At 64.4% G+C, this 51242-nt stretch carries 47 protein-coding genes; 10 read left to right on the top strand and 37 right to left on the bottom strand.

The window, feature by feature from the left end; translation table 11 throughout:
- A partial coding sequence (locus ACNFCH_RS23315) for a hypothetical protein (RefSeq protein WP_416744065.1) occupies positions 1 to 235 on the bottom strand: 235 nt, incomplete at its 3' end.
- Between the two features lie 423 nt (positions 236 to 658).
- On the opposite strand from ACNFCH_RS23315, the gene ACNFCH_RS23310 reads away from it, so the two are divergent.
- Complete coding sequence (locus ACNFCH_RS23310; RefSeq protein ID WP_416744063.1) at positions 659 to 3559, top strand: RHS repeat-associated core domain-containing protein; 2901 nt, start codon at positions 659 to 661, stop codon at positions 3557 to 3559.
- Positions 3560 to 3583: 24 nt separating this feature from the next.
- On the opposite strand, the gene ACNFCH_RS23305 is transcribed toward ACNFCH_RS23310, so the two are convergent.
- The 6 genes from ACNFCH_RS23305 to ACNFCH_RS23280 form a co-directional block, all read right to left on the bottom strand.
- A complete protein-coding gene (locus ACNFCH_RS23305; protein WP_337158488.1) occupies positions 3584 to 4177 on the bottom strand; it encodes a DUF4157 domain-containing protein in 594 nt (197 codons plus the stop codon).
- Positions 4174 to 4476, bottom strand: a complete 303-nt coding sequence (locus ACNFCH_RS23300) for a hypothetical protein (RefSeq protein WP_416744061.1) — start codon at positions 4474 to 4476, stop codon at positions 4174 to 4176. Before ACNFCH_RS23300 ends, ACNFCH_RS23305 begins: the two co-directional genes overlap by 4 nt.
- A gap of 6 nt (positions 4477 to 4482) precedes the next feature.
- The gene (locus ACNFCH_RS23295; protein ID WP_043214747.1) at positions 4483 to 5028 is read right to left on the bottom strand and encodes a cupin domain-containing protein; all 546 of its coding nucleotides are present in this window, start codon (positions 5026 to 5028) and stop codon (positions 4483 to 4485) included.
- A gap of 82 nt (positions 5029 to 5110) precedes the next feature.
- The gene (locus ACNFCH_RS23290) at positions 5111 to 6316 is read right to left on the bottom strand and encodes an MFS transporter (RefSeq protein WP_416744059.1); all 1206 of its coding nucleotides are present in this window, start codon (positions 6314 to 6316) and stop codon (positions 5111 to 5113) included.
- A gap of 48 nt (positions 6317 to 6364) precedes the next feature.
- Positions 6365 to 6898 (bottom strand): cytochrome b, encoded by a 534-nt coding sequence (locus ACNFCH_RS23285; protein WP_337158485.1) that lies wholly within the window; start codon positions 6896 to 6898, stop codon positions 6365 to 6367.
- Positions 6895 to 7947: a catalase family peroxidase gene (locus tag ACNFCH_RS23280; protein WP_337158494.1), complete on the bottom strand. Its 1053-nt coding sequence runs from the start codon at positions 7945 to 7947 to the stop codon at positions 6895 to 6897. Before ACNFCH_RS23280 ends, ACNFCH_RS23285 begins: the two co-directional genes overlap by 4 nt.
- A 124-nt stretch (positions 7948 to 8071) precedes the next feature.
- Between ACNFCH_RS23280 and ACNFCH_RS23275 the strand changes: the two genes are divergently transcribed.
- The 3 genes from ACNFCH_RS23275 (at position 8072) to ACNFCH_RS23265 (ending at position 13920) form a co-directional block, all read left to right on the top strand.
- On the top strand, positions 8072 to 8587 hold the full coding sequence (locus ACNFCH_RS23275) for a sigma-70 family RNA polymerase sigma factor (protein WP_337158484.1): 516 nt from the start codon (positions 8072 to 8074) through the stop codon (positions 8585 to 8587).
- Positions 8584 to 9336: an anti-sigma factor gene (locus tag ACNFCH_RS23270; protein WP_337158483.1), complete on the top strand. Its 753-nt coding sequence runs from the start codon at positions 8584 to 8586 to the stop codon at positions 9334 to 9336. Before ACNFCH_RS23275 ends, ACNFCH_RS23270 begins: the two co-directional genes overlap by 4 nt.
- 93 nt (positions 9337 to 9429) lie before the next feature.
- On the top strand, positions 9430 to 13920 hold the full coding sequence (locus tag ACNFCH_RS23265; RefSeq protein ID WP_337158482.1) for an NEL-type E3 ubiquitin ligase domain-containing protein: 4491 nt from the start codon (positions 9430 to 9432) through the stop codon (positions 13918 to 13920).
- A 7-nt stretch (positions 13921 to 13927) separates the two neighbouring features.
- On the opposite strand, the gene ACNFCH_RS23260 is transcribed toward ACNFCH_RS23265, so the two are convergent.
- The 3 genes from ACNFCH_RS23260 to ACNFCH_RS23250 are packed head-to-tail and all read right to left on the bottom strand — an operon-like array spanning position 13928 to position 16572.
- Positions 13928 to 14512, bottom strand: coding sequence for a TetR/AcrR family transcriptional regulator (locus ACNFCH_RS23260; RefSeq protein WP_337158481.1), 585 nt, complete (start codon positions 14510 to 14512; stop codon positions 13928 to 13930).
- Between the two features lie 15 nt (positions 14513 to 14527).
- Positions 14528 to 15376: a 3-hydroxybutyryl-CoA dehydrogenase gene (locus tag ACNFCH_RS23255; RefSeq protein WP_416744055.1), complete on the bottom strand. Its 849-nt coding sequence runs from the start codon at positions 15374 to 15376 to the stop codon at positions 14528 to 14530.
- A gap of 11 nt (positions 15377 to 15387) precedes the next feature.
- Positions 15388 to 16572, bottom strand: coding sequence for an acetyl-CoA C-acyltransferase family protein (locus ACNFCH_RS23250; protein WP_337158480.1), 1185 nt, complete (start codon positions 16570 to 16572; stop codon positions 15388 to 15390).
- Positions 16573 to 16741: 169 nt separating this feature from the next.
- Between ACNFCH_RS23250 and ACNFCH_RS23245 the strand changes: the two genes are divergently transcribed.
- On the top strand, positions 16742 to 17758 hold the full coding sequence (locus tag ACNFCH_RS23245; protein ID WP_337158479.1) for an AraC family transcriptional regulator: 1017 nt from the start codon (positions 16742 to 16744) through the stop codon (positions 17756 to 17758).
- 6 nt (positions 17759 to 17764) lie between these two features.
- Here ACNFCH_RS23245 and ACNFCH_RS23240 read toward each other — a convergent pair whose 3' ends face one another.
- Together ACNFCH_RS23240 and ACNFCH_RS23235 are read right to left on the bottom strand one after the other, a co-directional pair.
- A complete protein-coding gene (locus tag ACNFCH_RS23240; protein ID WP_337158478.1) occupies positions 17765 to 19294 on the bottom strand; it encodes a catalase in 1530 nt (509 codons plus the stop codon).
- Between the two features lie 108 nt (positions 19295 to 19402).
- The gene (locus tag ACNFCH_RS23235; RefSeq protein WP_070575245.1) at positions 19403 to 19840 is read right to left on the bottom strand and encodes a carboxymuconolactone decarboxylase family protein; all 438 of its coding nucleotides are present in this window, start codon (positions 19838 to 19840) and stop codon (positions 19403 to 19405) included.
- Between the two features lie 224 nt (positions 19841 to 20064).
- Here ACNFCH_RS23235 and ACNFCH_RS23230 point away from each other — a divergent pair, with 224 nt between their 5' ends.
- The gene (locus ACNFCH_RS23230; protein ID WP_337158477.1) at positions 20065 to 20523 is read left to right on the top strand and encodes a nucleoside deaminase; all 459 of its coding nucleotides are present in this window, start codon (positions 20065 to 20067) and stop codon (positions 20521 to 20523) included.
- A complete protein-coding gene (locus ACNFCH_RS23225; protein WP_337158476.1) occupies positions 20520 to 21713 on the top strand; it encodes a cyanate transporter in 1194 nt (397 codons plus the stop codon). The genes ACNFCH_RS23230 and ACNFCH_RS23225 overlap by 4 nt, the downstream gene beginning before the upstream one ends.
- Here ACNFCH_RS23225 and ACNFCH_RS23220 read toward each other — a convergent pair.
- From ACNFCH_RS23220 to ACNFCH_RS23180, 9 genes are all read right to left on the bottom strand, one after another.
- Positions 21706 to 23139: a PLP-dependent aminotransferase family protein gene (locus ACNFCH_RS23220; protein WP_416744050.1), complete on the bottom strand. Its 1434-nt coding sequence runs from the start codon at positions 23137 to 23139 to the stop codon at positions 21706 to 21708. The genes ACNFCH_RS23225 and ACNFCH_RS23220 overlap by 8 nt on opposite strands.
- 312 nt (positions 23140 to 23451) lie before the next feature.
- Complete coding sequence (gene glcF, locus ACNFCH_RS23215; RefSeq protein WP_416744048.1) at positions 23452 to 24675, bottom strand: glycolate oxidase subunit GlcF; 1224 nt, start codon at positions 24673 to 24675, stop codon at positions 23452 to 23454.
- Positions 24676 to 24684: 9 nt separating this feature from the next.
- Positions 24685 to 25737, bottom strand: a complete 1053-nt coding sequence (gene glcE, locus ACNFCH_RS23210) for a glycolate oxidase subunit GlcE (protein ID WP_337158473.1) — start codon at positions 25735 to 25737, stop codon at positions 24685 to 24687.
- Positions 25737 to 27236 (bottom strand): glycolate oxidase subunit GlcD, encoded by a 1500-nt coding sequence (glcD, locus tag ACNFCH_RS23205; protein WP_416744046.1) that lies wholly within the window; start codon positions 27234 to 27236, stop codon positions 25737 to 25739. Before glcD ends, glcE begins: the two co-directional genes overlap by 1 nt.
- A gap of 187 nt (positions 27237 to 27423) precedes the next feature.
- Positions 27424 to 28398, bottom strand: coding sequence for a PDR/VanB family oxidoreductase (locus ACNFCH_RS23200; RefSeq protein WP_337158471.1), 975 nt, complete (start codon positions 28396 to 28398; stop codon positions 27424 to 27426).
- Between the two features lie 62 nt (positions 28399 to 28460).
- The gene (locus ACNFCH_RS23195; RefSeq protein WP_337158470.1) at positions 28461 to 29909 is read right to left on the bottom strand and encodes an NAD-dependent succinate-semialdehyde dehydrogenase; all 1449 of its coding nucleotides are present in this window, start codon (positions 29907 to 29909) and stop codon (positions 28461 to 28463) included.
- Positions 29910 to 29957: 48 nt separating this feature from the next.
- On the bottom strand, positions 29958 to 31076 hold the full coding sequence (locus tag ACNFCH_RS23190; protein WP_196165659.1) for an aromatic ring-hydroxylating oxygenase subunit alpha: 1119 nt from the start codon (positions 31074 to 31076) through the stop codon (positions 29958 to 29960).
- A 156-nt stretch (positions 31077 to 31232) separates the two neighbouring features.
- Positions 31233 to 32831: a BCCT family transporter gene (locus ACNFCH_RS23185; RefSeq protein WP_416744043.1), complete on the bottom strand. Its 1599-nt coding sequence runs from the start codon at positions 32829 to 32831 to the stop codon at positions 31233 to 31235.
- A gap of 253 nt (positions 32832 to 33084) precedes the next feature.
- Positions 33085 to 34176 (bottom strand): tartrate dehydrogenase, encoded by a 1092-nt coding sequence (locus ACNFCH_RS23180; RefSeq protein WP_416744041.1) that lies wholly within the window; start codon positions 34174 to 34176, stop codon positions 33085 to 33087.
- 99 nt (positions 34177 to 34275) lie between these two features.
- Between ACNFCH_RS23180 and ACNFCH_RS23175 the strand changes: the two genes are divergently transcribed.
- On the top strand, positions 34276 to 35187 hold the full coding sequence (locus ACNFCH_RS23175; RefSeq protein WP_416744039.1) for a LysR family transcriptional regulator: 912 nt from the start codon (positions 34276 to 34278) through the stop codon (positions 35185 to 35187).
- Between the two features lie 133 nt (positions 35188 to 35320).
- Here the strand turns inward: ACNFCH_RS23175 and ACNFCH_RS23170 are convergent, their stop codons facing one another.
- The 5 genes from ACNFCH_RS23170 to ribBA form a co-directional block, all read right to left on the bottom strand.
- Positions 35321 to 36469, bottom strand: coding sequence for an ABC transporter ATP-binding protein (locus ACNFCH_RS23170; protein ID WP_416744037.1), 1149 nt, complete (start codon positions 36467 to 36469; stop codon positions 35321 to 35323).
- A 19-nt stretch (positions 36470 to 36488) separates the two neighbouring features.
- The gene (locus tag ACNFCH_RS23165; protein WP_070094076.1) at positions 36489 to 37298 is read right to left on the bottom strand and encodes an ABC transporter permease; all 810 of its coding nucleotides are present in this window, start codon (positions 37296 to 37298) and stop codon (positions 36489 to 36491) included.
- 6 nt (positions 37299 to 37304) lie between these two features.
- Positions 37305 to 38222, bottom strand: coding sequence for an ABC transporter permease (locus tag ACNFCH_RS23160; RefSeq protein ID WP_043212687.1), 918 nt, complete (start codon positions 38220 to 38222; stop codon positions 37305 to 37307).
- Positions 38219 to 39244 (bottom strand): polyamine ABC transporter substrate-binding protein, encoded by a 1026-nt coding sequence (locus ACNFCH_RS23155; RefSeq protein ID WP_416744034.1) that lies wholly within the window; start codon positions 39242 to 39244, stop codon positions 38219 to 38221. The genes ACNFCH_RS23160 and ACNFCH_RS23155 overlap by 4 nt, the downstream gene beginning before the upstream one ends.
- A gap of 408 nt (positions 39245 to 39652) precedes the next feature.
- Entirely contained in the window at positions 39653 to 40774 is a 1122-nt protein-coding gene (gene ribBA / locus ACNFCH_RS23150; RefSeq protein WP_337158465.1) for a bifunctional 3,4-dihydroxy-2-butanone-4-phosphate synthase/GTP cyclohydrolase II, read from the bottom strand.
- A gap of 77 nt (positions 40775 to 40851) precedes the next feature.
- On the opposite strand from ribBA, the gene ACNFCH_RS23145 reads away from it, so the two are divergent.
- On the top strand, positions 40852 to 41145 hold the full coding sequence (locus ACNFCH_RS23145; protein ID WP_196165665.1) for a DUF1330 domain-containing protein: 294 nt from the start codon (positions 40852 to 40854) through the stop codon (positions 41143 to 41145).
- A 27-nt stretch (positions 41146 to 41172) separates the two neighbouring features.
- Here ACNFCH_RS23145 and ACNFCH_RS23140 read toward each other — a convergent pair whose 3' ends face one another.
- From ACNFCH_RS23140 to ACNFCH_RS23130, 3 genes are all read right to left on the bottom strand, one after another.
- Positions 41173 to 42522: an SPFH domain-containing protein gene (locus tag ACNFCH_RS23140; RefSeq protein ID WP_416744031.1), complete on the bottom strand. Its 1350-nt coding sequence runs from the start codon at positions 42520 to 42522 to the stop codon at positions 41173 to 41175.
- A gap of 153 nt (positions 42523 to 42675) precedes the next feature.
- Positions 42676 to 44088 (bottom strand): cytosine permease, encoded by a 1413-nt coding sequence (locus ACNFCH_RS23135; protein ID WP_337158463.1) that lies wholly within the window; start codon positions 44086 to 44088, stop codon positions 42676 to 42678.
- A gap of 222 nt (positions 44089 to 44310) precedes the next feature.
- Positions 44311 to 44763, bottom strand: a complete 453-nt coding sequence (locus ACNFCH_RS23130; protein WP_070094069.1) for an Lrp/AsnC family transcriptional regulator — start codon at positions 44761 to 44763, stop codon at positions 44311 to 44313.
- 110 nt (positions 44764 to 44873) lie between these two features.
- On the opposite strand from ACNFCH_RS23130, the gene ACNFCH_RS23125 reads away from it, so the two are divergent.
- A complete protein-coding gene (locus ACNFCH_RS23125; protein WP_337158462.1) occupies positions 44874 to 45488 on the top strand; it encodes a LysE family translocator in 615 nt (204 codons plus the stop codon).
- An 86-nt stretch (positions 45489 to 45574) separates the two neighbouring features.
- Here ACNFCH_RS23125 and ACNFCH_RS23120 read toward each other — a convergent pair whose 3' ends face one another.
- The 8 genes from ACNFCH_RS23120 to ACNFCH_RS23085 all read right to left on the bottom strand — a co-directional run.
- Positions 45575 to 46138, bottom strand: a complete 564-nt coding sequence (locus ACNFCH_RS23120; RefSeq protein ID WP_196165670.1) for an NUDIX hydrolase — start codon at positions 46136 to 46138, stop codon at positions 45575 to 45577.
- 2 nt (positions 46139 to 46140) lie between these two features.
- The gene (locus ACNFCH_RS23115) at positions 46141 to 46893 is read right to left on the bottom strand and encodes a GntR family transcriptional regulator (RefSeq protein WP_196165671.1); all 753 of its coding nucleotides are present in this window, start codon (positions 46891 to 46893) and stop codon (positions 46141 to 46143) included.
- A gap of 90 nt (positions 46894 to 46983) precedes the next feature.
- A complete protein-coding gene (locus ACNFCH_RS23110) occupies positions 46984 to 47373 on the bottom strand; it encodes a carboxymuconolactone decarboxylase family protein (protein ID WP_012314144.1) in 390 nt (129 codons plus the stop codon).
- A gap of 140 nt (positions 47374 to 47513) precedes the next feature.
- Complete coding sequence (locus ACNFCH_RS23105) at positions 47514 to 47999, bottom strand: flavin reductase family protein (RefSeq protein WP_337158461.1); 486 nt, start codon at positions 47997 to 47999, stop codon at positions 47514 to 47516.
- Positions 48000 to 48014: 15 nt separating this feature from the next.
- Positions 48015 to 49496, bottom strand: a complete 1482-nt coding sequence (locus ACNFCH_RS23100; RefSeq protein WP_070094064.1) for an aldehyde dehydrogenase — start codon at positions 49494 to 49496, stop codon at positions 48015 to 48017.
- On the bottom strand, positions 49493 to 50326 hold the full coding sequence (locus tag ACNFCH_RS23095; RefSeq protein WP_337158460.1) for an alpha/beta fold hydrolase: 834 nt from the start codon (positions 50324 to 50326) through the stop codon (positions 49493 to 49495). Before ACNFCH_RS23095 ends, ACNFCH_RS23100 begins: the two co-directional genes overlap by 4 nt.
- 71 nt (positions 50327 to 50397) lie before the next feature.
- Positions 50398 to 50994, bottom strand: a complete 597-nt coding sequence (locus ACNFCH_RS23090) for an amino acid synthesis family protein (protein WP_043212716.1) — start codon at positions 50992 to 50994, stop codon at positions 50398 to 50400.
- A gap of 152 nt (positions 50995 to 51146) precedes the next feature.
- Positions 51147 to 51242, bottom strand: a 96-nt coding sequence (locus tag ACNFCH_RS23085) for a transposase (RefSeq protein ID WP_416742713.1), incomplete at its 5' end; no start/stop codon positions are given.

Genomic DNA, 51242 nt, shown 5'->3' with positions numbered 1-51242 from the left:
GCAGGGTGGCGATGGTGGTGGTGTAGTGGGTGGCGATCGAGGCCAGGGTCTCGCCCATGGCGAAGGTGTGGAGGTGAGCCGGTGATCGCTGGGCCGGTTGGGTGTCGGGCAGGGCACTGGCCGAAGGGGTGGCCAATGCCAGGGTCAGCGGAAGAATGGCCTGGACGCCGATGTTGAGCCAGGCCATCCAGCGGATGCCGGAGGAAGCACTGGCGTGAACGTGTGGGTTTTTCATGAAAGTCACGTGGCTAAGTGATACGTAACTTCGCTAGGAAAAGGCCCTGGAACCTATGGCTCACTCCACGCCTGTATAAATAGATACTTACGCCGTCGAAGTTATCGTTGACTTTAAATAGGCGATAGGGTTTGAGCGGCCTTTTCAGCAAAGCAGTTAAGTTTTACTTAAGTGTTGTCTGAAGGCGCTTGGGTCATTGAGCGGTACGAGAGCATGCAATATTAAGTCCCTTGATACTTTCAGGGAGCGAAAGTTACAAAGAGTTATGCACCCGAGCTGTAAGAAAAGACTGATAGTTAGCGTGTAAAGTCTGATGATGTTATGAGTAGGCAGGGGCAGGTGGCTCCAGAACCTGGGGGATATACGAGTACCGTTGCGTAGCCTCATGGCTGATGGTCGAGGGCTTTCCACAAAGGAGCAGCCATGAGCACGTCATTGTTCAACCAGACCCCAATGGTCACGGTACGGGATAACCGCAACCTGGCCGTGAGAGAGATCGCCTTCCACCGCCATCCCGACACCCCGCAAGTGACGGAGACGCGCATCACCTACCATCGCCACGATGCCCGTGGCTTTCTGGCCCAGAGCACCGACCCGCGCTTGCACGAGGCCGGGTTGGCCAACTTCACCTACCTGACGAGCCTCGCCGGCGAGGTCTTGCGCACGCAAAGCGTCGATGCCGGCACATCACTGGCCCTGAGCGATGTCGCCGGTAGGCCGTGCCTGACCCTGCACAACGTCAGCCCCGACAAGGACGACCCGCCCGTGACCCGCACCTGGCAGTACGAGGACGCCTCGCTGCCGGGCCGCCCGATCAGCGTGACGGAGCAGGTGGCCGGTGCGCCGGCGCGTATCATCGAACGCTTGGTCTGGGCGGGCCCCACGCCGCAGGCTCAGGCGCAAAACCTGGCCGGCCAGTGCATTCGTCACTACGACACCGCCGGCCTCGAGCGCACCAGCAGCATTGCCCTGACCGGTGTGCCGCGCACAGTGGCCCGGCAATTACTCAAGGACGCTGACAACCCTGACACCCTCGTCGATTGGCAGGGCGAAGACGATGCCGGGCTCGAGCCCGACGCCCATACCACCCTGACCACCGCCGATGCCACTGGGGCAGTGTTGAGCACCCAGGATGCCGCCGGCCATAAGCAACGCCTGCGCTATGACGTCGCCGGCCAATTGGCTGGCAGCTGGCTCACGCTCAAGGGCGGCACCGAACAGGTGATCGTCAAGGCACTAAGCTATTGCGCCGCCGGGCAGAAGCTGCGCGAGGAACACGGCAACGGGCTGGTGACGACCTACACCTACGAGCCCAAGACCCAGCGCCTGGCCGCCATCAAGACCGAACGCCAGGGCAGCGGGGCGAAAGTGCTGCAGGATCTGCGCTACGCCTACGACCCGGTGGGCAACGTAGTGAGCGTGCGCAACGATGCCGAAGCCACGCGGTTCTGGCGCAACCAGAAGGTGGTCCCGGAAAACACCTACGCCTACGACAGCCTCTATCAACTGGTCAGCGCGACGGGGCGCGAGATGGCCGATGCGCGGCGACAAGGGCAGGGCCGCGACCACCCCGCGCTCATTGCGTTCGATGACGCCACCTACACCCGCTACTCCCGTACCTACACCTACGACAGGGCTGGCAACCTGAGCCAGATTCGCCACAGCGCGCCGGCCACCGGCAACAGCTACACCACCGACATCACCGTGAGCGAACGCAGCAACCGGGCGGTGCTGAGCTCGCTGGCCAAGGACCCGACCGACGTGGAGGCGCTGTTTAACGCCGGCGGCCAGCAGCGGCTGTTGCTGCCGGGCCAGTCCCTGGTCTGGACGCCGCGTGGAGAGCTCGCACAGGTCACCCCCGTCAAGCGCGACAGCGGCGCGGACGACCACGAACACTACCGCTACGACAACGCCAGCCAGCGCGTGCTGAAAACCAGCACCCAGCAGGCGGCCCGCACCACGCAGACCCAGAACGTCCTCTACCTGCCCGGCCTGGAGCTGAGGCGCACGCTGAGCAGCGGCAAGGTCACGGAAGACGTGCAGATCATCGCCGTGGGCGAAGCGGGCCGCGCCCAGGTGCGGGTGTTGCATTGGCTAGCCGGCAAGCCCACCGACATCGCCAACGATCAGCTGCGCTATAGCTACGACGACCAGACGGGCAGCGGTGCGCTCGAAGTGGATGGCACGGGGGAACTGATCAGCCAGGAAGAGTATTACCCCTATGGCGGCACCGCCCTCTGGACAGCTCGCAATTCGGTGGAGGCGCGCTACAAAACCGTGCGCTATTCGGGCAAGGAACGTGACGCGACGGGGTTGTACTACTACGGGTACCGCTACTACCAGCCGTGGTTGGGCCGCTGGCTCAGCGCTGATCCGGCGGGGACGGTGGATGGGTTGAACGTGTATTGCATGGTCAGGGGAAATCCGACCTCATCGATTGATGAGCAAGGCACCATGAGGAAGGCGATTTCCAGGTTTTTGCCTCCAACCAAGAAAGAGCAATTCAAGACAAAGATGGATGCAGAGCTTGCGACGATGAAAGAGGCGCCCGTTCCGAAAACGATCCACATGATATGGATCGGCACGAGACCTATATCGGAAAAGAACAAAATGCTGTCGATAGACACGGCGCGGAGTAACCCGGATTACACCACGCACGTGCTTTACGACAGTGGTATCGCGGGGCATGAAGCGGCCCGTGACGATCTGAGGCGCCAATTTGAAGGCAGTGGCGTTGAGGTCTCGAATGTGCGAGATCTGCCCTACTTTGCAAAGATGTCTGCGCACCCGGCATTCAGGTTCTATGAACAGGCCGCCGGCGATGGCGAATATCCGCAAGCCAGTGATCTGCTGCGTCTGTTGGTGTTGCTTCACGAAGGTGGCATATACAAGGATATCGACGATAGACAGGAGGCGCCGTTCGGGAATTTGTCGTTACCCGCAGGCCTTGGCTTCAAGCAGGAATATGCCGCGACGAAGGATAAGGCCAGTGCGGTTCCCAATACACCCATCGCTGCTGCCCAAGGGCATGCAGTCATCGAAAGAACATTGGCCCTGGCGGTGGGCAACTACGCGCGAGGGGAGGAGGATACCCTAAAACTCGCTGGGCCAGATGTATTTACCCAGGCGCTTTATCAGGTGCTTCCGTTGGCTACTAACAACATTGCAAGCCGGTGGGACGAAATAAAACAGGCAATCTATAAGAACAAGAAGGAAGCGCTGACTGCGGAGCAACTCCTGCTACTGCGCGACCCGCGAAAAAAAATGCTCGCATTTGGTGAGAAAGTGTTCAATGGTGCGGATCAATCCTGGGTCAAGAAGTAGTCGACTGCGGCAAAGCAGGCGCGCTCAACGCGCCTGTCCCGAGCGCTTTTCCCGCAGCGCCTTGGCGACCTCGGCCTCGATCTTGTAGGCCGGCCCTTCGAGGTCCTCGTAGTTGCGTGTATAACGCCGGGCAAATTCCTCCACGCCCAGCTCTTGGTACTGCTGCACATGCTTGAGCTCATGAGCCCAAAGCGCGACGTTGTCCTCGGCATCTTGGGCGTGGCGGAAGATGATCGTGTCGATCAGGGTCACAGCGTTCACGTCCGGGTTTTGCAACAAGGCATTGGCGGCGCTGACTTGCTCCTCGTCCCCGACCCGATAACGCGCGGCGTCGAGCACGGCGAAGTCATACCAGGGCTCGAGCTGGGCGCGGATGTGCAGGGGAATCGGTTCGGTGCCCTGGGTGGTGGCTTCGTCGTGGGCCTGGCGCAGGGCGAAGGCCAGGCTGCCGGAGGCCATGAGTTCGACATCCTTGAGCACCTGCCCGGCCTGGCCGGGGTCGATCGGTGCGCAGAAACACCCCATCAGGCACACCTGGTACTGCCCCGGTGGGCAGGCGTTGTCGGCGAACGTCGGCAAGGCGAAGGCCAGGCCGAGCACCAGGCTGACGCGCTTCATTCAAGGCTTCCCGTGGCCAGGAGTTGCTCGATACGTCCGCGCTCCCAGATACTCAGCAGATCGGTGGGATTGGTGCCATAGCGGTGCCAGTCCTGCAGCCCGGCTTCCTGGCCGTCGGGTGTGCGGCAATGGCTGCACTGGGCCAGGCCATCGGCGTCCAGCTGCAAGCGCAGTTGCCAGCCGTCGACACGTACATCGACCTGGCCATCGGGTGTGCGGGTCAGCACCTGCAGCGCATGGACACCGAGGGCGGCATCACGCAGGCGCTGGCAGGCTTCTCGGCTGTTGGGCGGCGACACGGCGGATCAGAAGTTGGCCGGGGTGTTGGCGCTGATGATCTCGGCCTCGTCGGGGCCGATGTTCTTGAAACTGTGCGGCAAGGTGGTGGGGATGTAGTAGCCATCGCCGGCATTGAGCACGCTCACCTGGCCATCGACCCACAGCTCGATGGTGCCACGGGTGACCAGGCCGCACTCTTCGCCTTCGGAATGCACGATCGGCTCGCCCGAATCGGCGCCCGGTGCGTACAGCTCGCGCAGCATGCGCATTTGCCGGCCCGGGACACTGGCACCGACCAACAGCATGCGCAGGCCATTGCGGCCCAGGTCGGGTTGTTCGCCACCGCGGAACACATAGCGTTCTTCGCGTACGGGCTCGTCGAAGCTGAAGAATTCCGCCAGGGACATGGGAATGCCTTCAAGCAGCTTTTTCAGGGAACTGACCGACGGGCTGACACGGTTCTGTTCGATCTGCGAGATCGTCGAGTTGGTCAGGCCGCTACGGCGGGCCAGCTCCCGTTGGGAGAGGTTGTTGCGTTCACGCACCAGTTTGAGTCGTGTCCCCGTGTCCATAGCCGCCTTGTTAGATAGAGAGGTGTCAAAAATAATGGGCGACGCATTAAAGCACACTCTGGACGGCAACGCGCTGTGCTTGTCAGGGGTGTTGATCGGCGGGTGTCGGCCATAGCCCGACCAGCAGCAACAGCACGGCTACCGCAGCGAAGGGCAGGGAAGGATCGATCGCATAGACCAGTGTGCCGGCCAGCGGCCCGACCACCGCGCCCATGCCCTGAGCCGCGCCGATCGAGCCTGCGGTGGCACCTTGCTCCGAGGCGTGCATGGCGTTGGCCGCCAGCGCCGAAAATGCCGGGAATACAAACCCCATGCCAGCGGCCGCCACGAAGAACGACCCCCACAGCCAAGGGGCGCTGCTCGCCAGTGCGGCGCTGGCAAAACCCAGGGCCGAGACGGTGGCGCCCACGCGGATCATCTTCAGCGGCGGCCATTCCAGCCGGCGCAGTAGTACCTGAGCGAGGATCAGCGCGACGCCCACGCAGGTGAGGGCGATGCCGGCGGCCTGGGCGGCTTCGACCGAGGCCAGGTGCAGGCGGTCCAGGGCAAAGAAACCCACGGTGATCTGCGAGACCGTCACGCTGAACATGGCGCTGAAGGCCACCAGCAATGGCCGGCGCAAGCGCGGATCGCGCAGCCGCACCGGGCTGGGGGCATGGCCGTGGGCCAGGGGCTGTGGTTTGAGTTTGAACAGCAGCACGAAGAAGGCGCTCGCCGGCAACAGCGACATGACATAGAACGGCATGCTCAGGCTCTGGCGAGCCAGCAAGGCAGCCAAGGCCGGCCCCAGCACCAGGCCGACGGCATTGGCGGCGCCCAGCGAGGCCATGGCCCGGGCCCGGCGGTGGGGTTCGACATGGTCGGCGATCAGGGCATTGGCCCCCACCGGCAGCGCCGCATAGAACGCACCGATCAGGCCCCGGGTGAGCATCAGCCCGATGAAGGCCAGGGTCGCCCCTGGCATCCAGCGCAAAGCACCGTCGATGAACAGGCACAGCGACCAATAGGACAGGGTGAACCCCGCGCTGCCCAGCAGCAGGATGCGTCTGCGGCCATAGCGGTCGGCGGCACGCCCCCAAGGCCTGGCCAGCATCACCCAGATCACGCCGGCCACGGTCACTGCGGCCCCGGCTTGCCAGGTCGCCATGCCCAGCTGGCGGGCGATCGGGCCGATCAACGACACGAACGCCATCATCGACAGGGTGCATGCCCCGCTGATCAGCAGCAGCGGGCGCAAGTCCAGGGGCGCGTGGGGTGTCAGGGCAGCAGGGTCCTTTGCAGCGGTCATGGGCAGTCCCGTCAGTTGAGGATCAAGGCCCAGACTGCCCCGCAACGCTCATTCGCCGCGGCGCACAGGGCCAGGCCACATGCTACGCAATACACCGTCCCGGCGCACCCAGGCGTGCATCAATGCCGCGCCCAGGTGCACGAGGACGGTGGCGAACAACAGGTAACCGGCCCAGCCGTGGGCCTGGCGCAACACTGCATAGAGTCGCAGGTCATGGGGGGCGATGGCCGGTAATTGCAGCGGGCGCGGGTAGTCGCCGGCCGACAGCATGGCCCAGCCCAGCAATGGCATGGCCAGCATCAGGGCATACAGCAGCAGGTGCGAGGCGCCGGCGGCCAGGCGCTGAATGGGCGGAATGTCCCTTGGCAGCGGCGGGTGGGGCAGGGTCAGGCGCAGGGCGATGCGCAGCACCACCAGTACCAGCAACGCCAGGCCTGTGGCCTTGTGCAGGTCGACCAGCAGCGGGTGGCGCGGCGACAGGTCGCCCACCATGCTCACGCCGATGAACAACATGGCCAGGATCAGCACGGCCATCAGCCAATGCACCAGCCGGGCGAGGGGATGGAAGACAGTGGCGGTCATGGGCGTGCTCCGGTGGCGAGGGACTCGCGGCTGCGGCGGTTGAAGGACTCCGAGTAGGCGGCCGAACGGGCGGCCAGGATTGGGTCGGCGGAAGGCAGGATGCCGTGGGGCAGGATCAGCGGGTCGAAGTTGATGTCACGGCAGGCGCCTTGCTCGGGGGCGTCCACCTGCTCGATGACCAGGGTGCCGGCGTCGATGCGGCGCCGCTCGGCGGGCCAGGGGCGAGAGGCGTCGTCCACCGGGTCGCCGGGCTCGGCGAGGACCAGGCGCAGCGTCCAGCGCAGCGGGCCTAGTGCCAAGCGCCGTTGCAGGTCGTGCTGCAGGAATTGCTTGTCCTCGATCTGCGCCGGCAGCGCCGCGAATGGTGTCTGTGGTTCCAACTGCCAGCGCACCGGATGGGTCATGCCGCCATGGTCCTTGAGCAGGAAGGCGTTGATGCTGTGGTATTGGGTACTGGCGAAGCTGTCGCTGGGCGTGTAGCTCGAGGCCCACTGGCGGAAGGCCGCGCTTTCGGGGTGGGCAGCGAAGAAGGCCTGCATCTTAGCTGGGTCCGGCTTGCCGGTGGCAGGGGCTGGGGTCATGGCCAGCACTTGGTCATAGAAGGCCTGCGGTGTGCCGATGGCCAGCACGGGCGGGTTGTTCATGCCGGTCCGCCAGATCTGCCCATCATCGGTGCTGAACTGCAGGGCCAGGCTGCGGACCGGGATGCTGGTATCCGGCGCGAAGGGGTTGGCGCCACCGATCGCGAAGCGGCCGATCACCGGCACGCGAGGCTGGCTGAACACCCGCGCACTGGACAGCGGCTCGGCCAACCCGCTGCTCTGGAAGTAGCCACTGACACATAAGCCTTTGGCGTGGTTCTTGCGATAACCGGGGTGATGGCCGGCCTGGGCCTCGAAGGTATCGATGATGCGCTGGGGCGTCAGGCTCGGGGCGCCGATCCAGCCGGCGGCATAGGCGAACCCGGCGCCCAGGGCCAGCAGGCCTACGCCGATGGCCGCCAGGCGCAAGGCCTTGGCCGGGCCGTGCAGAGGAGTCGTCATGGTCAGGTTCCACGCAGTGAATGAGCCGGTACGACGGGCCAGTCAGGGATTTATTCCCAGTGTGGGAATAAATCTCGTGCCGGCCCGTCTGGCTCTTTAGACTGACTATCAAAGGGCCCGGTACCTGACCATGCATGACCTGGATGAACACCAATGGCGCGAGCTGCTGCAGCGGTTGCGTCGCTTCGCGTTGTGGCTGTGCCGCGACTCAGGCAGCGCCGACGATCTGGTCCAGGCCACAGTCGAGCGTGCCTTGAGCCGCCGTGGGCAACAGCGTGAGGGTGACAACCTTCGCGCCTGGCTGTTCACCATCCTTTATCGCTTGTTTCTCGACGGCAAGCGCCGCGAGCGTCTGCATGCCCGTTGGCTGGCCTGGTTCGGACGCGGTCAGGAGGAAGCGGTGGGCGGCGAAACCGAGCGCATCGTCCAGGCCCATGCCGACCTTGCCGCCTTCGCCCGGCTCACCACCGAGCAACGGGCGCTGCTCTTGCTGGTGAGCGTCGAAGGGCTGAGCTACAAAGAGGCCGCCCAAGCCCTGGGCATCCCCATCGGTACGGTGATGTCGCGCCTGTCGCGCGCCCGCGCCGCCCTGCGTGACCTGACCGAGGGCAACCCGACGCCCCCGGCCTTGCGGAGACTCAAATGACGCAGTTGATTCCCACAGAACATGAGCTGCATGCCTATGTCGATGATCGGCTCGATCCGGTGCGCCGGGCGCAGGTGCACGCCTGGCTGGCGGCCAATCCGCAGGAGGCGGCGCGGGTCGAGGCCTGGCGCAGTGATGCCCGGCGCCTGCGCGCGGCCCTGGCGGGCTTCGGTCAGAACACCCCCGCTGCGGAACTGGATCTAGGCCAACTGCGCCGACGCCTGCGCCAGCGTCGCCAGCGGCAGTGGGCATCGGCGGCGCTTGTGCTTTTAGCGCTGGGCGCGGGCGGGTTCGGCGGCTGGCAGGCCCGCGAGGCGACGCTGGTGGCCGACACACTGCCGATGGCCGACGCCGTACAGGCCCATCGTCTGTTCGCGGGCGGCACGACGTTGGACGTCCAGGCCGGCGACTCGCAGCACCTGCAGGCTTGGCTCGAGCGTCATTTCGACCGCGTGGGGCAATTGCCCGATCTGGCTGCGTATGGGTTTCGGCCGGTCGGCGCGCGGCTGCTGAGCAACGAGCAGGGCCCGGCGGCGTTGCTGGTGTTCCAGGACACCAAGGGGGAGCGGGTCAGCCTGTTCCTGCGCTCGCCCAGCGAGCGTTTTGCCCGCATGCCCAGCGGGCAACGCACGGAGGGCCAGCTCGAAGCGCGCTATTGGTCTCACGGCGCCTACAACTTCGCCTTGGTGGGCGCAGCCGACGATGGGCGCGCCGACCAACTGCGCCAGGCGTTGGGCGTGAGCCTGTAACCCCTGCCTGGGGGGACGTAACTATATAACGCGTGCACCTGGTGCGTTCTCCTTAGCCTCACCGCTTCATTTTTCGGTGAGGGTATTCACGGTATGGGTCACGTCAACGACAACGGGCAATCGACGGCCATGGACACGATTGCCATGGCGCAGCAGTTCCAGGACCGCCTGATCGCCAAGCGCTTGCCTGCATGGATGGGCAAGGTCCGGGCATCTGATTTCCCGCTCTTGAAGCAAGCACTGGTCACAGGCCTCAAGAGCCGTCAGCAATTGGCCAAGCATTGGAGCAACATCGAAAGCCTGGACAGTTTTTGCACCACACGTCTGAACGCTGCGCTGAAGAAGCGTTTCGACACCAAACTGGATGCCGAAAAGCACTTCCTGCGCCAGTGGTATACCTACACGAGCCCAACGCACAGTTACTACACCAGCCGCTATCCGACGCTTGAGTCCGATTACTACGACGTATCGCTGCTCAGTGCAGCAATGTCCAACTTCAGTAAGGAACAGGCCGCCGAGGGCGGGCAGAATGTGCGCAACACGCTGGTCGATGGACCGGGTGCAGCTATCACAACACCTACGGCATTGGCGTTTGCAGGGTTTTGCCGAGAACTGGACCTGGGTGGACAATACCAGCGACATCTTGAAGCGGTGCTCGAGACCAATGGGCAGGCGCAAGACAAGCAGGGCTGCAAAGACTGGCTAGCAGATCAATACCGCTCCAGCCTGCTCGTGGATGCTTTCAAGGCTCACGCCGAGGGCGTGCTCAGGGACGCCGAGCTTGAGCTGATGGTCGGCTTGTATACCCATGGCAAGCTCGGACTGCTCGAGGGGGCATCGGTGGTTGCCAAGCAACTCAAGGCATTCGGTTGCCACCTGCAGCAGATCGTGGTGTTCGACGTCATCGACGAAGGCCTGGTGTACAACAGCCGCAAGCGGGTGCTGGTGTATATCCCTGGGGATCGACAAGGCGCCTGGTGTACCGCCAAGAACCTGAAGCTTTTCGCCGAAAAGATCCTGGGCAGGCGACTGAGAGAGGAAGGGTACCGGAAGTTCTTCGAGCGTTTCGTCCTTCAGCGCGACCGGGCGGCCTTTTTTGCCCGTGTCGAACAGGAGGTCGGTGATGTGAGCGACTCGGCCACGCCGGAGCTGGAGCAGCGCATGAAGGTTTACCCGACCCCCTTGTTCGAACACCTGGCGACGATGCGCATCGACCAAATCAAGGGCGATGCGGCCATGTTCGCCACGCCTGTGGCCGACATCGACCGGGATGTTGCACTGGCCAAGAACGCGCGTCGGCACGCGCAGGGGGCGGCGCTTTTGGCCGTGGCAGGGCTGTTCATCCCGGTAGTGGGCGCGGCCTTGCTGGCGGTGATGGCCTGGGAGCTGCTCAGCGAGGTGTTCCAGTCGATCAAGGACTGGCGGGAGGGGGACACCGAGGAAGCCTTGGATCATCTGGTCAACGTGGGCAAGGACCTGGTTTTGTTCGCCACCACGACTGCCGGGGTCGTGGCGGTGCGGACACTGTGGGCGCGCAGCGTCATGGTCGACAGCCTGGTGCCGGCGGTGCTGGAAGATGGCAGCGAACGACTCTGGAACCAGGACCTGGCGCCCTATGTCAGCGAGCCGCCCCCTGCGCAGGCCACTGTCGATGAAAGCGGGATCCATCGTCTGGGCGAGCAAGCCTGGATCGAGATGGAAGGCCATTACTACCCGGTCTACTCAGAAGCGCAAAGTGATGATTGGTACCTGCAGCCATACGAGAATCACGCGCCGTTGCTCGAGCACAACGGTGCCGGCGCCTGGCGGCTGTGGAGCGAACGCCCTGCGGAGTGGCGTGGCCGTGAACGCATGTTTCGAAGGCTAGGCGCCGCGTACGGGAGCCTGAGCGATCAGCAGATCGAACAGGTCCTGTTGGCCCAGGGCCTGGAAGAGGACCACCTGCGTGCCATGCATGTGTTTGCCAATGCTCCTGAAGCGGAACTGACCGATACGGTGAACCGCTTCGTACTGGCCAATCGGATCGTTGAACTCAGGAATCGGTTGCAGGCGGGCCTGAGCGTGACGGACCAGGCGCTGCTTGAAGAGGCAAAGGACCTGCCAGGCGCATCAGGGCTCGAAGGCGAAGCCCTGGCCGAGCGGGTCTGGGACCAGCGGCGGACTTTGCTGCAGCGGCTCTACGACAAAAGCAACGCGACCGATGACGCCTCGGTGCAAGCCTTGCGCCGGGATTTCACCAGCCTGCATCGACTGGCTGCCGAGCAGTTGTTGAGCGGGGCGAGCGATGGCGACCGCCAACTGCTGGAGGAAACCGGACGCGTGCCTTTGACCCTGGCTCAGGCCGCGCGACAACGGGCGCTGCGCATCCGGGTGGCGCGAGTGTTCGAGGGCCTGTTCATCGATGCTCCGCAGACGCTCGACCTGGCCCGTGGCGTCATCAAGCTCATCGACACATTGCCGGGTGCACCCCAGGGGCGGCATTGGGTGCTGTTCGAAGGGGACGGCTTGCTAACTCCTCATTCTGCGAACGAGGCACATGAGACAATTCACCTCAGTCACCAGGAAGGCGTCTTCGTGCTGCGTGATGAGCGTGGCCATGCGCTTGACCAACCCGGCGAGTTGTTCGAGGTGTTGGCTGATGCGTTCACCGAGACGCAGCGAAGGGCAATGAACATTGGTGAGCCGTTCGCCCAACAGCTTCGCCAGACGCTGGCTGAGCACGTGGCTTCCCGTCGCGTGGAATTGGCCGAGGTCTTGGGGCGGGAACAGCCCACTCCTTCGTTCTTGGTCCCGCTGCGGCTGGACGATGGTCGGGTCGGCTACCCCTTGAGCGGAGGACGGCGGGTGTTTGGCTTTGGCAGCCCCAGATCCTTGGTGGCTAAGCTTCGGTATCTGTATCCCAGTTTCAGCGATGAAGAGGTGGGTAATTGGCTACGGGCTATGCGCGAGAGCAACCAGGACTTGCAAAGCACGCTCGATGACCTGGAGGCGCAGTACGAACTGCTGCGCAGCACCCTGACGGACTGGCAGCGAGAGGGGTATCTTCGCTTTGAGCGCGGCTCGCGCTATCACATGCGCAAGGAACTCATTCGCTGCTGGCGCCTGCTGATACCCGAGCAACCCAAGCCGTTGGAGGAAAAGACGGGCTACCGGTTTTCCCTCAGGGGGCTGGATGTGACTGCGTTGCCGGACCTGCCCGAGCCGATCAGTTTCGCTCATATTGCAGCCATGGACTTCCATTCGATGAAGCTCGCGCATCTGCCCGATGGGTTCCTGCGTGCTTTTCCAAAGCTGGCCGCGCTGGAAATCACTCATTGCAAACTGCAGCGGTTCTCTTTGATGAAAGGGTTGCGGGAGCGTCTGCGCGTGCTCGACCTATCGGACAACAAGATCCGCCTCGATAGCGAGCAGGTGCAATTACTCAATGAATGCAAGTCATTGGTGTATTTGAACCTTTCGCGCAACCCGCTGAATCAGCAGTTTTCGGTCACGGGCATGGACAGGCTGACGACGTTGGTACTTCGCAATGCACATATGCACTACATGCCCATTGGCGTGGAATTGCATCAGGCGCTGTATGAGCTGGACATGATGGGCAACAACCTCAAGGCGCTGCCTGAGGGCTTTACCGATTCCTCGCTGTGGCGTCAGGGCAGAGTGCGGTTCGAAAGCAAAAGCTTGGACGTATCACTGGAGGAAACAAGTGCCTGGTATCGGCCTGACGACGGCAAGGTTCCGCCGCGTTTGCTCTGGCAGGACCGCGTCGATGCTGACGACCGGGAGGAAATGACGCGGCTTTGGCACTTTATGGTGAGCCAGCCCGACTCTTCGGATTACGTCGACTTGCTGGGACGGCTGGTGCAGTCCGAGGATTTTGCCCACGACAGCACTGCACGTGATCTGGCTTACCGCATCTTCGACATGCTGGAGGTCATGGAGGAAGACGAAACGCTGTGCAAACAGTTGTTGGCGGCAGCCGAAATCCGCACGTGTGGCGACAACGCCCTGTTACGTTTCAGCGACCTGGAGATCTGGGTGCAAGCTTGGGAAGCCGAGCGAGGCGAATATGAGGTCGATCCCGAGCCTGGTCTGCTGCACTTGGGAGCCCAGCTTTGGCGGCAAAGTGCTTTGGATGATTATGCCAGGCGTTTCGTCATTGATATGCCAGGCGAGGTGGATGAGGTGGAGGTGGTGCTTGCATTCCGGGTTCGTCTGTTCGACGACCTGGATCTGCCGGGTAACCGCAGCCGCATACGTTTCTCGGGAGCCGTCGGGGATATCGACCAGGGTGTGGAGAATGCCCGACGCACCATACTGACCAACCAGACCGAGGATACGCTGCTGCTGTGGATGGTCGAGCAACGCTTCTGGACCAAGTACCTGGAGCGTTCCTATGGGTCCAAACTCAAGCTACCGCGCCGGTTTCGCGACAGGGAGCAGGCACTGAGTCGTCAGGAAGGATCCGAGCAAGCGCTGGAGGCGCTTCAGAAGGAGGTGGATCAGTGGCGGCTCGACCAGCTTCTGGCGCTGACCAAGGCCGCGATGCGACGGGTGACACCGGGCTGGCGGCTTCCTGTGCTCTGACCAGAGATTAGCCCAGCGTGCGCTCCAGGGCGCCGAGCAACAGGCTTTGCATCAAGGCCAGGCCCTGGTCGCTGTCCAATCCACGGCCACGTAGCAGACCGGGCAATTGGTTGAGCAAGGTGGCCAGCACATGCCCGGTGGCCGCCAAGGCCTGGCCTTGCAGCCGGGCCTGTGGCGCGATCAGGTGCAGCAGGCCTTTTTCGTACCGCGCCCGCGCAGCGGCCAGGCGGGCTTGCTGCTCTTCGCTCAAGCAGCAGACGTCGCGCTCGGCCAGGCGAAACTGCAAGGGGCGCTCCTCGTGCAACTGCCAATGCGCGGCAATCAGGCACGGCAGCACTGCCTGGCCACGGGCGAGGGCCCGCCGGCCCTGATCGAGGGTCGCCTGCAGCTCTTCGTACAACTCTTCGATCAAGTCGTACAAAAGGTCCTGCTTGCTGGGGAAATGGTGGTACAGCGAGCCTGCGGTCAGGCCCACATGCGCCGCCAACTCGCGCATGCTGACCTGGCCAAAGCCTTTTTCGGCAAAGAGCGCCATGGCCTTGTCGCGGCGCTCTTCGAAGCTTGCACAGCGTAGGGCGGCAGTGACTGGCATGGCGCTCGCTCCCGATCAGTAGGTGAAGAAACCGCGACCGCTCTTGCGCCCCAGGTAGCCGGCGGCGACCATTTCCTTGAGCAGCGGGGCAGGGCGGTACTTGCTGTCGTTGAAGCCCTCGTGGAAGGCCTCCATGATCGCCAGCAAGGTGTCCAGGCCGATCAGGTCGGCCAGGGCCAGCGGGCCGATCGGCTGGTTGCAGCCCAGACGCATGCCGGTGTCGATGTCCTCGGCACTGGCCAGGCCTTCCTGGCGGACGAAGATCGCCTCGTTGATCATCGGCACCAGGATGCGGTTGACCACGAAGCCTGGGCGGTTGCCGGCGGTGATTGGCGTCTTGCCCAGTTTCTCGGTGACCACCAGGGCCTGGGCGTAGGTGCTGTCGCTGGTCTGCAAGCCGCGGATGATTTCCACCAGGGCCATCATCGGCACCGGGTTGAAGAAATGCACACCGATGAAGCGCTCCGGATGCTCGATGCTGGCGGCCAGGGCGGTGACCGACAGCGAGGAGGTATTGGTGGCGATCAGGCAATCATTGCCGACGTTGGCCGCCACTTGCTTGAGGATGCGCTGCTTGAGCTCGAGGTTCTCGGTGGCCGCCTCGATCACCAGTTGCGCGCCGCCCAGGTCGGCATAGTCGGTGCTGGTGCGGATGCGGGTCTTGGCCGCCTCGGCCTTGTCGGCCTCCAGCGTGCCTTTGTTGACCTGGCGCTCCAGGTTCTTGCCCAGGGTGGCCACGCCACGCTCCAGGGCCGCCTGCGAGACGTCGATCAGCAGAACCTGGTAACCGGCCACCGCGCACACCTGGGCAATGCCGTTGCCCATGGTGCCGGCGCCGATCACGGCGATGTGTTGAATGCTCACGTTCAGGCTCCTCAGACGCGCTCGAAGACAACGGCGATGCCTTGGCCGCCGCCGATGCACATGGTGGCCAGGGCGTAACGGCCCTGGGTGCGCTGCAGTTCATGGATGGCCTTGGTGGCGATGATCGCGCCGGTGGCACCGACCGGGTGGCCGAGGGAGATGCCCGAACCGTTCGGGTTGACTTTCTCCGGGTCGAAGTCCAGGGCGCGGGCGACGGCGCAGGCCTGGGCGGCGAAGGCTTCGTTGGATTCGATCACGTCCAGGTCGTTGATGCTCAGGCCGGCTTTTTCCAGCACCTTCTGGGTGGCCGGGATCGGGCCCAGGCCCATCAGCTCCGGTTCGACGCCAGCGTGGGCGTACGCCACCAGGCGTGCCAAGGGCTTGAGACCGAGGCGGCGAACCGCGTCACCGGTGGCCAGGACCAGGCCGGCGGCGCCGTCGTTGATGCCGCTGGCGTTGCCGGCGGTGACGCTGCCGTCTTTCTTGAATACAGGCTTCATACCGGCCAGTTGCTCGGCGGTCACGTCGGCGCGCACATGCTCGTCGGTGGCGAATTGCACGCTGCCTTTGCGGGTCTTCAGCTCGATCGGGACGATCTGACTGGCGAAGCGGCCTTCGGCGATGGCACGGGCGGCGCGGCGCTGGCTGGTCAGGGCCAGTTCGTCCTGCATTTCGCGGGTGATGCCATGCTTGGCGGCGACGTTTTCGGCGGTGATGCCCATGTGGAAGTGCTCGAAGGGGTCCTGGAGCACGCCAACGGTGTAGTCGATGCCCTGCAGGTCGCCCATGCGCGCACCCCAGCGGGCTTGCGGCAGCAGGTAGGGGCCACGGCTCATGGATTCGGCACCTGCGGCCAGGGCCACGTCGGTGTCGCCCAGCAGCAGGGTCTGGGCTGCCGACACGATGGCCTGCAGGCCCGAGCCGCACAGGCGGTTGACGTTGAAGGCCGGGGTTTCCTTGGGGACGCCGGCGTTCATCGAGGCGACGCGGCTCAGGTAGGCATCGCGCGGCTCGGTCGGGATCACCGTGCCCATGACCACGTGGCCGATATCGCTGGCGGCCACGCCCGAGCGCTCGATGGCGGCGCGGGTGATGGCACTGGCCAGGTCTGCCAGCGGCAGGTCCTTGAGGGATCCGCCGAAACCACCGATGGCCGAACGGACTGCACTGACGACGTAGATTTCTGCGTTGCTCATTGAGGGCTCCGATTGCGAAGGCATGGCGGGACCGGCACAGGCTCTGCGAGAATGGCCGGCATTCCCGGAATGGACCGAGTCTAGGCAAACGCCCAGGCCCGGCCTATGCCGGATCTGTTCAGTAAACCTGGCATTTTTTGCCACCCAGCATAGACAGTGAAAACCAGCCATGCGCGATAGCGATTCGGTCGCGGTGTATTTTCTCAACGCCATGCTCCATGCCCTGCGCGAGCGCCCCGCCGAGCGCGATGCCTATCTGCGCGGCGTGGGGATCGACCCGGCACTGCTCGAGCAGCCCCAGGCCAGGGTGCCGGCCAAGGCGTTCGCCCAGCTCTGGCTGGAGCTGATCCATGTGCTGGACGATGAGTTCTTTCACCTTGACAGCCATGGGATGCCCATCGGCAGCTTCGCGCTCATTTGTCGTGGGTTGATCCAGGAGCCCACCCTGGAAAAGGCCTTGCGCCAGTGCCTGGGTAACTTCGCGCTGTTCATGCGTGACCTGCGCGGGACCTTTTCGGTGCGCGGCGGGCGGGTGGTGATCAGCGTGCACTCGAGCATCGCCGACCCGTTGACGCGGGTCTATGCCGAGGAAACCTACCTGGTGCTGGTGGTCGGTTTATTGTGCTGGCTGGCCGGGCGTCGCATCGCCATCGATCGCACCGAGCTTGCCGTGGCGCGCCCTGCCCAGGAGGACGACACCTTGCTGTGGGGCCCGGACCTGCGCTTGGGCAGCGGGCGCACGGAGGTGGAGTTCGACAGTGCCTACCTGCGCTTGCCGGTGGTGCAGGACCTGGCTGCGCTCAAGACCTTCCTGCGCAGCGCGCCCCAGGGGCTGGTAATTCGCTTTCGCAATCAGAACGGCTTGGCGGCCGTGGTCTATCGCCACCTGCGTGCCCGGCGTTACGGCCAGTGGCCGACACTCAACGCCATGGCCGAGCAGCAGGGCCTCAGTGCCAGCACCTTCCGTCGGCAATTGGAGCGCGAGGGGCGCTCCTACCAACAGATCAAGGATGAAGTGCGCCGGGCCATGGCGTTCGAGCGGTTGCGCGAAGGGGTGCTGAGCATCGCTGAAATCGCCGAGCAGACGGGCTTTCAGGAGCCCAGTGCCTTCCATCGCGCGTTCAAGAAATGGACCGGTTACAGCCCGGGCAGCTACCGGGCGCGATTGGCCGATCGCACCCGCTAGACGCTGTCAGTCGCGCAGCTCGCGTGCCAGCGCCTTGACCCGGGTGAGGTCACCCTTGGCGACTTTGGCGACGCGCTTGCCATAGTCGGGGTCAGCTTTGTAGAGGAACGACAGGATGATGTGCTTACTGTCGTCATCGGCCCCCGCCAGGGACTGGCCAAAACTGTTCACCAAATCGCGCTTTTCCTGCTTGCTATAGGAGCGGTACAGCTCACCGGCCTGCTTGAAGTTCTGCTCCCGCGCGATCCCCTGTTGCTGGGTGCTGCCTGTCAGCGGCAGTTGGCTGTAGCGGGCCGACGCTGGGGTGGTGCGTGGCTGCAGACGGCTGGGCTCGTAGTTGACCATGCTGCGGGTGCGGCCGTTGTCATGGGCACCGTCCTGGTTGCCGTTGTTCACGGCGGCCCGTGGCTGGTTGATCGGCAGGCTGGCCGCATTGGCGCCGACCCGGTACATCTGGGTGTCGGCGTAGGAGAACAGTCGACCTTGCAGCAGGCGATCCTCGGAGGGTTCGATACCGGGAATGAGGTTGGACGGGGCCAGGGCAACCTGCTCGGTTTCCTGGAAGAAGTTGCCCACGTTGCGGTTGAGCACCATCTGGCCTACGTGCCGCTCGGGCACATTGGGCCAGATCTTGGTCGGGTCCAGCGGATCGAAGTCGAAGCCTGCCAGCTGTTGGGGCTTGAGTGTCTGGATGTACAGGTCCCATTTGGGGTGTTCGCCACGGCCAATGGCAGCCACCAAGTCATGGGTCATGTGGCTGAAGTCCTGGCCCTGGATGCGTTCGACTTCTTTGGGCGTGAGGTTCTCGCGGCCTTGCAGGCTTTTCCAGCGGAACTTCACATAGGTGATGTCGCCCTTGGCATTGACGAACTTGTAGGCATGTACGCTGTTGCCGTCCATGTGCCGGTAGCTTTTGGGTGTGCCCTCGTTGGAGTACAGCAGGGTGAGGGTGCGGGTGGCCTCGGGCATATGCGAGAACAGGTCGAAGCGGCGGGCGTCGTTGCCCAGGTTGGTGCGTGGGTCGGGTTTGAAGGCGTGGACCATGTCAGGGAACTTGATCGCATCGCGGATGAAGAAGGTCGGGAAGTTGTTGCCGACCAGGTCCCAGTTGCCGGTGCTGGTGTAGAAACGGGTGGCGAATCCGCGAGGGTCGCGCAGGGTTTCCGGCGAATGCAGACCGTGGACCACCGAGGAGAAACGCACGAATACCGGTGTCTTCTCACCCGGCGTGAACAGCGGGGCCTGGGTCAGGGCGGAGAGGTCCTCGAACGCGGTGAACTCGCCATGGGCACCGGTGCCGCGGGCATGGACGACGCGTTCTGGAATGCGCTCGCGATCGAAACGTTGCAGCTTCTGGATGAGCTGCACATCCTGGAGCAGCACCGGGCCGCTGGCACCGGCGGTCTGCGAGTGCTGGTTGTCGCCAACCGGGGCGCCATTGTCGCGGGTCAGGGGGGTGGCGTGCAGGGTGGTGCTGGCAAGCAGCGTCGCTCCGAGCAGGCTCCCGACGAGGCGGGTGGGTCGGGTTGCGGGCATGGATAGGTACCTGAAGGCTAATGAACGGGGGATCGATGCTATGGGGTACACATCCATGCTTCAGTCGGAGCGAACGCTATTTGTCGTGGCTGTTTTCAGGGCAGGGCGTCAGGCCGGGACCATGGCAAAGCCCACGCCGAAGCGGTTCCAGGCATTGATGGTGGCGATGGCCAGGGTCAGGTTGGCGACTTCGGCGGGTTCGAAGTGTTCCAGCAGGGCTTCGTACTCCGGTTGCGGCGCGCCACGTTCAGGCAGGCGGGTGAGGCATTCCAGCCAGGCGAGGGCGGCTCGTTCGCGTGGGGTGAAGTAGCGGGTTTCCTGCCAGGCGCAGAGGGTCTGCAGGCGGGCCTCGGTCTCACCGGCCTTGCGCGCATCATTGGCGTGCATGTTGACGCAATAGGCGCAGCCATTGATCTGCGAGGCGCGCAGGCGCACCAGCTCGAGCAGGGAGTTTTCCAGGCCGCTGTTGGCCAGTGCCTGTTCCAGGCCGATCATGGCTTTGTAGGCTTGCGGGGCGTGCTTGGCCCATTCGATACGTTCGTGCATTGCTGACTCCGATGTGAGGGTAATTTGCCGGCGCTGGGGCAGCGCTCTGGCCTTGGACATACGTTAGCGCTTGGGCACGAACGGCCCGATAGCCAATCCCGCACTTTGCCAGGAGGCCAATCGGTCTATTCAGGTGGCCACTGACCTGCATCCAATCTCTTCATTTTTGCTGGCGCTGCCGAGCCGCGATAATGAACGGGTCTTGCACCAAGAGATTTCCTACGATGTCCGATGAACGTTTCATGCGCGAAGCCCTCGATCTGGCCCGCGCCAATATCCAGGCCGGCGGCCGGCCGTTCGGCGCCGTGCTGGTGTACCAGGGGAAAGTGCTGGCGCGTGCCGTCAATGAAATCCACAGCACCCAGGACCCGACCACCCACGCCGAGATGCAGGCGATCCGCAAAGCGGCCCAGGCCTTGGGCCAGGCGCGTCTGGACGGCGCCGAGATCTACGCCAGCGGCCATCCCTGCCCGATGTGCCTGGCTGCCATGCACCTGTGTGGCATTGAGCGCGCCTGGTTCGCCTACGACAATGACGAGGGCGAGCCCTATGGGCTGTCGACCGCGGCGGTGTACGCGCAGATGACCCGCCCGCCTCAGCAGCAAAGTCTGCCCCTGCGACCGCTCAAGCCTGCCGGCGAGGCCGACCTGTACCTTCAATGGAAGCAGGCGCACCAGCCATGAGAGGCGCATTGAACTTGTTGCTGGTGCTGTTGCTGGCGCTGAACCTGCGGCCGATCCTCACCAGCATCGGCCCGCTGCTCGAACCGATGCGCGCGAGCACAGGCCTGGGCTACCAGCAGGCTGCACTGCTGACAGCCTTGCCAGTGCTGTGCATGGGCCTGATCCCATTGCTGCAACCCTGGCTGCGGCGTTGGCTGAGCGAGCATGGCGGCATGCTCATGGGCCTTGCGGCGATCGCCCTGGCCTGCCTGTGGCGTTTGCAATTGAACAGCGCTTGGGCGCTGATCGCCAGTGCGGTGCTGGCCGGCCTCGGCGTGGCCGTGGTCCAGGGCATGATGCCGGGGCTGGTCAACCGTTGGTTCCCCACGCGTCTGGCGACCACCATGGGCTTGTATTCGGCGGCGTTGATGAGCGGCGGCGGCCTGGCGGCGGTGCTAGGCCCCTCGATCAGCGCGGCGACCGGACGCTGGCAGGTGGGCCTGGGCGTCTGGGCCTTGCCGGCGGTGCTGGCGGTGCTGGCCTGGCTGGTGCTACGACCACGGCACAACACGCCGAAGCTCGCCGGTGGCGGGGGCGGGCATTGGTTCGGCAACCGCCGGGCCTGGCTGCTGGCCAGCTACTTCGGGCTGATCAATGGCGGCTATACCAGCATGGTGGCGTGGTTGCCGGCCTACCACATAGAGCATGGCGGTACTGCGCAGGGTGGAGGCGAGCTGGTTGGTCTGATGACCATCTTCCAGGTTACCGGTGCCCTGGGGCTGCCGCTGTTGCTGCGCAGCCTGGCGGACCGTCGGCCTGGCCTGTGGCTGGCGCTGTCGATCCAGCTGGGCGGCTTTCTGGGCCTGCTGCTGGCGCCGACCTTGGCCATGGGCGTGTGGGTGGCGATGATCGGCCTGGGCTTGGGCGCCTGCTTCAGCCTGAGCCTGACCTTGACCCTGGAGCATCTGCGCAAGGACCCTGCTCAAGCTGGGAGCCTGGCCGCATTCGTCCAGGGCATCGGCTTCATCATCACCGGGATCATTCCCTACCTGACCGGCTGGCTGCGTGATGTCACTGGCGACTTCCAGGCCTCCTGGACCTTGCTCACCATCACCGTGGTGGCGATGCTGCTGGTGACGGCGCGCTTCGCCCCGCGCGGCTATGTCGCCGCCATCGCTCGCCCCGGTCATCCGGTCCCTGCCGTCAACTGAGGCCTTGCAGGGTGTCGCGCACGCGATCCAGCGCGGTGTCGATATCCAGCAGCTCGATGGCCCCAAACCCGAGCAACAGCCCCGGACGTACCGGGGCTTCGCTGAAGAAGGGGGCCAACGGGTAGAGGCCGACTTCCACCTTGCGCGCCAGGTTGACCAGCCTCCCCACGTCCACACCGGGGCTGGACAAGGCGCTCAAGTGGAAGCCGGCGTTGGCCGGAACGGCTGTCAGCCACGGCGCCAGGTCCCCGTCCAGGCGGGCCAGGATCCGCTCCCGGCGGGCGCTGTACACCTCATGGCAGCGGCGAATGTGCTTGTTCAGATGCCCTTCGCTGATGAACCGCGCCAGCGCCCATTGCTGCAGGCTCGGGCTGTGCCAGTCGGTCAGGTGCTTGGCCACGCACGCCGCGCGCAGCACGCTTGGTGGCAGCACGGCATAGCCCAGGCGCAGTTCTGACAGCAAGGTCTTGGAAAAGGTGCCCACGTAGGCCACCAGCCCCTGGCGGTCCAGCCGCTGCAGGGCATCGCTGCCCGGCCCCTGGTAGCGGAACTCGCAGTCATAGTCGTCCTCGATGATCAATGCCCCCAATTCGGCGGCCCGCGCCAGCAGGGCGGTGCGACGCCGTTCGCTCATCGGCATGCCCAGCGGGAACTGGTGGGACGGCGTGACGTAGATCAGCCGGGTACCGTCGGCGATCTGCTCGACGCACATGCCCTCATCGTCCACCGGCACCGATTGCAGGCGCGCGCCCAGGGCCAGGAACAGCTGACGCGCCGGTGGGTAGCCAGGGTCTTCCATGGCCACTTGGCAGCCGGGCTCGATCAGTACACGGGCGATCAGGTCCAGCGCTTGCTGGGCGCCGTTGCACACCATCACATCCGCCGCGCTGCAGTGCACGCCACGGGCGAAGGCGATGTGGTGGGCGATGGCTTCGCGAAGTTCGGGCAGGCCCTGGGCATCGAACTGCCGTTGGGTGTGGCGCTGGCTGCGACGCAGGGCGTACTGCAGGCAACTACGCCACTGATCGAACGGGAACTGCGCCTTGCTCGATGCGCCGCCGACGAAGTCATAGCGCGATGGGCTGTCCAGGGCTGATCGGGAGAGCACTGTGGCGCGCTGCTGCCAGCGCTCTACGGATGCGGCGGCGGCCAGGGGAACGGCCTGGGCCTGTTGGGTGTGCAGCGGGCGTTGCGGGGTCACGAAGGTACCGCGACCGACCACGCCGCTGAGCAGGTTGTCGTAGGTCAGGCGCGAGTAGGCTTCGGCGACGGTCTTGCGGGACACGCCCAGTTGCTCGGCAAGCAGGCGGGTGGGCGGCAACTGGGTGCCGGCGGCCAGGTGACCGCTGTCGATGCCGGCGCGCAGTTGCTGGTAGAGCTGGTCGGCCAGGCCTTTGCGGCCTTGCAGGCGGATGTGCAGTTCCATGGGGCTGTCCGGGGTGGTGAGAGCTCAAGCTTCGGGTTTTGTGGGGCGTGCTGCAAGGGGCAGCAGGTGTAGATCCGCTGCGTTGACAGGTGCGGCGCGGGGGCTGTGGGGGGGCGGAGCAGATTGCGTGGTGGATGGCACCGGCGTTGCCGTTGTTCGCGGGTGAACCCATTTCTTAAAAGGTCACCGCCAGCCTTGTGGGAGCGGGTTTACCCGCGAAGCAGACGACGCGGTGGATGGCACCGGCGTTGCCGGTGTTCGTGGGTGGACCTGCGCCTACAGGGAACAACGTCAGCCGTGCGAAAGGTGAGGCTAGGTTTCTGGCAGAGCGGCATCGACGATCTCGACCCAATGTCGCACCGGTGTGCGACCGGCGCTGTCCAGGTGCGCCTGGCAGCCGATGTTCGCGGTGGCGATGAGTTGGGGATTGCCGCTCTCCAGGGCCGCAAGGCGATGGTCCCGCAGTTGGCGCGACAGCGTGGGCTGGGTCAAGGAGTAGGTCCCGGCCGAGCCGCAGCACAAATGGCCGTCCGGCACCGGGGTGAGGGTGAAGCCCAGGCGTGTCAGCAACCGCTCCACCGCACCGCCGAGCTTCAGGGCGTGCTGCAGGGTGCAGGGGCAATGAAAGGCCAGGCGCTGTTCGGCGCACAGGCCCAGTTGGTCGAGGGGCTCGGCCTGCACCACTTCCACCAGGTCCCGGGCCAGCGCGCTGATGCGGGCGGCTTTGGCGGCGTAGCGCGGGTCGTTTGCCAGCAGGTGGCCGTAGTCGCGCACGAAGGCGCCGCAACCACTGGCTGTCTGCACGATGGCTTCGGCGCCGGCTTCGATGGCTGGCCACCAGGCGTCGATGTTGCGCCGGGCTCGGGCCAGGCCTTGTTCCTGGGCATTGAGGTGGTAGTCCACCGCGCCACAACAGCCGGCTGCGACCACCGGCTGCACACTGATCCCCAGGCGATCCAGCAGACGCGTGGCCGCGGCGTTGGTATTGGGCGAGAGGGCGGGCTGGACGCACCCTTCGAGCAGCAACACCCGCCGGGCATGCCGTGGGGCGGGGCGCTGGCCGGGGTCGGCGATCCGGGCAGGCAGTTTGGCCTTGAGCGCACTTGGCAACAGCGGGCGTAGGGCCTGACCGCTGCGGGCCAGGGCCTTGAACAGCGAAGGATGCGGCACCACGGCGCGCAGGCCCAGGCGCAACAGACGCTCGCCCAGCGGACGGGGAACCTGTTGCTCGACCACGGCGCGACCGATGTCCAGCAGGTCATGGTATTTCACGCCCGAGGGGCAGGTCGTTTCGCAATTGCGACAGCTCAGGCAGCGGTCCAGGTGCAGTTGGGTGCTGGCGCTGACCGGTTCGCCCTCAAGGACCTGCTTGATCAGGTAGATGCGCCCGCGTGGGCCATCGAGTTCATCGCCAAGCAACTGGTAGGTGGGGCAGGTGGCGGTGCAGAAGCCGCAGTGCACGCAACTGCGCAAGATACGTTCGGCCTCGTCGCCGCGTGGCAGGCCCTTGGCGGCCTCGCTCAGGTTGGTTTGCATGGCGTGGCCTCACAGGTCCTGGTACAGACGCCCAGGGTTGAAAATGCCCTGGGGGTCGAGTTGCCGCTTGAGGGCGCGGTGGTAGCGCATCAACGGGGCGGGCAGCGGGGGTGTGCTGTCCTCGCCGGGCGCATAGGCGCTGGCATGACCGCCGATGTGGGCCACTTGCGCACGTATTTGCTCTGCCGTGGCCGACGACTTCAACCAGCGCTGGGCGCCGCCCCAGTCGATCAGTTGCCGGCCGGGCAGTGCGAGCGGGCCCGTGGCGGTAGGCACCGAGAGTCGCCACAGCGGCGCTGGGTCGTCGAAAAAAGCCAGGCGTTGTTCGCGCAGCGCTTCCCAGAAGTGGCTTTCGACCGCCTCGCCGCCTAGCCGCTGGCGCGCTGATGACACCGAGCCTTCACCGCCCTCCAAGCGCAGATAGAGCGCCTCGCCGTCGTGGCACGCGGCGCTGATCGGTAGCGGTTGCTGGCCCCATTCGGCGAGCGCGTCCAATGCCTTGCGCGGGCTCACTTCCAGGCGCAGGCTCATGCATTGACGTGGCCGCGGCAGCACCTTCAACGACACTTCAGTGAGCAGGCCCAGACAGCCGAAACTGCCGACCATCAGCCGCGAAATATCGTAGCCGGCCACGTTTTTCATTACCTCGCCGCCAAAGCGCAGCAGCTTGCCATGGCCGGTGATGACGCGGGTGCCGAGTACGTAGTCGCGCACCGCTCCGGCCCAAGGCCTGCGTGGCCCGGACAGGCCGGCGGCGACCATGCCGCCGAGGGTGGCGTCCGGGCCCAGGTGGGGCGGCTCGCAGGGCAGCATCTGGCCAGCCTCGTGCAGCGCCGCTTCGACCTCACGTAGCGGCGTGCCGGCGCGGGCGGTGAGGACCAGTTCGGTAGGGTCGTAGTGCACGATGCCGCGGTGGCTGCGGGTGTCGAGGACTTCTCCCGCCACGGGGCAGCCGAGCATGGCCTTGCTGTTGCCGCCCTGGATGCGCAGGGGCGTGTCCATCGCCAGGGCCTGATTGACCTGCTCGAGCAGGCCCTGGCTCGTGTCGCGGTCCGGGCTCATCAGAAACGCTCCAGGTCAGGAAAGGGCAGTTGGCCCTGGTGTACGTGCAGGGCGCCGAACTCGGCGCAGCGGTGCAGCGTGGGGATGTTCTTGCCGGGGTTGAGCAGGCCTTTGGGGTCGAACGCGGCCTTGACCGCATGGAACAGGGTGATTTCGTCTGCGTTGAACTGGGCGCACATCTGGTTGATCTTTTCGCGCCCGACACCGTGCTCGCCTGTGATGCTGCCGCCGACCGCCACGCACAGCTCCAGGATCTTGCCGCCGATGGCCTCGGCGCGCTCCAGCTCGCCGGGGCGGTTGGCATCGAACAGGATCAGCGGATGCATGTTGCCGTCGCCGGCATGGAACACGTTGGCGACCCGCAGGCCGTGCTCTCTGGACAACTCGGCGATGCCCCTGAGCACCCGGGGCAGTTCGCGGCGTGGGATGGTGCCGTCCATGCAGTAGTAGTCCGGCGAAATGCGCCCCACCGCTGGGAAGGCATTCTTGCGCCCGGCCCAGAAACGTACGCGTTCGGCCTCGTCGCAGGCCAGGCGCACGTCGCCCGCGCCGGCCTGGCGCAGGACGGCGGCAACGCGTTCGCAGTCCTCCTGAACATCGGACTCCACACCATCGAGCTCGCACAGCAGGATCGCTGCCGCCTCCACCGGGTAGCCGGCGTGGATGAAATCCTCAGCGGCGCGGATGGCCAGGTTATCCATCATCTCCAGGCCGCCCGGGATGATGCCGGCGGCGATGATGTCGGCGACCGCGCCGCCGGCTTTCTCGACGCTGTCGAAACTGGCCAGCAGCACCCGCGCCACCTGGGGCTTGGGCAACAGCTTGACGGTGACTTCGATGACAATGCCGAGCATGCCTTCGGACCCTGTGAACAGCGCCAGCAGGTCGAAGCCGGGGCTATCGAGGGCATCGCTGCCGAGGGTCAGGTGTTCGCCTTCGATGGTGAGGATGTCGACCTTGAGTAGGTTGTGCACGGTCAGGCCGTACTTGAGGCAGTGCACGCCGCCAGCGTTTTCGGCGATATTGCCGCCGATCGAGCAGGCGATCTGCGATGAAGGGTCCGGCGCGTAGTACAGGCCATGGGGGGCCGCCGCCTGGGAAATGGCCAGGTTGCGCACGCCTGGCTGGACCCTGGCGTAACGCCCTTGCGGGTTGACCTCCAGGACGCGGTTGAAGCGCGCCATCACCAGGAGGATGCCCTGGGCCAGAGGCAGGGCGCCGCCGGAGAGCCCCGTGCCGGCGCCGCGCGCCACCACCGGTACGCCGCGTTGATGGCACAGGCGCAGCAGGGTCTGGATCTGCTCGAGGCGTTCGGGCAGCACCACCAGCAGCGGCACGGTGCGGTAGGCGGACAGGCCGTCGCATTCGTAGGGCTTTAGGTCCTCGGCACGGTGGAGGATTTCCAGGTCCGGCAGGGCGTCGTGCAGGGCCGCCAGCAACGCGGGCTTGTCCACGCTGGGCAGGGGGGCATCGAGGCGTTCGTCGTACAGAATGCTCATGGCGTCGGCTTCACGCCCTTCGGGGCGCTTCGAGACGGCTGCAGGAGCAGGTCGGGGGAAGTAGGGAGCGGCAGCAGGGCAGTAAGGTGGGGCGGGTAAGGCAGGGGCATGGGCTGGTCTCTTGTTCTTGTTCGTCAAGAGACCAGCCTAGACCACCGCGCCGAGGTCGCCCGGCGTACGCGGGGTATTACAGGTCGAGCACCAGGCGCGCGCTGCGGGCGCGCGAGACGCACAGCATCATGGTCTGCTGGGAGGCCTTCTCCTCGTCGCTCAGGTACTGGTCGAAATGCTCGGCCTCGCCTTCGAGGATCGCGGTTTCGCAGGTGCCGCACACGCCTTCGCGGCACAGGCACTCGACCTTGGCGGCCTTGGACTTCTCGATGGCCTGGAGGATGGTCATGCCTTCCTCGACCTGCAGCTCGGTCCCGGACTTGGCCAGTACCACGGTGAACGCAGCACCGGCGGCGGGCGCGGCGGCGGCGAATTGCTCCCAGTGCACGCGCGCGTCATCGATACCTGCGGCGGCGGCGGTGGCGATGACCGCGTCGATCAGCGGCTTGGGGCCGCAGACGTACAGGTGCGCGTCATCGGCCAGGCCCGCGCACAGGCCGGCCAGGTCCAGCTTGCGGTCCAGGCTGTCGATGTAGAAGCGGGTGCTTTGCGCATGCGGGCCGCTTTCCAGGTCACCCTGGAAGGCGCCGTGCTCCGGTGCGCGGAAAGCGTAGTGCAGCTCGTAGGGGGTATCGCTGCCTTCGAGTTCATGCAACTGGGCCAGGAACGGGGTGATGCCGATGCCGCCTGCGATCAGCACGTGGCGGCCCGCCGCAGGGTCCAGGGCGAAGAGGTTGTTGGGGGTGGAGATGGTCAGTTCGGTGCCCACCTCGACCTGGTTGTGCATGAACGCCGAGCCGCCCTTGGATTGCTCTTCCAGGCGCACGCCGATCTGGTAGTGGGCCAGGTTCCGTGGGTCGCTCATCAGCGAGTAGGCATTGCTGAACTGGTTGCCGCAGGCCGACTGCATCTGCACGATGACGTGGCTGCCGCCGGTGAAGGCGGGCAGGGTGGCGCCGTCTTCGCGGGCCAGGGTGAAGCGCTTGATCAGCGGCGTGGCCTGTTCCACGTCGGTGACACGCACCTTGAACATTTCGTATTGCTTGGCCATGGTTCACCTCGACTTGCAGATCACGCGGCAGGCCCTGCCGCGTGGCACAGATGCTGGCTCGCTCAGACGGCGAGGCACAGGTACTTGATTTCCAGATAATCCTCGATGCCGTACTTGGAGCCTTCGCGGCCCAGGCCCGATTGCTTGACGCCACCGAACGGTGCGACCTCGTTGGAGATCAGCCCGGTGTTGATGCCGACCATGCCGTACTCCAGACGCTCGGCCACGCGGAACACCCGGCCCAGGTCGCGGCTGTAGAAGTACGCCGCCAGGCCGTATTGGGTGGCGTTGGCCAGCTCGATCACTTCGTCATCGGTGGTGAAGCGCACCAAGGCGGCCACCGGGCCGAAGATTTCTTCCTGCAGCAGCTCCATGCCTGGGGCGATGTCGGCGAGCACGGTCGGCTCGAAGAACTGCCCGCCCAGGGCGTGGGCCTTGCCGCCCAGCAGCACGCTGGCGCCTTTGCCGGTGGCGTCGTCGATCAGGCTGCGCACCTTGGCCACGGCCTTGTCGCTGATCAGCGGGCCGATCTGCGTGCCTTCGGTGTTGCCATGGCCCACGGCCAGGGCGCGCACGCGCTCGACGAAGCGTTGGGCGAAGCGCTCATAGACGCTGTCGTGCACATAGAAGCGGTTGACGCACACGCAGGTCTGCCCGGCGTTGCGGTATTTGGCGATCAGCGCGCCTTCGACGGCCGCCTCGATGTCGGCGTCATCGAAGACGATGAACGGGGCATTGCCACCGAGTTCCAGGCTGACCTTCTTGATGGTTTCGGCGCACTGGCCCATGAGCAGGCGACCCACCGGGGTGGAGCCGGTGAAGCTGAGCTTGCGCACGCTCGGGTGGCCGGTGAACTGGGCGCCGATGGCCGGGGCATCGCCGGTGACCACGCTGAACACCCCGGCAGGGATGCCAGCGCGCTCGGCCAGTTCCACCAGCGCCAGGGCGCTGAACGGGGTTTCGTTGGCCGGCTTGACCACGATGGTGCAGCCTGCGGCCAGGGCTGGCGCGACCTTGCGGGTAATCATCGCCGCCGGGAAGTTCCACGGGGTGATCGCGGTGCACACGCCGATGCCCTGCTTGATCACCAGCAGGCGCTTGTCGTTGGCCGGGCTTGGGATCACGTCGCCATAGACGCGTTTACCTTCTTCGGCGAACCACTCGACGAAGGAGGCGGCGTAGCGGATTTCGCCCAGGGCTTCGTGCAGGGGCTTGCCCTGTTCACGGGTCATCAGCTGGGCCAGGTCCTGCTCGTGTTCGAGCAGCAGTTCGAACCAGCGGCGCAGGATGTTCGCCCGCTCTTTGGCGGTACGGCCGCGCCAGTCGGCCAGGGCCGCTTCGGCGGCTTCGATGGCGCGCACGGCTTCGGCGCCGCCCATCAGTGGCACATGGCCGAGCAGCTCGCCGCTGGCCGGGTCATTGACCGCCAGGGTCTGGCCGCTGTCGGCGTCGCACCAGCGCCCGTCGATGTAGGCTTGCTGGCGCAGCAGTGTGGTGTCTTGAAGTTTCACGCAAGGCTCTCCGAAGGCCGCCGACCCGCAAGCCGGCGGCCGGGTGCATCAGTCCAGGTGGGCGACGGCGATCAGGTTGTGGAAGTGGGCGATGCCATGCTCGCTCACGCCGCTGCGCTGCTGGTCGACCATGATCCGGCCTTGGCCACGGTAGCCACGGGACTTCAGGCCCTTCTGCACGCTTTCGACCAGGCGCAGGTCTTCTGGGCGGAAGACTTCGCGGTACCAGTCGATCAGCTTGAGCTGCTCTTCGGTCAGGTCCTTGTTCAGGAAGTAGATGTCGTAGTGCTGCAAGGTGGTTTCGGCATCGACCGGGAACTCATAGATCACGGTCATGAAGTTGGCTCCTGGTGGCACGTTGAACATGGTGCACGGCCAGGCCCAGAAACCGGCGAACGAGGGGTCCTTGACGGACTCGTCGAACTTGAACGACTGCTCCGATGGCGTGGCCACGCCGTATTGCAGGGTCCAGTTGCCGAACAGGCTGTGGCTGTACTGGCCGACGTCCACGGAGTCGGAGAAGCCTGGGTGGGCCGGGGCGCAGTGGTAGCACTCCAGGTAGTTGTCGACGATCGACTTCCAGTTGGCTGGGGTGTCGCTGACGAAACGGGCGGCCAGGTGCAGGTCATCGATCACGGCGCAGGCTTCGCGCATGCGCTTGGCCAGGCCCGGCAGTTGGTCTTCGACGCTACCGGCCTCCATGTCCATGTTGATGTAGATGAAGCCTGCGTACTCTTCGACGCGCAGCTGCACCAGGGTGGAGTTTTCCTTGTCGAAGTTGACCACGTTCTCGCAGTTGCGGGCGTGGGCCAGCTCGCCGTCGAGCTTGAAGGTCCAGGCGTGGTACGGGCAGGTGATGACGTTCTTGGCCTTGCCGCTGCCTTCGAGCAGTTGGTGACCGCGGTGCGGGCAAACGTTGTAGAAGGCACGCAGCACGTCGTCGCGGCCACGCACGACGATGATGCTTTCGCCGATCACCTGGCGGGTGATGTAGGCGTTCTTTTCGGCGACTTCGCTGCGGTGACCCACGCAGATCCAGCTCTTGGCGAATATCGCTTCCTTCTCATGTTCGAACACGGCGGCCTGGGTGTAGAAGTTAGCCGGCAGGGTGAAGGCTTCTTCAGGGTTGGCACAGAAATCGGCGGGCAGGCGTTTGAAATCGTTCATGGCTCTATCTCGGTTTTTACTTATTGGTTAACGCGTATCTATTGGTTAACAAGTCGGGCAAAAAAATTTGGCCGGACGCTTTAGGGCTGCTTTACAGCCCATCGCAGGCTTCGCCAGCTCCTACCCAGGAGACTGGCGATGCCGTCGGTCATACGATCAATGCAGGGCAGCGGCGCTGCGCGGTACCTGGTGCTCCGGCTCTTCGCCGGCCAGGCGTGCGGCTTCTTCCTCGATACGGTAGGCCGGAACCTGGCCGTAGTCGGCGGCGAGCCACTTGAAGAAGCCGTAGATCTTCACCAGCAGGATCACCATGAAGGGGATCGCGGTGAGGACCACAGCGGTCTTCATGGTCGACAGCGAGGCCTTGGCGAACAGCATGGCCAGCGGTACCAGGGTCAGCACGATGCACCAGAACAGACGCAGGGTCGGGGTCGGGTCCTCGCCTTCGCGCAGGTTGCGGGTGCTGGTGGCGGCCACAGCATAGGCCGCAGCGTCCATGTGCGAGGCGCAGAACACCGCCATGATGAACAGGTACACCGCCAGGAACAGGGTGCCCCATGGCAGGGCCAGCAACAGGTCGGTCACCGCGGCTTCGCCACCGACGGTGCTGAGCAGCTTCGGCACGTCGATCTGGCCGTTGATGAACTGGTGCATGCTGTAGCTTTCCAGGGCGCCGAAGAAGAACCAGCACCCGAAGCTGCCGCCCAGCAGCAGGGCGAACACCACTTCCTTGATCTGACGGCCGCGCGAGACTCGGGCGACGAACATGGCAACGCCTGGGGCGTAGGAAACCCACCACAGCCAATAGAACACGGTCCAGTTGCGCGTGAAGGCGCCGTCACCGGCAGGGTCGGTGAACAGGCTCATGTGCACGTACTGCTGGATCATCAGGCCGATGGCGTTGGCGGTGTTGTTGACGGTGAACTGGGTCGGGCCGACCAGCAGCACCACCACGGCGAACAGCAGGGCGCCGATGCACACCATCTTCGACAGGCGCTGCAGGCCACCGTCGATGCCGATGTAGGAGCTGAGCGAGAACAGCAGGGCCACCGCACCGATCACCATCAGTTGCACGGTGAAGGTGTTGGGGGTGCCGGCCAGGTCCGACAGGCCGCGGGTCAGGGTCGAGGCGGTCAGGGCCAGGGAAACGGTCAGCGCGCCCATCATGGTCAGCAGGAAGATCAAATCGACGGTGCGACCCACAGGGCCAGTGGCCTTGAAGCCGGTCACCGCTTCGATGATCGAGGCCAGGTTCAGGCCGCTCTTCTTGCGTACATGGAAGTGGTAGGCCATGGCCAGCGAGGCCAGGGCGTAGATCGACCAGGCGCTGATGCCCCAGTGGAAGAACGAGTAGCTGACGCTGTACTCCAGTGCCTGGGCCGACATCGGGGCGATGTTCAAGCCTGGGGTCTGGTAGTAGTAGGCCCATTCCATCACGCCCCAGTACAGGGTCGAGGAACCCATGCCGGCGCAGATGAACATGAAGACCCAGGTCGCGGTGGAATATTCAGGCTTGCCAGCGCCCAGGCGGATGTTGCCGTACTTGCTGAAGCCAAGGTACAGCACGGCCAGGGAGCTGCCGAACACCAGCACCTGGACGCTGGTGCCGAAGGTACGGGTGGACAGTTCGAACAGTTTGTTGGCCATGCTTTCCGCTTGCGCGGGGTACAGAGCAAGGCCGATGACAGTGAGCAGTACAGCGATCAGGCTCACGGTAATCAGGAACACGTCAATCTTTTTATTGTTGTGGGACATCAATTGTCTCCTGGAGCGTTTGGAATGCTAAGCGCTAGGGAAGTCCATGTCAGATATAGCTTTTTTCCTCGACTGTTAACCTAAAGTTTACGCATATCTTTTGGTTAACGAAGTGTGCATTGAATGGGGGCGGACTGCAATAGGATCGTCAGACAATCTGATGGTTGGTGGCGCCTATTTCGCGGTTAAACCCGCGCCTACAGGTTGGTGTGGCCTGTGGGGCGGGTTCACCTGTGAGCGAAGCGCCGCCGGATCAGGCGCCCAGCAGCTCGGCGATGGCCTTGCCGACGTCCTGGGTGGAGCGGCTGCCGCCCATGTCGCGGGTGGTATCGCCGTTGGCGATGACCATCTCGATGGCGTTGAGGATGTCGTCGTGAGCGGCCTGGTAACGGGCGTCGTCACCGTCCTTGCCCAGGAACTCCAGCATCAGCGCACCGGACCAGATCATGGCGATCGGGTTGGCGATGTTCTTGCCGTAGATGTCCGGGGCCGAGCCATGGACCGGTTCGAACAGCGACGGGAACTTGCGCTCGGGGTTGAGGTTGGCCGACGGCGCGATGCCAATGGTGCCGGCGCAAGCAGGGCCCAAGTCCGAGAGGATGTCGCCGAACAGGTTGGAGGCCACCACCACGTCGAAACGCTCTGGCTGCAGCACGAAACGGGCGCAGAGGATGTCGATGTGCTGTTTGTCCCAGCTGATCTCTGGGTAGTTGGCTGCCATGGCGGCGGTGCGCTCGTCCCAGTACGGCATGCTCACGGCCATGCCGTTGGACTTGGTGGCGGAGGTGACGTGCTTGCGCTCGCGGGTCTGGGCCACATCGAAGGCGTACTTGAGGATGCGATCGACGCCACGGCGGGTGAACACCGACTCCTGCAGGACGAACTCGTTCTCGGTGTTTTCGAACATCCGGCCACCCAGGGAGGAGTACTCACCTTCGGTGTTCTCGCGGATCACCACGAAGTCGATGTCGCCCGGTTGCTTGTTGGCCAGCGGGCAGGGCACGCCAGGGAACAGGCGAACGGGGCGGATGTTCACGTACTGGTCGAAGTCGCGGCGGAACTTGAGCAGCGAGCCCCACAGGGAGATGTGGTCCGGGACTTTGTCTGGCCAGCCGACTGCACCGAAGTACAGGGCGTCGAAGCCCTTGAGCTGTTCGAACCAGTCGTCGGGCATCATCTTGCCGTGAGCCAGGTAGTAGTCGCAGCTGGCCCACTCGAAGAATTCGATCTCAAGGTTCAGGCCATGTTTGCGTGCGGCGGCTTCGACCACGCGGATGCCTTCGGGGAGGACTTCGTTGCCGATGCCGTCACCGGGGATGGCGGCGATTTTGAAAGTCTTGCTCATGGGGGCGCACTCGCTGTTCTGGGTAACGGATGCTGGCCATGCTATAAGGACACGAACCGGAGATAATCCGGTGATTCATCAATTCTTGGTGCACGAATCGTGAATAATCTGCCTAACCTCGATGACCTCGATATCTTCTTGCAGGTGGCGCGTCGCGCGAGCTTCGCCGCGGTGGCCGACGAGCGCGGCATGTCGGCTGCCTTTATCAGCAAACGCATCCGCCTGCTGGAGGAGAACTTGGGTGTACGCCTGCTGCACCGCACCACCCGGCGGGTGACGGTGAGTGAAGAGGGCGAGCGGGTGTACCAATGGGCGCAGCAGATCTTCGAGGCCCTGCAGCGCATGGACGATGACCTCAACGCCGGCCAGCGCGAACCGGCCGGGCAGTTGCGCATCGCCAGCAGCCTGGGGCTGGGCCGGCGCTTCGTCGCCCCGGCGCTGTCGGAGCTGGCGGCGCGTTATCCGAAGCTCGACATTCGCCTGGATGTGCATGACCGCCTGATCGACCTGATTGCCGAGGGGGTGGACCTGGACATCCGCGTCGGCAACGTCATTGCGCCGAACCTGATCGCCAAGCCCCTGGCGCGCAACCGCCGGGTGCTGTGCGCGGCACCGGGCTATCTGGCGCGGCGGGGTACGCCTCGGAGCCTGGCGGATCTGGCCAGCCATGACTGCCTGGTGATCAAGGAGCGTGACCATCCCTTCGGTGTGTGGCACCTGGAGGGGCCTGCCGGCGAGGAAAACGTGCGGGTGACCGGCCCGTTGTCCAGCAACCATGGCGAGGTGGCGCACCAGTGGTGCCTGGATGGGCGGGGCATCTTGCTGCGCTCGTGGTGGGATGTGCACGACAGCATCGCCGATGGGCGACTGGTGCAGGTGCTGGAGGACTACCAGCAGGCGGCGGATATCTGGGCGGTGTACACCACGCCCCTGGCCGGGTCGGCCAAGGTGCGGGTGGCGGTGGAGTTCTTCCGGCAGTACTTTGCCGAGCGGTATCAACTGCCTGTGTGAACCTTGATGTTCAGCGTTTTTCCGTTCGCGGGTAAACCCCCACAGGGTTGCGCGGTGTGCTCAATGACACCGCTGTGCCTGTGGACGCGGGTTTGTCCGTGAATAGACCGATACGCTCTGCGCCTGGCGCTGATCAATGCGCGCCGGCGGCCTTGCTGAGGTCGCTTTCGGCCCACTCGGTGTAGATGCAGGCATCGGCCACCGCCCAGCGGACTTTTACGGTGTCCCCTGGTTGCATCGGCATGCCGGCCGCCGAGAGCGCCTTGACGGTCATTTCGGTGCCGCCAGCGGTCACCACATGGCAGGTTTGGCTCTCGCCCAGGAACAACACCTCGCCCACCTTGGCGGTCACTTCGTTCCAGCCGGCGGGCAATGGCTCGCGGGCCGCCTGCTCGGCGCTCAGGGCCAGGGCTTTTTCCGGACGCACCATGATCAGCGCGTCCTGCCCGGCATTGAGACCCGTGGTCAGGCGGATCGCCAAGGACTGCCCTTCGAACGCGGCGGCGCCATGGCTGCTGGCCTTGACCCGCAGGAAGTTGGAGTTGCCCAGGAACGAGGCCACGAAGGCATTCGGCGGGTTCTGGTACAGGTCATAGCCAGTGCCCAGGCCCACGATCTTGCCGTGGCTGAAGATCGCGATGCGCTGGGACAGGCGCATGGCTTCTTCCTGGTCGTGGGTCACGTAGACGATGGTGATCCCCAGGCGTCGATGCAACTGGCGCAGCTCGTCCTGCAGGTCTTCGCGCAGCTTCTTGTCCAGCGCACCGAGCGGTTCGTCCATCAGCAGGATGCGCGGCTCGTACACCAGCGCGCGGGCGATGGCGACCCGTTGCTGCTGGCCGCCGGAGAGCTGGGCCGGCCGGCGATGGGCGAATTTTTCCAGTTGCACCAGCTTGAGCATGGCGTCGACCCGCTTGGCGGTCTCGGCGGCGCTCTGCTTGCGGATCGCCAAGGGGAAGGCGATGTTGTCGCGCACCGACAGGTGCGGGAACAGCGAGTAGCGCTGGAACACCATGCCGATGTCGCGCTTGTGCGGCGGCACCTTCACCAGCGACTGGCCGTCCACCAGGATCTCGCCGCTGCTGGGCGTCTCGAAGCCGGCCAGCATCGACAGGGTGGTGGACTTGCCCGAGCCGCTGGAGCCGAGGAAGGTCAGGAATTCGCCGTCCTGGATCTCCAGGTCGATGTTGTCCACTGCGGCGAAATCGCCGTAGTGCTTGTTCAGGTTGCGCAGGCTGACCAGGGTCTTGGCGGGCGCGGCATCTTTCATCACTGCACTCATTGTTGTTGTCTCCGGGCGCTCAGGCGCTGACTTCGTTGCGCCGGCGCAGGGCGGCGGCGATGACCATGACCAGGACCGACAGGCCGATCAGCAGCGTCGAGGCGACGGCGATCACGGGGGTCAGGTCCTGGCGCAGGGTGGTCCACATTTTCACGGGCAGGGTCTGCAGGGTGGGGCTGGCCATCATCACGCTGAGCACCACCTCGTCCCACGAGACCAAAAAGGCGAACAGGCCACCGGCGATCATCCCCGGGCGGATCGCCGGGAAGGTCACCTTGAAGATCGCCTGCAAGCGCGAGGCACCGCAGATCACCGCGGCATCCTCGATCGACTGGTCGAACAGCTTGAGCGAGTTGATGATCGAGATGATGGTGAAGGGCAGCGCGACGATGACGTGGCTGACCACGAAGGAGAACAGCGTGCCGGTGTAGCCGAGCTTGAGAAACAGCGCGTACACCGCCACGGCGATGATCACCAGCGGCACGATCATCGGCAGGGTGAACAGGCCATAGAGCAGCTCACGGCCGGGGAAGCGCCCGCGCACCAGGGCGAAGGCAGTGGGCAGGCCCAGCAGGACCGCGCAGACCGTGGTGAGCACGGCGACCTTGAGGCTGGCCAGCGCTGCGTCCATCCATTCAGGGTTGGAAAAGAACTGGCCGTACCACTTCAAGGTCCAGCCTGGTGGCGGGAACACCAACCACTGGGACGAGCCGAACGACAGCAGCACGATGAACAGGATTGGCAGCAGCAGGAAGGCTGCGATCACCCCGGTGGTCAGGTACAGGCCTGTGCGCAGCGGCCGGCCCATGGCATTGGGAGTCAGGAGCATGGCGGTTTACCTCGCGTTGCCGACCGGGGACTCCGGCTGCAGCTTCAGGTAGAAGTAGAAGAGCACCAGGGTGATCAGCACCAGCAACGCGGCGGCGGCACTGGCCAGGCCCCAGTTGAGGAACGACTGCACCTGCTGGACGATGAATTCAGGCAGCATCATGTTCTGCGCGCCACCGAGCAGGGCGGGGGTCACGTAGTAACCGAGCGACATGACGAACACCATCAGCGCGCCGGAGAACAGCCCCGAGCGGCACAGTGGGATGAACACCTTCCAGAAGTTGGTCCAGGGGCTCGCGCCGCAGATCGAGCCCGCCTGCAGCACCATCGGGTCGATGGCCTGCATGGTCGCCTGCAGCGGCAGCACGATGAACGGGATCATGATGTAGCTCATGCCGATCACCACGCCGGTGAGGTTGTGCACCATCTCCAGCGGCGCATCGATGATGCCCAGTGCCATCAACACCTTGTTGATCACCCCCGAGGCCTGCAGCAGCACCAGCCAGGAGTAGGTGCGCGCCAGCAGGCTGGTCCACATCGACAGCAGCACGATGTTCAGCAGCCAGCGGCCCCAGCCACGAGGCACCAGGGTGATCGCCCAGGCCAGCGGGAAGCCCAGCAGCACGCTGATCAGGGTCACCAGGCCCGCCACCGAGAAGGTGTTGAACAGCACCCGCGCATAGGCCGAGTTGGCGAACAGCTGTTCATAGTTGCCCAGCCCCGGTACGGGTTCGAGCACGCCGCGCAGCAACAGGCCGATCAGCGGGGCGAAGAAGAACAGGCCCAGAAACAGCAGGGCCGGCAGCAGGTTGCGGCTGCCACGCCAGCGCTGACTCAGAGGAGGGCGGCGCACGGCCGCCCCCGGGGCGCCGGTGCCGCTGGGGGCACCTTGGGCGTTGTGCAGGGCATTGATGGCAACTTTCATTTGACCAGCCACTCATTCCAGCGGGCCGCGATGGCTTGGCCGTTCTTCGCCCAGTAGGCGAAGTCCAAGGTCACCTGGTCCTGGGCATAGGCAGTCGGCAGGTTCGGTGCCAGCTCAGGCTTGAGCTGGGCGATGCTGTCGAGGTTGACCGGGGCGTAGGCGGTGAGGTTGGCGAAATCCGCCTGGCCCTTGGCGCTGCTGGCGTTGGCCAGGAACTTCATGGCCGCGTCCTTGTTCTTGGCGCCTTTGGGGATGACCAGGAAATCGGCCATGACCAGGTTCTGTTTCCAGCTCACGCCCACCGGGGCACCGTCCTGTTGCAGGGCGTAGACCCGGCCGTTCCAGAACTGGCCCAGGGACGCTTCACCGGAGGCCAGCAGTTGCTGGGACTGAGCGCCGCCGCCCCACCAGACGATGTCTTTCTTGATGGTGTCGAGTTTCTTGAAGGCGCGGTCCAGGTCCAGGGGGTAGAGCTTGTCGGCCGGTACGCCATCGGCCAGCAGGGCCAGCTCCAGCACGCCGGGGCTTGGCCATTTGTAGAGGGCGCGCTTGCCGGGGTAGGTCTTGGTGTCGAACAGGGCCGACCAGTCCACCGGTTTGTTGGCGCCGAGCTTGCCTTCGTTGTAGCCGAGCACGAAGGAGAAGAAGAACGAACCGACGCCATGGTCGGACACGAAGCGTGGGTCGATGCGATCGCGCTGGATGGTGGTGAAGTCCAGCGGCTCGAGCAGGCCTTCGCTGGCGGCGCGCAGGGCGAAGTCCGCTTCGACGTCGACCACGTCCCACTGCACGTTGCCGCTCTCGACCATGGCCTTGAGCTTGCCGTAGTCGGTAGGGCCGTCCTGCACGACCTTGATCTTGCTGCTTTCGCTGAAGGGTTCGGCCCATGCCTGTTTCTGGGCATCCTGGGTGGTACCGCCCCAGCTGACGAAGCTCATGCTGTCAGCGGCCAGGGTGGTTTGGCAGGCCAGGGACAGCAGACTGGCGGACAGCACTGCGGTGACTCGTTTGCTCAACAGCATGGTTAACGCCCTCATTGCTTTTGTTATTTGAGCGGGCTTCCTGTCGCCCGCCATGTATTCGGGGAGCAGCTTTCCAACGATGTCGCATGGCCGTTTTTTGAAGTGTAGGTGTGGCCAAAAATTCAAGGTCTACGGGATATCATATTATGGTATTCCAAACTTTTCGCAAGAGGTCGAGGGCGACCGGCCATCACTAAAAACGGCGGTGCCATTCAGCGAAACGCCACGCCGTCCTCCTGAGGAACGGCGTGGCGTTTTGCATGCGGTGGGTTGTAGGGGTTTACCGCGAATGCAGTGGTGAACCCACTGACGCATTCGCGGGTGAGCCCGCTCCCACAGGGTCCGCGCTACCTGTGGAGTGGGTTTACCCGCGAAGAAGACACCGCAGGGCAAGACAGTGGTGTCGGCTCAGTTGAACGCTGCGGGCTCGAACGGAATGCTCTGCACCACCTCCAGCTCGTACCCGGCCAGGCCCGCGTATTTGAGCGGCGGCCCCAGGTGGCGCAGTTTGCCGACGCCCAGGTCTTGGAGAATCTGGGCGCCTGTGCCGACTTCGGAATACACCTTCGACTGACCCCGCTGGAACGGCTTGGTCGGCTGGGTCAACTGCGGCACGCGCTCGAGCAGGGCCTGGGAGGACTCGTGGTTGGCCAGGATCACAACCACGCCGGTGCCTTCGCTGGCGACCTTCTGCAAGGCCGCCCACAAGGTCCAGTTGGCGGGGCCTGCGTATTCGGCACCGACCAGATCGCGCAAGGGGTCGATCACATGCACCCGCACCAGGGTGGGTTGCTCCCGGCGGATATCACCCATCACCATGGCCATGTGTACGCCACCGTCGATGCGGTCCTCGTAGGTCACCAGGCGGAAGGTGCCGTGCACGGTGGGCAGTTCACGTTCGCCGATGCGCTTGATGGTCTGCTCGTTGCTCAGGCGGTAGTGGATCAGGTCGGCGATGGTGCCGATCTTGATGCCGTGGCGTTCAGCGAACAGTTCAAGGTCCGGGCGGCGGGCCATGGTGCCGTCGTCGTTGAGCACCTCGACGATCACCGAGGCGGGCGTGAACCCGGCCAGACGTGCCAGGTCGCAGCCGGCTTCGGTGTGTCCGGCGCGGGTCAGCACGCCGCCTTCGCGAGCGCGCAGAGGGAAGATATGCCCCGGCTGGACAAGGTCCTCGGGGCGTGCGTCGGGCGCCATGGCCGCGGCGACGGTGCGGGCCCGGTCGGCGGCGGAGATGCCGGTGGTGACGCCCGTGGCGGCCTCGATGGAAACGGTGAACGCTGTGCTGAACACACTGCCGTTGGCCGGCACCATCTGCTCAAGGCCCAGCCGCTGACAGTGTTCGTCGGTCAGGGTCAGGCAGATCAGTCCGCGCGCCTCGCGGGCCATGAAGTTGATCACCTGGGCGTCACAGCGCTCGGCGGCGATCAGCAGGTCGCCTTCGTTTTCACGGTCCTCGTCGTCCACCAGCAGGACCATCTTGCCCTGGCGATAATCCTCGAGGAGTTCTTCGATGCTGTTGAAAGCCATGCTGCACACTCGCTGTGGTAGGGTGATTTTTATGGTATACCATCATACACAAATAACCTTTTACAGGAGAGCGATGGATGAAGGCTTACTGGATCGCCCATGTGGACGTCACCGACCCCGAGCAATACCAGCAATACACCCAGCGCGCCCCGGCAGCCTTCGCCGCATTTGGCGGGCGCCTGCTGGCCCGCGGTGGGCGCAGCGAGGCGATGGAAGGACGGCCCACTCCACAGCGTAGCGTGGTGATCGAATTCGATTCATACGAACAGGCGCTGGCGTGTTACCGCTCCGAGGCGTATCAGGAGGCGTGCCGGCATCGGCAGGGTGTGGCGAAGGCCGAGGTGATCATCGTCGAGGGCATTGCGCCCTGACGCTGCAGGGCGCAATGAACGCAGGGTTCAGGGCGTCTTGAGGTCTATGGCGAGGTCTTTGGCCGCCTTGGTGGCGAGTATGCTCATGAGCTTGCTCATTTCATCCTGGCGACCGATGCTCGCGTCGCCACCGCCCATCATTACATTGGGCACAGGGGCCCGTGCAGCGGCATCGGCCCAGGCCTTGTTGATCTGCACCAACGCATCGAGCTTGTTTTGCAAGGCACCGTCGGCCTTCAGGGACGCCTCGCGAGCATAGGCTTCGGCGTCGGCGGTGATCTTGGTCGCCTCGGCGTTGACCCGGGCCTTGTCGCGCAACAGCTCCGCCGTCTGCTTATCGATCTCGGCGCGCCGCTTTTCCCGCTCGGCGTTGATCAGCGTGAGCTGTTTTTCCGTCTCTGCCTCGGTGGTGCGTTCGATCTGCTGGCGCAGGCTCTCCTGGCGTTTGGCCTCGACATCCTTGGCGCCCCGGGCGGAGACCAATTCTTTTTCTTCTTCTTCCTTGAGCCGGTTTTGCCGAGCCACCGCCAGCTCCGCCAAGGCCTGCTGCACCCGGACCATTCGTTGCTGGTATTGGGGGTTGGGGTCGATGTGGGTGACCCGGGCGTCGACGACTTCTACACCGTAGAGGCGAAATTGCTGCTGTTTGCGTAGCTCCTGGCCGTGCTTGTCGAGTTTTTTCTCGATGATGAAGCGGGTGGCCGTGTTGTCGCCAAAACTGCCCTGGTCGGTGCCGGCCTGCAGAATGGCCGTTTGTGCCGGTAAGGCGTCGCGTTTGATGCGCACTTCCTTGCGGCTGGTCAGGTACAGGCCGTTGCGTAACTGGTTTTCGAATTCGGCACCGAAGTGGCTGCGGTTGCCGGCGTAGTAATCGTCGGCGCTCATCAACGAAGCCGTGGCCTGCAGGGTTTCCTTGACCGCAGGTAGCAGGGCGCGTTGCAGGAAGTTGTCTGGCGTTCGGTACTCCTGGGCGATCTTGAGGAAGGCCTCGCCCGATGGCAGGCGAAACTGGGTGCTGAACTCGGCCTTGGCATCGACGTTACCCAGGAACACGATGGGCAGGTTTGGCAGGACGATCGAAGGGTGCCCGCCGCGGGTGTCCTGAAGGTCCGCCTGCAGGGCCGACTGAACACCGATGGTGCGGCGCCAGACCGTGCTGCGTCCGAACCATTGGGTGGCATAGCCCACGTCCTCGACCACCTTCTCTTCGCCGAAGATCGTGCGCACATGGGTCATCTGACCTGCTTCGTTGTAGAAGAACACACTGTTGAACAGCACCGCGAGACCGCCAAGGGCGAGTAGCGGGAGGGTGATCGTGGCGACGAGCTTGCGGTTGATGCGAGGGGCGATGAACTTGACGAGTGGCAGTTTTTGCATGGGGAACTCCTTGTCCGAGGAGCGGGCATGCTGGCGATGGGTTGCATCGATCGCTATCAGGTGAATCAAGTGTCCCTGTAGGTGATATCGCAAACCCCAAAAAACAGCAGACCCGCCAGGGCGGGTCTTCTGTTTTTCAGGTCACGCTGAACGTCAAACCCCAGCGGCGAGCTTGGCGCTCATCTGCCGGCGGCGGTAGGCGCTGTCGCGCGTCGCCAGCCACCAGTACAGCGGCGAGGTGACCAGCAGGCCTACCAGCCACGACAGGTCGGCGCCGTCGATGTGGGCGGACACCGGGCCCACGTAAAGCGGGGTGTTCATGAACGGAATCTGCACGGCGATACCCACCGCGTAGGCGATCAGGGCCTGAGGGTTGTAGCGCCCGTAGATACCGCCATCGACCTTGAAGATCGACTGGATGTCGTAGTCGCCTTTGTGAATGACATAGAAGTCGATCAGGTTGATCGCTGTCCACGGCACCAGTACCACCAGCAGCACCAGCACCATGTCGACGAAGTGGCCGATGAAGTCCGCCGAGGCGAACACCGCCACCACGCAGCAGGCTGCCAGCACGACCAGCGACAGCACTGCGCGGCTCTTGGCGGTAGGAATCCAGCGGTAGGCGAAGGTCTGCACCAGGGTGATGATCGACAGCACCGCGCCATACAGGTTGAGCGCGTTGTGGCTGATCACGCTGAGCAGGAACAGCACCAGCATCAGCGGGCCGATGGCGCCGGTGGCAAGTTTGACCGCGTCCATGGTGTCCATGCCCGCCGGGATCGCCAGTACCGCCACCGCACCGAACACGAACGACAGGCTCGAACCCAGGGCCGAGCCCAGGTAGGTGGTCCAGAAGGTCGACGATACCTTCACGTCGGCCGGCAGGTAGCGCGAGTAGTCGGACACATAGGGCGCAAAGGCGATCTGCCACAGCGCCGCCAGCGACACGGTGGCCAGCCAGCCGGAGATGTTGAAGCTGCCGCGGGTCAGGAAGTCATCGCTCTGTACGTGGGTGAAGATGTAACCAAAGCCCACCACGATGCCGATGCCCAGCACCCAGGTGCCAATGCGGTTGAGCACATGGATGAAGCGGTAGCCGATGATGCCGATGATGCCTGAGCCCAGCGCGCCTATGACGATGCCCACCGGCACCGGGACGGTGTCGACCACGCCATGCAGCGACTTGCCGGCCAGCACGATGTTGGAGGCGAAAAAACCGATGTACATGACCCCGGCGATCACCACCACCAGCAGTGCGCCGAGCGAGCCGAACTGGGCGCGGCTCTGGATCATCTGTGGGATACCCATTTGTGGGCCCTGGGCCGAGTGCAGCGCCATCAGCACGCCGCCCACCAGGTGGCCGACCAGGATGGCGACGATGCCCCATACCAGGTTGAGGTGGAACAGTTGCACGCCCAGGGCACCGGTGACGATGGGCAGGGGCGCGATGTTGCCCCCGAACCAGAGTGTGAACAGATCCCTTACCTTTCCATGGCGGTCTTGCGGGGGCACGTATCCGATCGTGTGTTTTTCTATGAGGGGTGCCGATGTAGCTGCACGGGTCATGACGGACTCCAAGGCAGGGAGGGGGCGCGGAAATGTCCCCGGGTGCGGGCCGGCAAAGGGCGACGCGTTCTTGTAAGCCCGATCATGAGGGGTAGGAAGGGATCGATAAATTAGTAAATATGTGCCCACAAACGTTAAAAAAACTAAGGCTGACAAACGGTTAGCAAACGGCGAATGCAAGGGGTGGGGGGAACCAGGTCAATGCTCCGGCGCTGTACATTCCTACATGGGCAGTTGCCGATCCGGAAGCACTTCCTTCATGACCAAGGTGGAGCTCAGCCGCTGCACATTGGGAATGCTGGTGAGCTGTTCGTCGTATAGCTTCTGGAAGGCCGGCAGATCGCGGGCCACCACATGCAGCAGGTAGTCCGGGTCGCCGAACAGGCGCTGGGCCTCGACGATCTGCGGGATCGCCGCCACCGCCGCCTCGAAGTCCGCCACGGGCTGGCGGGTGACCTCGCGCAAGGTCACGAACACCAGTGCGGCGAAATTCAGGCCCAGTGCGCTGGGTGCCAGACGCGCGTGATAGCCCAGGATCGCGCCGGACTCCTCCAGGGCCTTGAGCCGGCGGTGGCAGGGCGAGAGGCTAAGGCCCACACGATCGGCCAGTTCGGTCACCGAGAGCCGACCATCTTTTTGCAGCTCGGCAAGAATCTTTCGATCTGTTCTGTCCATGGGGAAGAATCTTCCATAGTTTTAAGGTGTGACGGGAATATACGAAAGAAAATCCCCCGATGAAATCCGTAATCTTTTTTCACTCAACTGCGTGTGAAGGAAGATTCGAAGTGGCAATCAGTGTGTTGACGGCGTTCTGGGCTGTATCGATGTTGTTTGTGATCACCCCTGGCGCGGACTGGGCCTATGCCATCTCGGCGGGCATGCGCGGACGTTGGGTGATGCCTGCAGTGGCGGGCATGCTGTCGGGGCATTTCCTGGCGACGTTGATCGTTGCGGCGGGTGTCGGCAGCTTGATCGCCGGGCATCCACTGGCGTTGTCATTGCTGACGTTGGCGGGGTGCGCCTACCTGCTGTGGCTGGGCGGCAACCTGCTGCTGAGCCCCTCCGTACCGCAGGCCGGTGCGTCGCAGGCGCAGGAGAGTGGATCGCGCTGGGCATTGAAAGGGTTTTGCGTGAGCGGCCTGAATCCCAAGGTGTTCCTGTTGTTTGTTGCGCTGTTGCCGCAATTCACCGACCCGGCATCGAGCTGGCCGGTCTGGATGCAGATATTGCTACTGGGCCTGGTGCACCTGGCCAGTTCGCTGGTGGTGTACCTGATGGTGGGTTACGGCGCCAAGGCCGTGCTGCGCACCCGGCCGGCGGCGGCCAGGGTGGTGGGGCGGATGTCGGGGCTGGTGATGATCCTGATTGCGGTGGGGCTGATTGTCGGGCAGATGCGCTGAAGCTGCTGGCCCAATGGTGATGAAGCAGCCTGGATTCATCGCGGTTGATGGACGGCAGCCTGCCCCTAAGGTAAGCGGCCAACCAACTAGCGGATGAAATGCACCTTGCCGGTGTCGTCGTTGCCCATGTAGATGCCATAGACCCCGGCCTGGCGTTCGAGGATGTAGCGCTCGAGAATCTGCCGGATGGCGGGGTAGTAGATTTCGTCCCAGGGGATCTCGTCGGGCTCGAAGAAGCGGTAGGCGAGGGTCTCGGGGCCATACTGGCCGGTTTCTTCCGTGGCGATGGCACGGAAGATGATGTAGACCTCGCTGATCTTCGGCACGCTGAAGATCGAATAGGGCGAGACGATCTCGCCGCGCACGCCGCTTTCTTCCCAGACCTCGCGCAGGGCCGCCTGCTCGGTAGTCTCGCCAGCCTCCATGAAGCCCGCCGGCAAGGTCCAGGTGCCGGGACGCGGCGGGATGGCGCGCTGGCACAACAGGTACTTGCCGTCGCGCTCGATGATGCAGCCGGCGATGATCTTGGGGTTGATGTAGTGGACGTAGCCGCACCCGGTGCAGTGCAGGCGTTCATGGGTATCGCCGGTGGGCACGCCCCGGGCGAGCGCTGTAGTGCAGTGCGGGCAGTAGCGCGGGGCGGCGGGCATGATCAGCGGCCTATGCGAGGGTCTTTGAGGGCCAGGGGTTCGACGATGTCACGGACCTTGGCGTTGTCGTCCTGCTTCTGGCGCAGGTACTCCAGAGCCACCTTGGCGGCGGCGCGCACATGGTCGACCGAGGCCTGGTGGGCGAGCTGGGGATTGCCGCTCTTGATCGCCTCGACGATCTTTTCCATCTCCTGGTTGCTGGCGCCGCGGCGGTTTTGCTGGGATACCGAGGTGGCGCGCAGGTAGCTGATGCGCGCCTGCAGCTGGCGCAGCTGTTGGGCGGCGACCTGGTTGCCGGATCCTTCCAGGAGCACGTCATAGAAGCCTTGTACCGATTCGAGCACCTGTTGCAGCTCGCCTTCTTCGAGGGCTTCGCGGTTGACCTCCAGGGCGCGTTCCAGGGCGCGGATGTCCTTGGCCTTGGCGTTGAGGGTGAACAGCTGGACGATCAAGCCTTCGAGCACGCAGCGCAGCTCGTAGATGTCGCGCGCGTCCTCCAGGGTGATGATCGCCACCCGTGGGCCCTTGGCGTCGGCGAACTCCACCAGGCCTTCGGACTCCAGGTGGCGCAGGGCTTCACGCACCGAGGTACGGCTGACGCCGAGGCGGTCGCAGAGGTCGCGCTCGACCAGGCGATCGCCGGGCAGCAGGTGGAAGTTCATGATCGCCCCGCGCAGTTTGTCGAGCACGATTTCGCGCAGGGTAACGGGGTTGCGGTTGACCTTGAAGCTGTCGTCGAGGGGCTGGCGTTTCATCGAGTGCGCTCTGAATGAGGCTGTCTGGCCACAACCGGGGAGCACCACGAACCTGGGGCGCTCTCCTTGCGTGGTTCGAACAGCCCGCTGTTAACGGGTTGACTCCGCATCGGCCTCGGCGAACGCTTCGCGGGCCAGGCGGAAGCTGTCCACCGCCGCGGGCACGCCGCAATAAATGCCGACCTGGAGCAGGATCTCGCGTATCTGTTCACGGCTCAGGCCATTTCGCAAGGCGCCGCGAATGTGCAGCTTGAGCTCGTGGGGCCGGTTGAGCGCGGAAATCATGGCCAAGTTTATCATGCTGCGCTCTTTGAGCGACAAGCCGTCGCGGCCCCAGACATGGCCCCAGCAGTACTCGGTGACCAGCTCTTGCAAGGGCTTGGTGAAGTCGTCGGCGTTCTGGATCGAGCGATTGACGTAATCCTCGCCCAGCACCTGGGTGCGGATCTGCAGGCCTTTTTCGTACTTTTCATTGCTCATGTGCCGTACTCCGGGTCAAAACAGGGTCATCGGTGTTGGCTTCTTCGCGGGTGAACCCGCTCCCACAGGGATCGCACGGATGCTGAAGCCTGTGCAGTACTTGTGTGCGGGTTTACCCGCGAAGAGGCCAACGCGGATCATCAGCCCAGCGGGGGCAGGGCGCCGAGCTTGCCCTTGTGGTAGACCATCGGCGTGACCGGCTCGGCCGGCAGTACCAGGTTCTTCACCTGGCCGACGATGATCGCGTGGTCACCGCCGTCGTACTCGCGCCACAGTTCGCACTCGATGATCGCCGTGGCCTGGGCCAGCAAGGGGTTACCCAGCTCGCTCAGGTGCCAGTCGATGCCTTTGGCCTTGTCCTTGCCTTTACCGGCGAAGGCGTAGGCCTCGGCGGTCTGGTCGGCGGACAGCAAATGGATGGCGAACTGCTTGCTGTCACGCAGGATCGGGTAGGTGTCAGAGGCGTAGTTGGGGCAGAACAGCACCAGCGCCGGGTCGATCGACAGCGCGCTGAAGGCGCTGGCGGTGATGCCGACGATGCCCCCCTCGGCGTCCAGGGTGGTGACCACCGTGACGCCGGAGGGGAAGGAGCCCATCACGTCTTTGTAGATGCCAGGTTCGATCATCTTGGTGCTCCCTCGTTAACGCATCACGAACGGGTCGGGCATGGGCGCGGTGGAGAGGTTGATCCACACCGTCTTCAGCTCGGTATAGGCGAGCACCGAGTCGATGCCACTCTCACGGCCGTAGCCGCTGTTCTTGAAGCCGCCGATCGGCGCCATGGCCGAGACCGCGCGGTAGGTGTTGACCCAGATGATCCCCGAGCGCACGTCACGGGCCAGGCGATGGGCGCGGCCCAGGTCGCGGGTCCAGATACCGGCGGCGAGGCCGAACTGCGAGTCGTTGGCGATCGCCAGGGCTTCTTCTTCAGTTTTGAAGCGGATCACCGCCGCGACCGGGCCGAAGACTTCTTCCTGCATGATCTTCATCGAGTTGCTATCGCACTCGAACAGGGTCGGCTCGTAGAACCAGCCGTCACCCTCGACCTGCGCGCGCTTGCCGCCCAGGTGCAGCTTGGCGCCCTCGGCTTTGGCGGCGGCGACCAGGCCTTCGACCACGGCCAGTTGCTGAGCGGTGGCCATGGGGCCCATTTCGCTGGCGTCGTCCTGCGGGTTGCCGATGCGGATGCGCTTGGCGCGCTCGACCAGGCGCGAGACGAACTCATCGAAGATCTCGTCCTGTACCAGCAGGCGGGAGCCTGCCACGCAGCTCTGGCCGGAGGCGGCATAGATGCCGGCCACGGCGCCATTGATGGCGCTGTCCAGGTCGGCATCGGCGAAGATGATGTTCGGCGATTTGCCGCCCAGTTCCAGAGAGAGCTTGGCGAAGTTCTCGGCGCTGCTGCGCACCACATGGCGCGCTGTGGCGGCGCCGCCGGTGAAGGCGATCTTGCGCACCAGCGGGTGACGGGTGAGCGCTGCGCCGGTGCTCGGGCCGAAGCCGGTCACCACGTTGACCACGCCTGCCGGGAAGCCAGCCTCATGGGCCAAGCGGGCCAGTTCCAGGATGGTCGCCGAAGCATGTTCGGAAGGCTTGAGCACGATGGTGTTGCCGGCCGCCAAGGCGGGAGCGAGCTTGATGGCGGTCAGGTACAGCGGGCTGTTCCAGGGAATGATCCCGGCCACCACGCCGATCGGCTCGTGCACGGTGTAGGCGAACAGGTCGGGCTTGTCCAGGGGCAGGGTGCCGCCTTCGAGCTTGTCCGCAAGCCCTGCGGTGTAATGGAAGAACTCCGGCAGGTAACCGACCTGGCCGCGGGTCTCGCGGATCAGCTTGCCGTTGTCGCGGCTTTCCAGCTGGGCCAGGTGCTCTTTGTTCTCGGCGATCAGATCGCCCAGCCGGCGCAGCAGCTTGCCTCGCGCGGTGGCGGTCAGGCCACGCCAGGCCTTGCTGTCGAAGGCGCGTTGGGCGGCCTGCACGGCCAGCTCCACATCGGCTTCATCAGCGTCTGGCAATTGCGCCCAGGCCTTGGCGGTGGCCGGGTCGAGGCTGTCGAAGGTCTTGCCGCTCTGTGCATCGCACCATTGGCCGTCGATGCACATCTGGAAACGTACGAGGGTCATGCAACAATCCCCTTGGCGGATTCGGTGAGGGTGCGGGCGTGCGCCAGGAAGTCCAGCAGCATCTTGTTGACTTCGCGTGGCGCCTCGACCGGCATCATGTGGCGTTGCTCGGCCAGCACCACACTGCGCGCGCCTGGGATGCGCGCCGCCAGCTGGCGGGTCATCTCAGGGGTCGAGCCCAGGTCGTGCTCGCCGGTGGCGATCAGGGTCGGTACCTGGATGCTGCCCAGGTCATCGGCGCGGTACATGTCCTGGGTGGCGAACAATTTATAGGTGGTCAGATAACCCTGCGGGTCGTTGCCGGCCAGGGTCTGACGAATGGCCGCGACCTGGGCCGGGTTGGCGGCCTGGTATTCGCGGCTGAACCAGCGTGCCAGCGCCGCTTCGGCATTGGCGTCCGGGCCGTGCTCGGCAGCCTGGGCGGCACGGGCGATGACGCCGGCGCTCTGCTCGGGGCTGCGGTTGAACACGCTGTTGAGCACCACCAGCGCCGCCAGGCGCCGAGGGTAGTGCAGGGCGAAGGCACGGGCGACCAGGCCGCCCATGGAGAAGCCGATGACCGTGGCCTGCGGGATCTGCAGGTGGTCGAGCAACTCGGCCAGCTGCGCGGCGTAGCCGGCAAGGTCGGTGTCGGCGTCAGGGCGCGGGCTTTGGCCATGGCCGAGCATGTCGTAGGCGATGACGCGGTAGTCGCTGGCCAGGCCCACGAACTGTCCGCCCCACATTTCCTTGTTCAGACCCACGCCGTGGATCAGCACCACGGGTTGGCCCTGGCCGAGGCTCAGGTAGCTGGTCCCGGCGGGTGTACGTTCAGCAACAGGCTGAATCATGGAGGGCGCTCCTTGAAGGTCGGGCGTGGCGGCAGTGCTTGCACGCAACGCCCCGGCCCGTCTGGTTGTTGTTATTGAGCGTTGGCTTTTTCGGCGGCCAGTTCTTCCAGGTCGATGTAGCGGTTGCCGATGCGCGGGTGCAGACGGCCGCCGTCGGCGGCGCCCAGGACCACGACGATCTCGTCGGCGCGCGGGGCGTCTTCGATCTGCATTTCCAGGGTGATGTAGTGCGAGCGCAGGCCTTCGTCGTCCTTCTGCATCATCGGGATCTGGATCGAGGTGCCTGGGCCGCCACGCTTGTTGGTGAAGCTCAGGTAGCTCTTGGCCTGCACGGCTTCGCGGTAGTGGTTGCCAAAGCGCAGGGTGTGGATGACGGCGGAGGCGTGCTCGATCTCACCGTCGGCACCGACCACGGCGGCCTTGCCATAGGCCTCGATCTTGTCGGCGCCGCCGATCGCTGCGCACAGGCGCTCGACCATCAGGGCACCCAGCTCGGAGCAGTTGGCGCGGATCTCGGGCTTGAGGTCTTCGACAAAACCGCGACCGGCCCACGGGTTCTTGATCACCACGGCCAGGCCGACCATGGTTACCGGCTTGTCGGTAGCCTTGCCGCCTTCGATGCGGGTCTCTTCGGAGTAGGTGACGATCTTGCGGATTTCGAAACTCATGGGTGGCTCCTGTTGAGGGTTATCAGCTCTTGTTGTCTGATGGTATACCATAATATCTGTTGTGCAAGAGATTGCCTGAAATTTATGTGGCCGGCGGATGAAAGGCGCATACCCCTGTCGGCGCACGGCAGAGGCTTTAAAAAAAAGGTTCTTCACGGATTGCCGGGAAAGTCATTCTTGATCTTCATGAAGAAGAATTCGCTGTCCCGGTAGCCGTAAGCCATCCGTTTGATGACCTTGATCCGATT

Origin of the sequence: Pseudomonas sp. NY15354 (genome assembly GCF_048068075.1) — a bacterium.
In the GTDB taxonomy this organism is placed as follows: Bacteria; Pseudomonadota; Gammaproteobacteria; order Pseudomonadales; family Pseudomonadaceae; genus Aquipseudomonas; species Aquipseudomonas guariconensis_C.
This window is presented reverse-complemented; position numbering and strand designations above follow the sequence as displayed.

Bases quoted from the DNA above. Each gene is read 5' to 3' on its own strand.
- ACNFCH_RS23310 (WP_416744063.1), top strand. From the start codon at position 659: ATGAGCACGTCATTGTTCAACCAGACCCCAATGGTCACGGTACGGGAT.
- ACNFCH_RS23305 (WP_337158488.1), bottom strand. From the start codon at position 4,177: ATGAAGCGCGTCAGCCTGGTGCTCGGCCTGGCCTTCGCCTTGCCGACG.
- ACNFCH_RS23295 (WP_043214747.1), bottom strand. From the start codon at position 5,028: ATGGACACGGGGACACGACTCAAACTGGTGCGTGAACGCAACAACCTC.
- ACNFCH_RS23290 (WP_416744059.1), bottom strand. From the start codon at position 6,316: ATGACCGCTGCAAAGGACCCTGCTGCCCTGACACCCCACGCGCCCCTG.
- ACNFCH_RS23285 (WP_337158485.1), bottom strand. From the start codon at position 6,898: ATGACCGCCACTGTCTTCCATCCCCTCGCCCGGCTGGTGCATTGGCTG.
- ACNFCH_RS23275 (WP_337158484.1), top strand. From the start codon at position 8,072: ATGCATGACCTGGATGAACACCAATGGCGCGAGCTGCTGCAGCGGTTG.
- ACNFCH_RS23270 (WP_337158483.1), top strand. From the start codon at position 8,584: ATGACGCAGTTGATTCCCACAGAACATGAGCTGCATGCCTATGTCGAT.
- ACNFCH_RS23265 (WP_337158482.1), top strand. From the start codon at position 9,430: ATGGGTCACGTCAACGACAACGGGCAATCGACGGCCATGGACACGATT.
- ACNFCH_RS23260 (WP_337158481.1), bottom strand. From the start codon at position 14,512: ATGCCAGTCACTGCCGCCCTACGCTGTGCAAGCTTCGAAGAGCGCCGC.
- ACNFCH_RS23250 (WP_337158480.1), bottom strand. From the start codon at position 16,572: ATGAGCAACGCAGAAATCTACGTCGTCAGTGCAGTCCGTTCGGCCATC.
- ACNFCH_RS23245 (WP_337158479.1), top strand. From the start codon at position 16,742: ATGCGCGATAGCGATTCGGTCGCGGTGTATTTTCTCAACGCCATGCTC.
- ACNFCH_RS23240 (WP_337158478.1), bottom strand. From the start codon at position 19,294: ATGCCCGCAACCCGACCCACCCGCCTCGTCGGGAGCCTGCTCGGAGCG.
- ACNFCH_RS23235 (WP_070575245.1), bottom strand. From the start codon at position 19,840: ATGCACGAACGTATCGAATGGGCCAAGCACGCCCCGCAAGCCTACAAA.
- ACNFCH_RS23230 (WP_337158477.1), top strand. From the start codon at position 20,065: ATGTCCGATGAACGTTTCATGCGCGAAGCCCTCGATCTGGCCCGCGCC.
- ACNFCH_RS23225 (WP_337158476.1), top strand. From the start codon at position 20,520: ATGAGAGGCGCATTGAACTTGTTGCTGGTGCTGTTGCTGGCGCTGAAC.
- ACNFCH_RS23220 (WP_416744050.1), bottom strand. From the start codon at position 23,139: ATGGAACTGCACATCCGCCTGCAAGGCCGCAAAGGCCTGGCCGACCAG.
- glcF (WP_416744048.1), bottom strand. From the start codon at position 24,675: ATGCAAACCAACCTGAGCGAGGCCGCCAAGGGCCTGCCACGCGGCGAC.
- glcE (WP_337158473.1), bottom strand. From the start codon at position 25,737: ATGAGCCCGGACCGCGACACGAGCCAGGGCCTGCTCGAGCAGGTCAAT.
- glcD (WP_416744046.1), bottom strand. From the start codon at position 27,236: ATGAGCATTCTGTACGACGAACGCCTCGATGCCCCCCTGCCCAGCGTG.
- ACNFCH_RS23200 (WP_337158471.1), bottom strand. From the start codon at position 28,398: ATGGCCAAGCAATACGAAATGTTCAAGGTGCGTGTCACCGACGTGGAA.
- ACNFCH_RS23190 (WP_196165659.1), bottom strand. From the start codon at position 31,076: ATGAACGATTTCAAACGCCTGCCCGCCGATTTCTGTGCCAACCCTGAA.
- ACNFCH_RS23185 (WP_416744043.1), bottom strand. From the start codon at position 32,831: ATGTCCCACAACAATAAAAAGATTGACGTGTTCCTGATTACCGTGAGC.
- ACNFCH_RS23180 (WP_416744041.1), bottom strand. From the start codon at position 34,176: ATGAGCAAGACTTTCAAAATCGCCGCCATCCCCGGTGACGGCATCGGC.
- ACNFCH_RS23170 (WP_416744037.1), bottom strand. From the start codon at position 36,469: ATGAGTGCAGTGATGAAAGATGCCGCGCCCGCCAAGACCCTGGTCAGC.
- ACNFCH_RS23165 (WP_070094076.1), bottom strand. From the start codon at position 37,298: ATGCTCCTGACTCCCAATGCCATGGGCCGGCCGCTGCGCACAGGCCTG.
- ACNFCH_RS23160 (WP_043212687.1), bottom strand. From the start codon at position 38,222: ATGAAAGTTGCCATCAATGCCCTGCACAACGCCCAAGGTGCCCCCAGC.
- ACNFCH_RS23155 (WP_416744034.1), bottom strand. From the start codon at position 39,244: ATGCTGTTGAGCAAACGAGTCACCGCAGTGCTGTCCGCCAGTCTGCTG.
- ribBA (WP_337158465.1), bottom strand. From the start codon at position 40,774: ATGGCTTTCAACAGCATCGAAGAACTCCTCGAGGATTATCGCCAGGGC.
- ACNFCH_RS23145 (WP_196165665.1), top strand. From the start codon at position 40,852: ATGAAGGCTTACTGGATCGCCCATGTGGACGTCACCGACCCCGAGCAA.
- ACNFCH_RS23140 (WP_416744031.1), bottom strand. From the start codon at position 42,522: ATGCAAAAACTGCCACTCGTCAAGTTCATCGCCCCTCGCATCAACCGC.
- ACNFCH_RS23135 (WP_337158463.1), bottom strand. From the start codon at position 44,088: ATGACCCGTGCAGCTACATCGGCACCCCTCATAGAAAAACACACGATC.
- ACNFCH_RS23130 (WP_070094069.1), bottom strand. From the start codon at position 44,763: ATGGACAGAACAGATCGAAAGATTCTTGCCGAGCTGCAAAAAGATGGT.
- ACNFCH_RS23120 (WP_196165670.1), bottom strand. From the start codon at position 46,138: ATGCCCGCCGCCCCGCGCTACTGCCCGCACTGCACTACAGCGCTCGCC.
- ACNFCH_RS23115 (WP_196165671.1), bottom strand. From the start codon at position 46,893: ATGAAACGCCAGCCCCTCGACGACAGCTTCAAGGTCAACCGCAACCCC.
- ACNFCH_RS23110 (WP_012314144.1), bottom strand. From the start codon at position 47,373: ATGAGCAATGAAAAGTACGAAAAAGGCCTGCAGATCCGCACCCAGGTG.
- ACNFCH_RS23105 (WP_337158461.1), bottom strand. From the start codon at position 47,999: ATGATCGAACCTGGCATCTACAAAGACGTGATGGGCTCCTTCCCCTCC.
- ACNFCH_RS23100 (WP_070094064.1), bottom strand. From the start codon at position 49,496: ATGACCCTCGTACGTTTCCAGATGTGCATCGACGGCCAATGGTGCGAT.
- ACNFCH_RS23095 (WP_337158460.1), bottom strand. From the start codon at position 50,326: ATGATTCAGCCTGTTGCTGAACGTACACCCGCCGGGACCAGCTACCTG.
- ACNFCH_RS23090 (WP_043212716.1), bottom strand. From the start codon at position 50,994: ATGAGTTTCGAAATCCGCAAGATCGTCACCTACTCCGAAGAGACCCGC.